Below are 43,673 nucleotides of genomic sequence, written 5' to 3' on the forward strand. Positions count from 1 at the left end.
GGACGAGTTCCTCGACGTTGAGCTTGCGCTGGCGGATACCGGTCCAGCCTGGAGAGTCGAGGTAATTGCGGTCCATCATCCGGCCCATCGGGCCGGCTCCGCGCGCCTCATTGCGATAGACGTAGTCGAGCGTGGAGCCCGAGTCGAAACCGGTGCCGTGGCCGAGCGCGATGCCCTCAGAGAGGGAGCCGCCGAGGCGCAGGCCGGCGCGCGTCGCGGACCAGTAGAGGCCGCGCGGGGAGAGGGCGGGGAGCGGCGAGGCGAGCGCGTCGGCTTCGTCGCGGGTAAAGCCCATCCGGTCCGCGTCGATCAGCGACGGGCGGTTCAGCGGCTCTGCGAAGCGTTCGAGCAGGAAGCGCCGCGCGGGGCCGAGGGCCAGGGCGCGGTCGCGTTCGCCCAGTGTGTCGTGGAAGAAGCCGGGCAGGACATGGCGCTCCTTCACCGGCGTGCCCAGGCGTTCGAAGAAGCGGTGCTGGGGGGCGTGGTGGACGACCCAATCGGCGCCGGAGATGAGCATCTGTGTGGGGATGGTGATGGCGCGCGCATCGGCCACGATGCGGTCCGAGGCGGCGTAGAGATCGAGCAGGATGTTGACCGCGATCGGGCGACTGATCAGCGGGTCGGCGCGGTAGGAGGCGATTCGTTCGGGGTCGTGCGTTAGGTACTGCGGCTTTACGTAGGAATTGACGAAGAACAGCCCGCGCAGCTTGTGCATCAGCTTCAGGCCATGCCGCGCGAAGGGCACGTAGAGCTTCACCTTGAAGGCCGGCGAGGCGAGGATCATCGCGCGTATCCGCGGTGCGTAGTCATGCGCCCAGGTCGCGATGAGCACCGCGCCCACGCTCTGCGCGACGACCGCTATGTCCTCGACCGCGACGCCGTGCGTGGCGCTGACATGGTCCACGAACGTCTGCACGTCGCGCACCGAATCCGCGAGGCTGGGGCTGAAGCCGCGCGGGCCGGGGGAGCGGCCATGGCCGCGCGCATCCCAGGCGAAGAAGGCGAAGTCGGGCAGGTCGAGCTCGGGCGGGATATGCGCCATGCGGCCGCCATGCTCGTGGCCGCGATGGAACAGCAGGATGGCGCCGCGCGGCGCGGCGGAGGCGGCCGGCCAGTGACGGTAGGTGAGGTCGACGCCGTCATGGGTGGTGAAGACGTGGTCCTCGATGGCGCGCATGGGGCTTCCTTCGGGGGGTGGCATCGCGTTGGCGGTGGCGAGCTCGCCCAGCCCCGACGCGACGCGGTTCACGGTGGTGGCGATCAGCAACAGGGCGAGCAGGGGCATTAGCCAGAATGCAAAGCCCGGCAGCGCGCCGGCGATGCCGACCCAGAGGCCGAGCGCGCCGAAGACGAGCGCGCGATCGCTCTTGCCGAGCGGGCCGTCGTAGCGCCGCGTGGGGCCTAGCACGCCGGCATATTCGGATACGATGGACAGCACCACCACCGCCCCGACCCAGCCGGGCGTGAAGGGCGCGACCAGCGCGAAGGGCGCATAGAGCGCGGCATCGGAGACGACGTCCGCCAGCTCGTTCAGATAGCCGCCCAGATCCGATTTCTGGCCATGCTCGCGCGCCAGCATGCCGTCCACGGCGTTCAGCGCCATGCGCAGGAACAGCCACACCGGCAGCAGCAGGAACAGCGCCGAGGGACCCCCGCGCGACGCCAGCCACCAGCCTAGCAGTAGCGAACCCACCATCGCGGCCAGCGTCACCTGGTTGGCCGTGATGCCGGCCGCCGCCATGCGCTGGACCATCGGGCGCAGCAGGGCCTGGAAGCGGGGTTTGAGGTCATACAGGCTCATGCGGCCTTGCCCCCCAGCGCGCGGACCTCGGCTTCGCAGCGCGCCGCGACCTCCACCCATCCGGCGCGATCCTGCGCAGTCTCCGCGAAGCTGAGCGGCGCGCCGATGCGCAGGCGCAGCTTGCCCGGACGCGGCCATGATCGCGTGGCCGGCCAGGCGGCGAAGGCGCCTTGGAGATGACAGGGCACCACCGGCACCGCGCTGCCGGCCACGAAGGCGCCGAGCCCCGGCTGGAAAGCGCCCATGCTTCCGTCGCGGCTGCGGGTGCCCTCGGGGAACAGGATGTAGACCAGCTCGTCCTCGATCAGCCGTGTGCGCAGCGTCTCCAGCTCCTTCGCGCGGGTGCGCTTGCGCCAAACCGGCAGGGCGTTCAACGCATAAGCCGCGAAGAGCGAGGTGGCACCCGAGGTGAAGAAGGTATCTCCCGCGGCCAGCGCGTGCGCATGGCGCGCCGCCGGCCCGTGCAGCGCGGCGCCGAGGCAGAGCGCGTCCAGATGGCTGCTGTGGTTCGCGACCATGACGAAGGGCGGTTCAGGCAGGTTCTCCTGACCCGTCACCTCGTAGCGGTGCAGCAGCGCGAGGTGCGCGCGCACCAGCGCCCGCCAGGCGCCATGCACGACCACGCTGCCCAGCCCCGCCTCGCGCCCGTGGCTGCGCAGCCGCTCCTGCGCCGGCAGCCCCAGGTCGCGCGCGGGCTTGAGCTGCCAGGTCATGGGCCGGTGATCACGCGCACCGGCTGGCCGTCGCCGATGCCGATGACGTAGTGCAGGAGGTGGAAGGTCGCGGGTGCGACCAGCAGCAGGGAATTGAACCGGTCCAGCACGCCGCCATGGCCGGGGATGATCGTGCCCATGTCCTTGATCGCGAGGTCGCGCTTGATCGAGGAGAGCATGAGGTCGCCAAACTGGCCGGCGATGCTCACCAGCGCGCCGAACAGGATCAGCAGGAACCAATTCTCCATCGGTGTGCCGACAAAGACGCGGTTGCCGACGAAGGCGACCAGCGCGGTCGTGCAGATGAGCGCTCCGAGCGCGCCGGCGATGGTCTTGTTCGGGCTGGTTGCGGGAAGCAACTTGCGCTTGCCGAACAGCTTGCCGGTGGTGAAGGCCGCGACGTCGTTCAGCCCCACCGCGAGCACGAGCAGCAGCAGCAGCGGCCTCGCGAGCGGGTCATTCGCCATGAAGCCCAGATGCGCGAGGCCGGCGCCGAACAGCATGTAGGCGGAGGTCGCAAGCGCAGTGCGTTGGATGTACCCCGCCGGCTTGTCCTGCGGGATCGTCGCTACCGAGATCACCCCCACGGTCAGCGGCCAGAGGGCGACGAACAAATGGTACCAGTGGTCGAGTGCCGCGAAATTCGCCGCCAGGATCCCGATCGCCACCACCGCCGTCAGCAGGTATTCGCGAAACAGCCCTGTCGCGCGGTCGTACTCGCGCAGGCAGGCGAGGCCGAGCAACGTCACCGCCGCGATGGTCCATTCCCGGCCCAGCAGGATGGGGATGATGATCATCGGCAGCAGCACCGCCCAGGAGCCGAGCCGGAGCCATAATTCGCGCCGGAAGGCGGGCGTGCCGCGGCCCGTCACGCTCAGCACGCCGATCACGGCGGCGGCCAGCAGCAGCACGCCCAGCGTCGCCGCCAGGATGCCCACGGTGACCGGATGCTCGAAGGCGCGCCACGGAACTGTCATGAAGCGATCATGCCGGTGGCGTCACAAGGACGATAGCGGCAATCGATCCCGCGGCTCGATGCCGGGCATCGGGCGCCAACTTGACGCGCCTGCCCGGCCGGCGCCTTGGTCTTTGTGCGAACGGACTCCGCTGCGCGACAATCTCGGCCTCGCGCGCCCGGCGAGCCGCTACGTCACGGCCTGAGGCCGATATATTCGCGGAAGACCCCGAGCGAGGCGGTGCTGCGCACGCCGGCGAAGCCCGAGACGCGAAGCTCGGCCTCGATCGTGGCGGCGGGCACGCATTCCTCAATCGTGTCCCAGTAGTAGCGCATCAGCAGCCGGCCTTTCTTGCGCGGCATCATGAGGCCGCACAGGGCGGGGATCATCCGGCCGAGCCACAGCGTCGCGGCCGCACGTGCAAACCGGTTTTCCGCCCGCGCGATCTCCAAGATCAGCAGGCTGCCGCCCGGCTTCAGCACGCGGCGGAACTCGGCGAAGACGGCCCCGAAGCTGGCCATGTGGCGCAGCGCGTAGCCCATGGTCACCATGTCGAAGCTGGCATCGGCGAAAGGCAGCGCCTCGGCCCGGCCCTGCACGAAGGGCAGCGCAAGGCTGGCGCGCGCCTGCTGCAGCATGCCCAGGCTGGGATCCAGCCCGACCACCAGGCCCTCGCCCTGCACGATCCCGGCCGCCTCGCGCGCCAGCAGCCCGGTGCCTACCGCGATGTCGAGCACCCTCTGCCCGGGTGCCAGGCCATGGTCGCGTAGCACGCGCCGGCGGTACCAGGCGCCCGAGCCGAGCGACATGATCCTGTTGATGCGGTCGTAATCCGCGGCGGAGGTGTCGAACAGCTGCCGCACGAAGGCCTCGCGCTCGGCGGCGTCGCCGTAATATCCGCTTAGGACTGGATGCGGCCGTGTCACATCGGCGTTCCTGCATTGGAGGGGGCGGATGTTCCGCCAGAGTGCCGGGCTGCGGATCCAGTGCCGATCATCGGTCAGTGGGACGCTATCAAACGACCTCCATCGAGGGAACCGGGCCAGAATGGTTGCCGATCAACAACGGCAGCACCGTGGCGACAAGGCTCCATCCGGAGAAGCAGATGGCGAGGCTGGCGAGCACGGATTGCAGGAGGATTTCATCCATCGCCTGCAGCCCGGCGCGCCCATCCCCTGATCCGAAGCTCAACCGTCCAGCCGAACGGAGGTCAGGCCGCGCGCCGCGAGCAGGAGCAGCAGCGCCTCGAGCACGGCGAGGCAGACCGGCTCGCCCTGCGCGTCGCGCTCGGCGCCTGCGTCGTGGAGCAGGATGATGTCGCCCTCGCGCAGGCCGCGGGCGATGCGGTCCAGCACCACGGCGGCGTCGCCGCAGCGCGTGTCAAAGCCGCGTCGGCTCCAGCCGACATGGCGCAGGCCGAGCTGGTGCAGAACCAGGTCTGAGAGCGGGCTGCGCAAGCCCAGCGGCGTGCGGGCGAGGTCGCTCTCCACGCCCAGCTGGTGCAGCACGTCGCCTGCCTCGCGCCACTCGCGCCGCTGGCCGCCCAGCCCGAGCAGGGTGAACCAGCTGCAATGGCGCATAGTGTGGTTGCCGATGGCGTGGCCGCGCGCGGCGATCTCGCGCACCAGCTCGGGGTGGCGCTGGGCCTTTGCGCCGATGCAGAAGAAGGTGGCCCGCGCCCCGTGGCGGTCGAGCGCGTCGAGGATGCGTGGCGTCACCTCCGGGTCCGGCCCGTCGTCGAATGTCAGCGCGATGTGGCCGCGCGCCCGCGCCGGGGGCAGGCGTCGCAGGCTGCGGCCGAGCAGCTGGCTGTCGGGCGACATGGTCAGGAAGGTCAGGTAGGCGTGGTTGGCGACGATGCCGGCGAGTGCCCAGGGCCAGGCCTGGGGCACCGACGCAGCCGCGACGAGCGCCGCGGCGTGCAAGCCCATGGAGGCGACAATGACCGGCCGCGGCCGCCAAGCGGTGGTCATGGCGCAGCCCATGGCGAGAATCCACGGCGCGGCGCCGGCGTCACGCATGACAGGCGCATCAGCGAACGGTCCTGAAGATCAGGGCGTCACGGTGTGCCGGCGGCCACCCCGGACAATGCGGTGCGTGCCCATGAAGGGCTGGCCGTCCGATAGCCGGTGTCAGATTCGCGCGGATAGTGACGGCCAGGCGCTGCAAAGGTGAGAAGCGGGATGGTTAGGGGTGGACAGCGCCTGGATCGGCCCGGCCTGCAGGCCGCAAAGACGGGTGCCGGTGGGCGCCGGGCGTGCAAATGCGCCTATGTCCGGTTGCTGCAATCTGGCCTCCTCCCCTTCCTCCCTGCGGCGAACGACGCGCAACGCTGTCGTCCGCAGCCCGTATATGGATGAAATCTTCGGCCGATGCATGACGGATTTTTGTTCGAAGCCGAGGTGGCGAACGCGCCCACCGTGACGTCGCCCCAGGCCAGCCGGCGGTCTGGCAACACCTTGTAGTTTGCCGCCAACAGTATGGTCAGGACGGCGATCGTCACCGCGCCGAGGTGCCGGACTGCGCCAGGGCCATATGCGGGATGGCGCGGCCGCGGGGGCATTGCCCAGGCTGCGGTGGGTGACAAGCAATCGCGGAATCCGTGTCATCGCAGAATCAGCGGCGCCAGAACGGGCGCCATTAACATCTCGAATTCGAGGTTGGTCGCACTGACGATGTTCTCCACGATGAGGCCATCGCGCAGCCGCGCAACATGCGTCTCGTCGAACAAGATGATGCGGCCGGTCGCCGCAACGCCGAAGAAGTCCGCGGCATGGCGCTGGCGCGAATGAAAGCGCGTGACGACGCGCGTGCCATCGGCGGATTCGAACTGGTCGATGATCTGCACGGGCGCCTCGGCCGGGAAGGCCTGGACGAAGGCGGTGATGATGCCCTTGTACTCGGCCAGCCCGTCGATCGGGCCCGCCGGCTTGAGGCCGGTGATGCCCTGGATCGCGGGATGCGCCGTCGCATTGGCCGCTGCCAAATCGGCACGGCCGAGGAAGTCCTCGATGAAGCGGCGGACGGTTTCGCTGTTGGAGGTCATCGGTCTATCCCCTGAAGATGAGCTCGGCGCGAAAGCCGCCGGGTGGATCGCTGTGCAGGTCCCAGAAGGCCTCCGCGATACGGTCCGGGTCGAAGGCCGTGCCGGCTGCAACGGTGCCCGCGATGGTGACCGTGCCGGCATGAATGTTCTGTGGCGCCAGTTCCGCGTGCAGCGTCTGCGCCAGGCTGCGCAGTCCCGCCTTACCGATGGCCAGCGACGCCGCCGGCAGCCAGCCGGTGGGGTCGAGCGCGAGGCCGCCGCCGGTGAACAGGATGGTGCCACGCACCGCCGCGCGCATGCCCGGCAACACGGCCCGCGCGGCTGCAAGCGCGCCCGCCACGTTCACCGCGAAGTCGGCGGTGATGGCTTCGGGCGACAAGGATGACGGGCCGCCCTGCGCCATCGTCGCCGCATAGGCGTTGTAGACCAGCACCTCCGTCCCGGCCGGCAGCGCCTGGGCCAGCGACGACGGATCGGCGGCATCCGCCATGGCCATCTTGATGCCCGGCCCGGCGAGCCCGGCATGGCGCGACGGGTCGCGCGCCAGGCCGAGCACGTCGAAGCCACCCGCGGCGAAGCGGCGCGCCACGGCGGCGCCCACCCCCGCGCCAAAGCCGACGATGGCGCAGACCGGCCGGCTCATGGCGCCACGCCTGCGTAGCGCAGCAGCGGCGCGCCGATCATCGGGCCGAGCCCCTGCGCGTAGCCTAGGTTGATCAGCAGCATGCCCACCGGCTCGGTCCAGCGCGCCATCGCCAGCGGCCCCGTCTCCACCGGCTGCGCGCCAACGTCCTCCACCAGCCCCAGCACGATGCCGCGCGCCGCGGTGTCATCGCCGCAGACGAAGACGGCGGGCGGGGGCATTCCGGCGGGCGTCATCGGCGCGGTCGCACCGGCGGCCTGCATCAGGTCGGCGAAGGGTGGCACGCCCTTGACCACGCGCGCCCCGGGCGCCCAGCGCGACACCTGCTCACCGCCGGAATCGGTGGTGCCGATGGCCAAGCCGCTGAGGTCCGGCAGCAGGGGGTTGGTGCAATCCCACACGACCTTGCCAGCCAGATCGCCCGCCGTCGCCAGGGCGGCCTGCGCGGCGCCCCAGGGCACCGCCAGCACGATGACCTCGGCATGCGCCGCCGCCGGGGCGAGGTCTGTGGCAACCCTTCCACCGATCTCGTCCGCGACAGCGGCGAGGCGTGCCGTGTCGCGTCCAAAGCCGATGGCAATGGCGTGGCCCTTGGTCGCCAGACGGCGGGCGATCGGCGCACCGATATTACCCGCCCCACCCAGGATCAGGATGTTCATCACGCGCCTCCCAGATTGGCCCAGAGGGTCTTGTATTGCGTGTAGCTCTCCAGAGCCTCGGCTCCCTGTTCGCGCCCGTAGCCACTCATCTTGAAGCCGCCGAACGGCGCGTTGGGATGGTATTTGTGCCAGGTGTTGATCCAGACGGTGCCGGCACGGATGCGGTCGGCCAGGCGCAGCGCGCGGCCGAGGTCGCCGGTCTGGATGCCCGAGGCCAGCCCATAGGGCGTATCGTTGGCGAGCCGCACCGCCTCATCCTCGGTGTCGAAGGGGATCACCGGGACCACGGGGCCGAAGATCTCCTCGCGTGCGATGACCATGTCGTTGGTAGCATCGGCGAAGACCGTCGCTTCGACAAACAGGCCTTTACCGTTGACTTGGCGCGTGCCGCCGCCGGCGGCTAGCCGCGCGCCGCCATCACGCCCGGCCTGCACGTAGCGCAGCACCTTGTCGTACTCCCCCCGGGACGCGATCGGGCCGATCTGGGTCGCCGGGTCGAGCGGATCGCCGATGACGGCGTTGCGCGCCATCTCCGCGAGGCGGGCGGTGAATTCCTCATAGATCGGGCGCTGCACCAGGATGCGTGAGCCTGCGACGCAGACTTCGCCCTTGTTCCAGAAGATGCCCCAGAAGGCGGCCTGCAGGGCTGCCTCCAGATTGGCATCGGCGAAGATGATGTTGGGCGACTTGCCGCCCAACTCCATCGTCAGGTGCTTCATTGTGTCCGCACCGGTTCGCGCGATCCCTTGACCGACGCCGGTGCTGCCGGTGAAGGCGATCTTGTCCACGAGCGGGTTCTTCACCAGCGCGTCGCCAAGCGACCCGCCCGGCCCGGTCAACAGGCTGTACACGCCCTCCGGCACGCCGGCATCGAGTGCCACCTGCGCCAGCGCCAGAGCCGTCAACGGCGTATCGGAGGCGGGCTTGTGGATGATGCAGTTCCCGGCGGCCAGCGCCGGGGCGATCTTCGAAGCCGAGAGCGCGAGGGGAAAGTTGAACGGCGTGATGGCGGCGACGACGCCCAGAGGCTCGCGCCGGGTGAGGATGCGGATGTCGGCCTCGTATGACCGGCGATAGTCGCCATCCATGTGCGCCATCGCCTGCCCGGCGAAGAAGCGAAACAGGCCGGAGCAATGCGGCATGATCGTCTCACGGAAGTCGCGATAGGGCATGCCCATGTCCATCGCCTCACGGATGGCGAAGTCATCGGCGCGCTCGTCCATCAGGTCCGCCATGCGGAGCAGGATCTTGGCGCGCGCCTCGTGATGCATCCGACTCCACGGGCCGTCCTCGAAGGCCGCTGCGGCGGCCTGCACGGCGCCGTCCACATCGACGGGCGATGCCTTCGCAACGGTGGTGATGGTAGCCTCGGTCGTCGGGTCGGTGGTGGTCATGGTCGCGCCATCGGCAGCGTCGCACCAGGCGCCTCCGATCAGCAGCTGGCCGGGCGGTACCGGCTTCCGGGTGGGCAGTGGGTCGGTCTGCATGTCGGTCTCCGAAGGCTGGTTGCTTTCGGTTCAACAGGTTTGAGCGCATGGACTATGAACAATGTCTGTGCCTGAAATATCGACATGAACACCATTCATAGTGCCGCCCTCGACCTGAACCTGCTTAAGATTTTCGACGCCGTCATGCAGACGCGCAGCGTCTCCCGCGCAGCCGCCCTGTTGGGTGTCGGCCAATCTGCCGTCAGCCACGGCCTTGCCAGGCTGCGCGAGGTCACGCGTGACCCGCTCTTCGTGCGAACCGGCGGTCGGATGGAGCCGACCGTACGTGCGCAGCGCATTGCGGAGCCGATGCGCGAAGCACTCATGCTGGCAACCCGCGTCCTCTCTCCAGACGTGGCGGAACCGTTCGACCCAGGCCTTGGCCGCACGGTGTTCACGATCGGCGCCGGAGATTATGCGGCAAGCGTGCTGCTGACCGCCCTGTTGGCCGAGATCGCATCTTCCGGATGGGATATTGGGCTGTCCGTTTGCCCACTGGATCGGCGAACAGCGTCCGATCTCCTCGACGCCGGTGAAATTGACATGGCCCTCGGCCTGCTACCGAAAGTGCAGCCATGGCAGGAACGCCAAGTGCTGTTCGAGGAGAGCCATGCCTGCCTGTTCGATGGTGCCCAGCTCGGGTTGGCGCCCCCAATCGAACGGGCCGACTTCGCCAGGCTTCCGCACATTGTCCCGTCGCTCCATGGTGAGTTCACGAGCTTCGTGGATGGTGCGTTAGAGACGGATGGTCTTGGCCGCCGCTGCATCATGGCGACGGCACATTTCCTGAGCATTCCGCTGATGTTGAAGACGGTGCCTGCGATTGCGACCCTGCCGATCCGGCTGTCGGTCGCCTGTGCCAACGCGGCAGCGCTGACGGTCAGTCCGCTGCCCTTCGCCGGTCCACGGTTTGATGTGTCGATGCTTTGGCATAAGCGAGACAGCGCTTCGGCTGCGCATCAGTGGCTCCGACACCGCATAGCGACGCACAATCCGCCCGAGCAGTCGCGTTCGAAACAATGAAGCGGTCCCGCCGGGCTCGCAGCGGGCACCGCCCGCCCCGCCTCGCGACCGAGGGGCATTTCTTTATCGCCAATCATGCGGCACGGCGGATGTGGACGGCATCGGCTCCCTCTTCGCTCTGCCGCAAAATGCAGCAGCTTGGTCGGCGCGGTCTTGGAAAGCGCGAGACCGCGCGCTCGCGGTGTGCATGCCTTCGCCCGTCTTCGCGCTTACGAGCCGCAGCAGTGATCCCGGCGTGACCAACATTCGCAACGTCGCCTCACCGAACTGGCGACGTCGGTCGGGGCTGGAAAGCCGATGCGTTGTTCCATTCAAGCGCCTCTCGAAGAATGAGGTGCTGGTGGATGGAAGTCGGCCGCTACGACCTCCAGCGCACGCAAGACGGAAACTGGCTCTGGCACGGCTCCTGCCCAACGTCAGATCGCCAGCACCGCCACCTCGCTAGAGAAATGCTTCAGCACTGCCGCAAGGCCAATTCTACGCTCGAACAGCTAGAGCCCGCGCGCCGGCCCGAGCACATCGCGCCCATTCGCATCAAACTGGTCGCGATGCTCGATGACGCGCACCTGCGCCGCAGATCAGCATGTGATCGACGTAGCCAAATCAAAGCAATTTGCTGACCTGTCTTCTCACTTTGCTCATGGCCGCATTCGAGCGAGTGGTCGGTCATCGGCAGGGAGATCTGTTCGAAACGGTCACGGCAACGAGGCGGGCCTCACCCGCGCTGCCCCGCTCGGGTGCGTCCCGACGGGGCTCCCGGCAGTAGGGGGCCGATGGTCGGCCGCCTGAGACCGGAGACGAAGACAATGAAGCGGGACTGGCCCGCGCACCGAAGACGTTGCCAACTGCGGGCGCAACGCGGTCTTCCGCGCGCTCCTGAAGAACAACCTGATCACCGAGACCAACGGCCAGCGCGAGCATGTCGGTCTGGCGTGGCGGCAGGATGAGGACGGGACCTGGATCGTGGCGCGGATCACCGATGACGGGCTGCGTGCCATCGGCACCAACCCGAACAAGGGCGACGTCGCGCCCGACACGACGCCGACCGCGGCGGTTACTCCGGCGCTGCAGGGTGAGGACGTCCCCGCCGCGGAAGCAGCCCGGGGCGCACCCGTTGGGGCCGAGGCGAAGGACGCGGAAGAGGACCCGGAGGCGGAGTACGACGACCGCCCCCGCCACGAGCGTCTCGGGATCTCCGACGACCTGATCTACGGCCCGCCCGACGAGGCCAACGGCGGATCGCGCTTTTCGCGGATGCAGACGGGCGACGCCACGCTGCTCGACCGAGCGCGCGCCAATCCCACGACGCCGCGGACGGGCCTGCGCGACGCCGCGCAGCGGGTCCTGGCGGCATGGGACGCCAGCCTGGCGCGGGACGCCACGGACAATCCGATCTCCCGCACGATCGAGGCGCTGCGCATCACCCTTGCCGGCAAGTCCGCCCGCTTGCAGCGCGAGCCCGGCGCTCCGCGGAAGCCTCGGGAGGGGACCAAGCAGGAGTTGGTGCTGGCCATGCTGCGCCGCGCCGAGGGCGCCACGGTCACGCAGATCGCCGAGGCGACAGGCTGGGCGCAGCACACGGTGCGCGGCTTCTTCGCCGGGCTGAAGACGCGCCAGGGGATTGAGGTCCAGGTGCTGGAGCGCATCCGCCAAGTTGGCCCCAACAAGCAGGGTGCCAAGGGCAGCTACAGCGTCTACGGGATCACCAGCACCTCGGCGGAGGCTGGCTAATGGCACCAACGCGACAGGTCGCGCCACGCTTCGCGGTCGGGCTCTATCGGGTCTCGACGGCGGAGCAGGGGCAGAGTGGGCTGGGTCTGGAAGCCCAGGAGGCGGCGGTGCGCAGCTTCGTCGCCAGCCAGGACAGGGTGCTGGTGGCCGAATTCTCCGACATCGCCAGCGGCAAGGACGACCGGCGCGCGGGCTTCCAGGCAGCGCTGCTGAATGCTGCCAACTCGGCGGGGTGCTCGTAGCAGCCCGGCTGGACCGCATCACCCGATGTGCGCACACCCTTTCCCAACTGCTGGAGGATGGCGTGTCCATTCGCGCCGCCGATATGCAGGGGGCGGACGACCTGATGATGCGGATCTTGGCGGCCGTGGCGCAATAGGAGTGGGACTTGGTTAGCGCCCTCTCCGAGGCGGCCATGGAGGCTGCCAAAGCGCGAGGCGTCGTCCTGGGCGGCCGTCGTGGTCACAAGCACCGAGCCGCGCCCAAGTGTGGGAGCGCTATGCTCCGCCAGTATTGACCACCCGCGACAAACGGTCAGCGCGCGCTGCGCTTCGCTGCGCTGCGCGCGCGCAAAATCAGCGCAATTCCTCGTTCAGTGTGTTGCGTTTGCGTTCCTAGCCGCCTTATGTCGTTCATGCGGTATGCGACGGTGAGGGCCCCGTAAAGGCCATCCGCATCATCATTGAGCGGATCGCCAAAATTTACGGAAGACAGCAATGAGCACAAGCGCCTCGATTGTTTCATCGCACAGCATTGAATTTCTCAAGGTGGTCACTTCCCTCGGGCCGGATGCGGTCATCGGTCTTTCCCTCAATGGTCGGGAAGGCATCTCAGAGCTTTACAATTTTGAGTTGGTTTTCATTTCTAATCACACCGACATCAAACCCGATCAACTCATCAGCGATAGCGTCTCAATCCGACTCATGCCGGAGGCGTCAACACCCCGTTTCTTCCATGGAAGGATTGCGCGCGTTTCGGCGGGACCGATGCGGAACGACGGCTTCCGGTTCTACCGTGCTGAAGTTGTGCCGTGGTTGGCGTTCCTCGCCAACAGTGTTGACTGTCGAATTTATCAGGATAAATCTACTATCGAGATCATCGAATCCGTATTCAAGAACTTTGGCTTCAGTGATTATCAAATCAATCTGTCTGCAGCTCAATATAAAAAGCGTACGTACTGCGTCCAATACAGAGAGACCGCGCTGGATTTCATCAGTCGCCTGTTGGAAGAGGAGGGCATATTCTACTTCTTCCGGCATGAGGAAAGTCGGCACGTCATGGTCCTGGGAGACCTGAACGCGGTTTTCAAAGACTTGCCATCCCCTCACAACAAGCCCCGCTTCGCGCCCGAAGGATCAACGTGGGAACATTTTCGCTCCGGCGAGGTGCAGAGCTGGGACCGCAACTGGCATTTCCGGCCCAGCCGTTGGGCGCAGCGCGACTTCAACTTCGAGCGCCCCTCCGACCGGATGCAGGCGGATGTCCAAACCCTGCTCAAGGTTCCCAGGGCCAGCGAGTTCGAGCGCTTCGATTATCCGGGGCGGTATTCGGAGAACCAACAGGGCCGCGAGATGACGCGGCGACTGATGGAGATCGAAGAAGCCTCTCACCACCTGGTCGAAGGCCGCGGAGGGTGCGCGGCCTTTTGCGCCGGGGGACGGTTCGCCCTGCAAGATTACCGCATACCCGGCGAGGCGGACGCGCCGCATATCCTGCGCCGCGTGTGGCATGATGTGCGCGAGCCGGCGGATCACGTCTCAGGCGAAAGCGCCGGATACGAGAACCGCTTCGAGTGCTTCCCCCAGGACGTCCGGTTCCGGCCGGCGATCACCACGCGTCGCCCGCAGATGAGCGGACCCCAGACCGCCACCGTCACCGGCCCGGCGGGCTCCGAAATCTTCACCGACAAGCACGGCCGCGTAAAACTTCGCTTCCATTGGGATCGAAACCCGGACGCGAATGAGGATAATGAGAGTTCCTGCTGGGTACGGGTGAGCCATGCCTGGGCAGGGACCGGCTACGGCTCCATTCAGATCCCGCGCATTGGCCAGGAGGTGATCGTCGATTTCCTCGATGGCGATCCAGACCGCCCGATCGTGACCGGGCGCGTCTACAACGCTGACCAGATGCCCCCGCACGGCCTGCCCGGGGCGGCGGTCAAATCAGGCATCAAATCCAATTCGACCAAGGGCGGCGGCGGTTCCAACGAGCTCACCTTCGACGACACCAAGGGCAAGGAGAAGGTCTATCTCCACGCCCAGTACGACATGGAGACGGTGGTCGAGCACGACGAGACCCAGCATGTTATCAACAACCGCAAGATCAACGTGGACGGCACCCATACAGAGACGATCAAGGGCATCACCAGCATCACCGTCGCGGAGGGCAACTACACGCATTCGGTGGCCGCCAATACGGCGTTGCGCTCGTCCAAGAACCAGCACAAGATCACGTCAACCGCTGCCGACGTGTTGGTCACGGCCAAGACGCAGATCAAACTCGAGGTCGGCGACAGCAGCATCACAATGCTGGCCGACGGAACCATCACAATCCAGGGCAAGAACATCTCGATCTTGGGCAGTGACTCGGTCACCGTCTCATCGACGAAGGTGCAGATCACCGGAAGTGGAGAGGCAAAGATCGGCGTCGGCAGCCAGGCCACGGTCTACGACAAGCAGAAGGTGGCGACCTCGGGGGCCGCGATCAACTCGGCCGCGGTGGGACAGCACGAGATCACCGGCGCAATCGTGAAGATCAACTGAGCGGCGCTGAGGAGGGTCAATCCTCTTCAGACAGGGTGTCGGTGACCCCGCCGGCAGCGTAGAGCCGCGCGACCTTGCCGCGCGTCCAATCAGGGATGCCGTCGAAAAGGCTGCGGTCGATGGGGGGCGTCGCGTCGTGCAGTCGCGCGAGTGCCAGGTCGATCACGTCGATTTCCTTGTCCGAACACTCCATCGCGTTGTGGTAGATCGTGGCCATCAGTATCCCAGGCCCGTCGAGCACCCCCACAATGAAGGCCGGCTTCGCCTTTCCGGGCTCGGCCAGGACGCGCATTCCTTTCGTCAGCACGCGGGCAATAGCAACGAGCGCGAAGTCACGCTTAAAGACAAGCTTCTCGCCGCCGGGATCCGGCTTTTCGAAAGTCGCCACCCGCTCGCGTACAGCTGCAACCCGAGCGGGCTCAGGGCTGCTTCCGCGCGCCGCTGCCCAGAGGAGTTCCACGCCCTCACGCAACAACGGCTCCTGCCCGAGTTGTTCGGTTGCGCGCTTATGCCGCTGCGCTTCAGCAAAGCAGCGCTCGGCACAGAAGGCGATATAGGCAAGGCGAGCCTCGTAGCCGACGGCCTCGAGTAGCGCCTCGCGATCCTCCATCTTGATCATCGCTGCATCTCAGCTACCAAAAATCGCCGTGCCGCCCGGGCTGTTGACCGTGGGCGGACACGTTGTCGTTGTCGCCGCCCCAACCGCCGCCCTTCTCGCCCTTCTGCTTCCAGGGAGTCTGAATGGCTTTACTGCAGCCTTCGCAGCATGGTCGCGTCGGCGCTATGAAAGCAACCCCCTTGGCGTCATCGTCGCAGTCCACCGCACGCAATCCGCGCTGCTCGGCGTGCTTGTGTGTGGTCGGATCCTCTTCGCCATTAGGCTTGGTACGTGGGAAACGCCAGTCATCGTCGTTTTGGCCAACAGGCTTCGGTCGGTCATCGCCGTGACCCACAATGCGCGCACCTTCCGGAATCTGTTCCCGCACCCGCTTTGGCATGTTGGCCGGATTGACGTTGCCCGTGACAACGACCTCGTAGGTGCCATCATTGCGCAGGACCACCATGGTCGCAAGCGTGACCCCAGCAGCGTTCAGCGGATGCATTTCCTCGTTATCGACAGCCTTCTGCATCGCCTTGCGCAGGTTGTCGGCGACCTCCTGCGCCTCCTTCTTTGCGGCCGTCAGGGCGGCATCTTTCCCGTCATCCTTGATCATCGCCTTTTTCGCGCAGGGTGCGAGCCCGTCAACATCGACCGTGTCGAGCGGCCGCGCCGGGTAGCCGTAGAGGTTGAACCCACCCTCGATGTCGCGCGGATCGACCTGGATATAGCGACCTAGCACTGGGCTGTAATAGCGGTGACGGTTATAGTGCAGTTCCGTCTCGGCATCGTAATAGTGCCCGGGCCAGCGCAGGTTCAGCGTTATGCGCGCACCGGGCGAGATACGCGTCTCGCCATACGGCGCAATCTCGGCTCGCCACAGTGGCCGCCCCCCGTGATCCTCGACCAGGACGGGACATGCGACCTGGTCGGTGAAGACGTGGCGCAGCACGCCGGCGGCGGGATCGGCACCCAGATGGGCGTAGTCGACGAACGCGAAGGGGCTCATCGCGTCGCCATCGGCGTAGACATAGACGCGCAGAGCCCCGCCCGGCGCTATCTCGGCGGCCAGACGCTCGCCGTCCCAAACGAACTCTGTGCGCCCCTCGGCCGAAGTCTTGGCTTGGCGGCGGCCGAGTGCGTCGTAGGCGAAGCTCACGCTGCCCTGCGGCGTCTCGCACGCGATGAGCCGGTCCTCGGCATCGTAGCGGTAGCGTGTTATCCCCCCATCGCTCCATTCCGAGGCGATGTGGTCGCGCTCGGTGTAGGTGAAGCGCTGCCCGTTCGCGCCGGTAATACGGTTGCGCAGGAACGACGCCTCACGCAGCGCGGGTGCCGCGGTGAGGTTGCCGGCGGCGTCATGGCTGAAGCGCTGACTGGCGCCTCGCGGCCCGTGCGCTGCGATCAGGCGATGGGCGGCGTCGTAGTGGAAGACCCGTGCGCCGGCTGTGGTGTCGGTCGCGGTTAGGAGGGCTCCGACCGGCGAGTAGCGGTAGCTGCGCGCCCAGACTGCGTAGGATTCCGTCCCGTGGTAGCGCGCCTTTGCCAGGCAGCGGCCATCCCAGTCGTATTGCACGAGCTCCTTCACGCCGTTCGCGCGCTCGAACAGGAACACGCCGGTCTCGAGCTGGCGCACCGCGTGGCGGCCGCCGGACGGGTCGGTGATGGTCCGCCGCATCCGGTCCGGGTCGGTGGCGTAGCGTGTGACGTAGCGCTCGAGCACGATGATCGCTGCGAGCTGCAACCCGGCATAGGCGCGCTCCGTGCCCCGCCCGTCCTGAAGGTCGCGCACCCTGTGGCCGACCGAGTCATAGGCGATGGCGAGCTTCGGGCCATCCTCGGCGGCGACATCGGTGAGCCGGCCGCGCGCGTCATAGGCGCATTGCCGCTCCGCCCCGCCGCGGGGGGCGACGATCAGCGGCCGCCCATGCGCGCCAGGGAGGAAGGTTACGCGCGGCGCTTCGTCCGGCCCGCCGAGCTCGGTGAGCCCCGTCGAGAGATCGTAGCGGAACCAGTCACGTGCGCCATTGTCGCGGGCGCGGCCGACTAAGCGGTCCTTGAGGTCGAAGGCATGCGCGGTGATCGTGCCGCCGGCATCCTCGGCGCGGACCAGTTGCTCGGTCGGGCCATAGGTGAACTGCGTCGCGTGGCCGAGAGGTGAGGTCTCCCGCACTAGGTGGTTCCAGGAGGCGAAGTCGTAGCGCCACTCCGACCCCGCATGGTCGACGTGGCGGATGACATTGCCGTTGGCGTCGTACTGCCAGCGGCAGCGCGCCCCGTCGGGGCGGATATGGCCGATGAGGAGGCCGAGCGGGTCGCGCTCCACCCGTCCAGCGGGCACCGCCTGCGCCATGCGCTTCTTCGGCATAGGCATGGCCGGCCGCGCCGGCAGCGCGACCTGATCGGCGAGAGGGGAGGCCGGGCGCGGGGCCATCCTCGAGGGTGTGGCAGGGATCGCGGCGCCGTCCTCTCCGGCGAACTTCAGCGTAGCGAGGGCGGCTTGGGGCAAGCTTGTTTGCCAGAAGCGGTGCGCGTCGCGCGGCGGCAGGGTAATGCTCGCAAGATGGCGGCCGGCCGCGTATCCGTCCCAGCCCATTGGCTGGCGTGGATAGGCGAGTGCGTTTGCGGCCGTGAACCAGGGGTCGCCGAGCGGCAGGCACACGCCGGCAGGAGGGCCGTAGGGTGAGCCGACAAAACCACTCTCATCGTCGAGCACGGTGCGTAGGGTCTCTCCCTCAGGCCCCGTCTCGGCGGTGAGCGAGCCGTCCGGGCCGTACTCGCGCTGGGTGATGCCGCCATAGGGGTCGACGATGCGGGTGATGCGATGGTCGGAATGGTGGAAGTTCCACAGTCCGCCATCGGCGCGCTGCACCTCAGTTCGCTTTTCACCGGCCTGGAAGCGCAGCCGCACGGCCTGCACCCCGCCCTCGCCTGATGACCAGACGCAGCGGCCTAGACGGTCATACTGCATCGCGAACCGGTAGCCGTTATGGTCGGTGCGCCGCGTCATGCGGTTGGCCCCGTCAAAGGCAAAGAGTTCGGCGTTCGCGCGCGCATCGGTGACGCGGACGAGGTTGCCTCGCGCATCGTACTCGCCCTGCCACAGCCTTCGCGACTCGCCGCCGATCGCCCATTCGAGGGCGAGGATGCGTCCAGCGCCGTCCTGGTGCACATGGAGCGGCGGCTCGTCGCCATATGTGAGCAGCGCCATGGCACCTGCATTGTCGTAGTGGAGCTGCTGGAAGGCGGTGCCGCGGAACAGTCGAATCAATCGCGCGGGGCGTTCGGGATGGCCAAACTCGAATTCGACCTCGGGCTCGCCAGCGGCCTTGGCGCGGAAGGTAGCCTGGCCGGTGCGCTCGAGTCGGGCAGCGGCGCTGGTGCTCACCCTCTGGCGCGCGGTCGGCAGGACGAAGCCGTGCCTAGTCCCGGAGGGGGTGGTGTAGCTTAGCCCGTCGAGGTCGAAGACGAGGCGGTGGTCGTAGGAATGGGTCTGGCCGCGCCCGAGCGGCAGCGCCTCGCCGGCGCGGCGCGAATCATAGTAGCGGCGCCAGTGGAAGGGCACGTCCCAGGCGAGATGCAGGTCGAGCGCCACATCGAAATATGCCCCCGTGACGAGGTTGATCGGCATGCCGCCTCAGCCCGGGCAGGACCCGGTGCCGGCGCCTTCATCATCCGGCGGCTTTGGCGCCGCCTTGTAGCGCTTCAGCCGGTTCAAGAGCGCGCTCACCGGGTCGGGGATGTTGATCATGGGGAAGCCGCCAATAAGGACTGTCGCGTGGCTTGGATCGATGATGGCGCCGATGCTGCCGGTCGGGGGCAGGGTGGGGTCCTTCCACATGGTGGCCTCCACGGCGGCCTTCGCCTGGTCCATCGCCATCTGCGCAACCTCCATAGCGGCTGCGAGCGCCTTGCCCGAGGCCATCGCCGCGTCGTCCTCGACGGCGGCTTCGGCGACATTGGCGGCGATCCCGAGCACGCCGCCGGCGATCCCCGCCACGTGCATGGCCTTGGAGGCGACGTCGGCCGCCTTCCCGATCGCCGCCATCACCTTGCCGGCCGGAATGGAGGGCGGATCGGGAATGTTTTTGCATGCGACACAGATGTCACCGAAGCGCGCTGCCCGCGCGCCGCCGAGGAAGACGTTGGAGGAGCCGGTCTTGATCTTGAACCAGGCCGGTGGGAGGCCCATGCAGGTCGGCGCGAGGCCGATGTCGTCGCACCGCGCGGCAGGCATCGAGTTGATGAGCACGCGCGGCGTCACGCCCAGCAGTACCGCACCCATGCTCGGGCAGGGTGTCGGCGGAACCGGGGGCGGGCCGCTCGGCGGATGGGTGGGGTGCGCATGGGGCGTGCCGAGGTACATCGATCCGAGCGTTGCCGCGGGCAGGCTCGGCATCATCGCCGCGAGCGGCGCGGTCAGATCCGCGAAGCCGACATCGAGCGCGGTCTTCAGGCTGCCAAGCGCGCCCATAGCCGCGCCGACGGTCGCCTGCGCGGCACGGATCACCCGGGCTGTCTTCTCGCCCGCAGTGGGGGGACGCTCGTTGGGCTCGCCTTTGTGGGCGGGCGCATTGATGTTGCTCCAGGCATCGGCAGCATCATGCGCCGCCTTTCCCTGTTGCCCGAAAACGGCGGCCACGTCGCTCCCGGTGTTGCCGGCACGGCCGACGCCTGTCTTCACCTCGCCGATGCGCTTGTCCACAGCGACGCGGAGCCCTTCCGGAATGGCCATGATCAGATCGGCCCCGCGTGTCCGAGATCAACGAGCTGATCGCGGCGCTCGCGCGCAGCCTCGACCTGACCGGTTTCCCGGTAGTGCCGCGCTAGCCGGAGCACCAACCCTCGGCAGGCCGGGACATCTTCAAGCTGCGCCGCAAGCACCGAGCCTCCGATCCAGCTTTGCTCAGCCAACTCGTAGCGGTGCTGTGCATGCTGGCAAACCCCGCGAAGTTCGAGTGCCTGGATCCGCATCGGAGCGTTCCGCGCGAGTATAGCGAGCTGCTGCGCCATTTCGAACCAGGCTTCCCCTTCCGCGCAGCGGTCTTCCTTCAGGCGAAGCCGGCCTATTCCCATGGTGAGGTTAAGGTACAGGGGCACGGGCAGGTGCGTTTCCTGCCCCGCGAGCGCGAGGGCACGCTCATATGCGTCGCCGGCGCCCGCCAAGTCGCCCATCGCCTCCGCGGCCTCGGCAACCCCGCCGAGGGCGACGGCCGCGACGCCGCTGCCAGTGGCGTCGTGAAAGCGGTGCAGCAGCGCGTATTTCTCGCGAGCGTCGGCGTGGCGGTGTAGCGCCTGGTCGACGCCGGCCATGACCATCAGCGTGCCCATGCGCTCATCGAGCGCAAGGGTGTCATCCTCCGCGGTGGCGGAGAGGTGCCTTTCGACCGCGTCCGGCCCAAAATCCGGCGTGAAGCTGCGTACGCGGGGTTGCGATTGGAGAAGCGCGGCCCCCGGGTCGTCTGGACCGACGCAAATGACGAAGCGCAGACGCTGGCACCACGGGCGCGGTAGCTCGTGTCGGATCAGTTCCGCCATCAGGGCACAGAACGCGGGGCCGTCGTGGAGTTCGAGTGGATTGAGAACCCAAACCGAGGCGCCGATCGCAGGGTCGGGCAGCATTTCGCGCGAGAAGGTACAGGCTTGGCGCAGGCGGTCGGCGGGAGTGCCCGGACGTTCTTCGCCGGAAGTGCGCGGATTTGGCGGCCAGGCGACAGCACCCTCCTCCTCGAGGGAGAGCCGCACGGCCTCCTGGCGTGTGAAGAAGGCATCCGTAATCGCCTCCGCGTAGGATTCTGAATCATGAAATGCATCGGGCATAATCCAGAACAGATCGGCGGCCGACTCAGCCTCCACGCTCTCGAGTACCGTCAGTATCGGCAGGGTATCGCTAGCGTTGCAACGCAGGAGCAACGCGACGTCCGTGCGTTGGGCAATGAAGCTGCGCAATTCTTCGGCAACCACATCAAGGATTTCTTGCATCGGATGCTTTTCTTACTCAATCCCTGGTCGTCAAACAAAATAGATTTGTATACGACGCAGGAGAAGGTTTAGTAGAGCATGAAATAAGGTCTCTGTCGTTGTAATTCCATATCGCTCGCGATTACCGTCACCGAGCACGCCTAGCGCTTCGCGCCCATCTGCCGATGGTAAACATCGGCGAAGAAGCGGACCTGAGCCTCCAGTCTCACGGTCCCTCACCAATAGTCGTTCATTAAGCTGCTGCGGCTGACGCGGCGCTGGGACTCCGGACGAGGCTTAGCGGCGGGCGGTAGGCCAGCCCAGGGCACGCCAACATTCGGCTCGTGCGGCGCCGTTGTGGGGTGCTGCGAGGCATCGACCGTGAAAGTGGCTTGTTCGCCGGCGAGAGGCGGGATTACGCTCGCTATCGCAAGTTCAGCGGCGAGCCTCTGCCAGCGGCCCTGTCCCCAGCCATCCATACCCAAAGCGGCGGCAGCAGCGCGGGCATAATGAAGTTGCCCCGCTTTTGTGGACGGTTTGCGGGTAGCGATCAGTCCTTCATGCGCATTTTCCTCGCTTCGTATTCGATAGGCGAGAGGTAGCCCAGGGCGGAGTGGCGCCTGGTCGGGTTTTAGAAGCCTTCGATGAAGTGGAACACTGCCATGCGTGCCTCGGCCTGGGAGCGGAAGCGGCGCCGGTCGAGCAGCTCGCACTCGAGCGTGGCGAAGAACGCCTCGGCCATGGCGTTGTCATAGGCATCGCCGACCGATCCGGTGGACGGGCGGACGCCTGCTTCTCGGCATCGCATCCCGAACGCCAGGGACGTGTATTGGCTTCCCTGGTCGGAGTGGTGCACGACATCGGAGGGTTTCCTCGTGGTCAGCGCCATGTCGAGCGCGTCGAGGACCAGGCGCGTTCGCAGGTCTGTGGCCATCGCCCAACCGACGATGCGTCGGGACCAGGAATCGAGCACAACAGCCACAAACAGGAAGCCCGCCGCGGTCGGCACGTAGGTGATGTCGGCCACCCACAGCCGGTTCGGACCAGGCGCGGTGAAGACCCGGCCGACAAGGTCGTTGGCCGGCGTGTGCGTCGGCTCGCGACGTGTCGTGGTCGGAAACCGCCGGCGGGAGACACCCCGCAGCCCGGCGTGGCGCATCAGCCGCGCGAAGCGCTTTCGGGCGATCGCCGTGCCCTCGGCCTGCAGCTCAGCATGCACCCGCGGCACGCCGTAGGTGTTGTGCGAGCCCGCATGGATGGTCCGGATCCGGCGCAGAAGGAGGGCATCGGCCTGGGCATGGGCCGAGGCCGGCCGGTGGCGCCAAGCGTAGTAGCCGGATGCCGAGACCCGAAGCACGCGGGCCATGACACGGATGGGGAATTCGGCCTGGTGCGCGCTCATGAATTCGAAGACCCGGACGGGGTCTTGTCCCTCGCGAACCAGGCCGCCGCCTTTGCCAAGATGTCGCGCTCCTGGCGCAGGCGATGGTTCTCACGGCCATGCAAGGAACTGGGCTCGCCGCACGAGTTATAGAGACCCGAGCGCTCTATGCGGTGGTGCTCGCCTGTTGCGGCGATCACCAAGCTGCAGAAAGCGAAGTGGCGCGGCTGCGACCGTTTGAAGAGGCGATGGCACCGGGGCATCGCGACGCGTTTCAGAACCAGAAGCGGCTTATCGAGACTTTGCGGCGGTTCGGGGGGCCGAGTCAGCGGGAAGTTAACATCCCCGCCTCCCTGCAGACGCTGATCGATAAGCGTCGTGGTACGCCGGGCGCCGTCGAGCCCCGTAGGAAGGTAGGGCGTAACGAGCTCTGTCCGTGTGGCGCGGGTAGGAAATACAAGCAATGTCATGGACGGTGAGTTTCGTCCCCCACGGCTAAACCTCATCGACATACGGCTCGGGGTTAGTGGCGAAAGCTGTTCCCAGATGCCTATTGGCAACCGGTCGGCTTGCTAAAACACTCGAAGGATTGCTTAGCCTAGAGGATACAATATCAACGCGTTACACCTTGAGGGTTAAATCGTACTACCCCCAAGCTTCGGAGACTTTCGCGCCTCTGGAGAGCGATTTCCGGGATCGTCGCGTTCTCCAACTCTCAAGCCACCACTTCAAAACCGCAGGAAACCTCCGGTTTAGGGCGCCATCGACGCGTGGGAAATGTGAGGTTGGGAAACCGACTGGAGCGGGCGAAGGGATTCGAACCCTCGACCCCGACCTTGGCAAGGTCGTGCTCTACCCCTGAGCTACGCCCGCGCTCCTGACGTTGCGACTCTCTACCATGATCGTCCGTGATTGCAAGTTGCCGTCTCCGTCCTGCCATATCCAACACGCCGTGGCCCCATTCGGCGCATGCAACGCTTGATTTGCGGCCGGCCAGCCCCGACACTCTCCTCTCCATGCTCCAGCGCCCCACCAAACGCCCGCAGTTTTTCTACACCACCGCGCCCTTGCCCTGCCCCTATCTGGCCGGCCGGACGGAGCGCAAGGTGGTGACCGAGCTCTCTGGCGGCGACGCCGAGGCGCTGCACGACCGCCTCTCCCGGGCGGGCTTCCGGCGGAGCCACAACATCGCCTATTCGCCGGTCTGCCCCGGCTGCCAGGCCTGCATCCCGATCCGCATCGTGACCGAAGCCTTCCTGCCCGACCGCACCCAACGCCGGGTACGCCGCGCGAACCTCGATCTCACGGGCCATGAATCGCCCGCCCGTGCGACGTCGGAGCAGTTCGCGCTGTTCCAGCGCTACCAGCGGGTGCGGCACGGCGATGGCGACATGGCCTCGATGGGCTTCTACGACTACCGCGCCATGGTCGAGGACACGCCGATCACCACCGGCATGGTCGAGTTCCGCGACACCTCGGACCGCCTGGTCGGCGCCTGCCTCACCGATTGGCTCAGCGACGGGCTCTCGGCGGTGTACTCATTCTACGACGTCGGCGCCGATGCGCGCTCGCTCGGCACCTACACCATCCTGTGGCTGGTGGCCCGTGCCCGTGCGCTCGGCCTGCCTTATGTCTACCTGGGCTATTGGGTGCCGCAGAGCCGCAAGATGGCCTACAAGGAACGCTTCCGGCCGAGCGAGATCCTGACCGGCGGCGCCTGGCGGCCGCTCGAGACCGCCACCGCGCCGCTCGCCCACGCGCTGCCCTGAGGCGTACGCCCTACTTGCCGGCCGGGCTGTAGCCCGCCGGCGGCGCATTCGCCGCGCGTGCGATCCGCACCCGATCCGTGTAGGACAGCGCCACGCGCTCGCCGACCTGTAGGCCCTGCTCGTTGGTCTGGATCACCGCCTGGTCGGGGCCGTCGTCGGAGCGGATGATGAACTCGACCGCTTGGCCGCTGGTGACGCCTTCTTCCACCACCGTCCCGGCGATGCCGCCGAGCAGCGCGCCTGCCACGCTGCCCACGGTGCGGGCGCGCCAGTCGCCGCCGATGGTGCTGCCGATCACGCCGCCACCGACAGCGCCCGCGGTGGTGCCGAGCCCGCTGCGGGTGCCCGCCACCTGCACTGGCCGCATGCCGACGATGGTGCCGTAGCGCACGTACCCCTGGCTGCCGACGGCATAGGTGCTGACCGTGCTGTTCTGGTTCGCCGGGCCGCAGGCAGCGACGCTGCCCACCAGCATCAGGGCAGCGGCAAGGCGAAGGGAAAGGCTGAGGCGCGTCATCTGATACTCCGGCTCGGCAGAATGATTTCGCTATCGCGTCGATATGTATACGCCTGAGGCTCCAAAATGGAAATTCCATGGCTTCGGAATCGCGCGATCGTGCCTGCACGAGGGCTCCGCGACCACACCGGCCTTGGCGGGACGATCACGCCTTCATGTCGCCACGTTACAGCAAGATGCTTGACCTCTCGATGAGCCTTCCTTTACGGCTTGGCGCAGTTGCCTCGCGTAAAGCATGAAGACTGCTCACCGAGATCGAGTTTGCGCGGCATCGGGGGATGTCCGCCAGGCCCGTCACTGCCGATTGTGTGCCGATCATGATGTGGGGGGCGCGCCTGACTTGGCGCCGCCGTTGCAGGGGAGACTAGGGGATGCTGCCTTCAGCGAAGGCCTGCGCCCGTTCGGGGCGTTTCTGGCCGATGGCGGCTGTCGCGATGCTGGCGCTGCTTGGCGCCTGCGCACAGCAGGCCGGCCCCACGACCACCCGTTCGGCCTCGCGCCCTGTGGGCTACGATCCGCCGGGTCCGCCGGGCGATCCCTGGGGCCCCTATATTCGCGAGGCCTCGCGCCGCTTCGATGTGCCGGAGCGCTGGGTGCGTGAAGTGATGCGCCAGGAAAGCGGTGGCCGCTCCACCGCCACCTCATCGGCCGGCGCGATGGGCCTGATGCAGGTGATGCCGGGCACCTATGCCGAGCTGCGCCGCCGCCACGGCCTCGGCGATGATCCCTACCATCCCTATGACAGCATTATGGCCGGCACCGCCTACATCCGCGAGATGTACGACCTGTACGGCTCCCCTGCGTTCCTTGCCGCCTACAATGCCGGCCCGCGCCGGCTCGAGGACTATCTCTGGGCCAGCCGCGGCCTGCCCAACGAGACGCGCAACTACGTGGCCCGCATCGGGCCCCGCATCGAAGGTGCCTCGCCCACGCGCCGCGCGCCGCCTGAGGTCTACGCGGCCGCCGAAATCCCGACCAACATTCCGCCCGGCCCGCGCCGGATGGATTCCGCGACCATGCTGGCGCTCCGCGAGCAGCGCCAGCAGCGTGACAGCGCGCCGTCGGTCATGGTGGCGCAGCAGCAGCTGCCGCCCGGCCCGGTCATCCGCATGGAGACGGTCGATACGCAGCCTGAGTCGAGCTACCAGGTGGCGAGCCTCGCGCCGCTGCCGCCGCCGGGCGCCGTGATCCGCATGGATCCGATCCCGGACGGCAGCACCTATGACGCGCCGCGCGCCTCCCCGGCCCTGGCGCCGAGCTACGCGGCACCGGCGCCCGCCCCGAGCTACGCGCCACCGCCGTCCGTCAGCTATGCCGAGCCGCTGCCCCTGCCGCCCGCCGCGATCACCCCGCGCGGGTCGCGTGGGTCCGCCTTCGCCGCCAACGCAGCGCCGCTTCCCGGCCCGGCGCCGCGCGGCAGCCGGAACCAGGCCTTCGCGGCGCTGGTGCCGCCACCGCCGCCGCCGCATGCCGCGCCGGCCACGGGTCGCAGCCTTGGCCTGATCGGTGCCGCCCAGGCGAGCAGCCTTCCGGCCGCCCCGCGCGGCGCAGGTGCGAGGCAGAACTGGGGCATCCAGGTCGGCGCCTTCGCCTCGGAGAATGTCGCACGCAGCGCGGCGTCCCAGGTGCGCGACCAGGTCGCGCAGCTCGGCAGCCGCACCGACGTCCAGCCGGTGAGCCAGGGCAGCACCCGGCTGTACCGCGCGCGCGTGACCGGTATCTCGCGCGAAGCGGCGGAACAGGCCTGCGCCCGTTCGCGCTCGCGCGATTGCACGGTGCTCTCGCCCTGAGCTGAAGCCCGGCCGCCGTTATTCGGCGGCCGGCTCCATCGCCGGGCGCATCATGTAGTCGCGCACGATCGGCACGGCATCCACCTGCGACGACAGCAGCAGCTGGAACACCATGTTCGACCCGTTCTGGAAGCCGACATCGACGGCCGCCAGGTACCATTCCCACATGCGGCAGAAGCGTTCGTCGTAAAGGGCCGCGGCCTGCGCCCGGTTGGCCGCGAAGCGCCGGCGCCAGTGCTGCAGGGTGTAGTGGTAGTGCAGCCGCAGCACCTCCATGTCGGCCACCCACAGCCCCATGCGCTCGGTCGCCGCGAACACCTCCGACAGGGAGGGCACATAGCCGCCGGGGAAGATGTATTTGCGGATGAACGGCCCGGTCGTCCCCGGCGGCCGCATCCGGCCGATGCAATGCACCATGGCGAAACCGTCATCGGTGAGCAGCGAGCGGATCTTGCCGAAATACGCGTCGAAATTGCCGATGCCGACATGCTCCATCATACCCACCGACACCACCCGGTCGAAGCGGCCTTCCAGCACGCGGTAGTCGAGCTCGCGAAACTCCACCAGTCCGGCGACACCCGCCTCCTCGGCGCGGTCGCGCGCGACGCGGATCTGCTCGGGCGAGACGTTGATTGCCACCACCCGCGCGCCCGTGGTCTTCGCGATGTGGATCGCCATCGAGCCCCAGCCCGAGCCGACCTCGGCCACCACCATCCCCGGCTTCGCCGCGAGCTTGGCGGTGATGCGCGCGAGCTTTGCCTCCTGCGCCTGCTCCAGCGTGTCGGTCTCGGGGTGTTCGAAGAAGGCACAGGAGTAGTTCAGCCCGGCATCGAGGAACAACCGGTACAGCTCGGTCTTGAGGTCGTAGTGGTGCCGCGCATTCTCGGCCGCTTTGCCCAGCGGGTTAGCCTGGTGCCAGCGCTTGAGCCCGCGCCAGGCGCTGCGCAGCAGCTGCTGCGACGGCGCCGAGGCCAGACCGGAGCGGTTGTAGGAGAACAGCGTCATGAAGTCGCCGACGTCGGACCCGTCCTCGAAGGTCAGCGTGCCGTCCATATAGGCTTCGCCGGCGTGCAGCTCTGGGTTCAGCGCGATCCTGTTGTAGAGCTTCGGGTCGGAGATCCGCAGCGTCACCACCGGCCCCGGGCCCTGGCCGCCGAATACGTGCGTCGTGCCCTCGGCGTCGATGAGGCGCATCTGGCCGTTGCGGATGAAGCGCGTGAGCAGGTTGGACAGCAGGCGCATGCGCGGCTCCGAGGATTGGTTCTCCGTCTCTAGCCTAGCCGTGTCGTCGCTCCAACCACACGCTGGCGGCGGCGGCGCAAGGCGCCCTAGCATCGCCGGCGGACATGAGGGAGGCGGCGATGCGTGGCATCACACTGGCGATCCTGGCAATGCTCGGCTGCCTCGGCACCGACGCCCGCGCCCAGCCCGAGGCACGGCCCGAACTCCTGTTGCGCGATACGATCAGGGGCATGCCGCGCGGCGAGCGCCAGGAGATCCAGGTGCTCACCGCCACCATCGCGCCCGGCCAGGCGACGGTCTTCCACACCCACGCCTTCCCGGTGATCGTCCACGTCCTCGAAGGCACGTTTACTCTGGAGCTGGAGGGCCTGCCCACGGCGGTGGTAAGCGCCGGGCAGGCGCTGGTCGAACCACCCAACGTGCGCATGACCGGCTACAACCGCGGCGCGGGCCCGCTGCGGGTGCTGATCGTCTACGTTGCCGATCCGGGAACGCCCTTCCTGCATCCGGTGCACTGAACCCACTGCCTTGGTTGACCGGCGCGGAGCCCTGCCGCAGGCTCGCGCCCAAGAAAATGCCCACAGGGAAACGCGCCCACCATGAATTTCTCGGCCCTCGACCCGATGCTCCGGCCGGCATCCGTCGCCGTCATCGGCGCGTCGGATGACGCGACGCGCATCGGCGGCCGCCCGATCGCTTACATGCTGCAGCAGGGATTCTCGGGTGCGATCTGGCCGGTGAACCCGAAGCGGGACACGGTGCAGGGGCTGAAGGCCTACGCATCCCCCGCGGCGCTGCCCGGCGCGCCCGACGTCGCGATCATCGCGGTGCCCGGTGATTCCGCGCGCGAGGCGATCGACGCGTTGGGCGAGAAGGGTTGCCGCGCCGCGATCGTCTTCACCGCCGGTTTTGCGGAAGTGGGCGAGGAAGGGGTCGCTGCCCAGGCCGTGCTGGTGCAGACCGCGGCTCGCCACGGCATGCGCCTGATCGGCCCCAACTGCCTCGGCCTGTTCAACCAGGCGGTCGGCTTCTACCCGATGTTCTCGACCAGTTTCGAGCAGGGGTGGCCGCACCCCGGCGTGATCGGCATCGCCAGCCAGTCCGGCGCCTACGGCACCCATATGTTCGCGCTGGCGAGGGCCCGCGGCCTAGGCACGCCCGTCTGCATCACCACCGGCAACGAGGCCGATGTCTCGCTCGGCGAGGTGATCGGCTGGATGGCCCAGGCGCCCGAGGTGCAGGTGATCTGCGCCTATGCCGAGGGGATCCGGGAAAGCACGCGCTTCATCGCGGCACTGACCCTCGCGCGGCAGAACCGCAAGCCGATCGTGCTGATGAAGGTCGGCCGATCCGCGCTGGGCACCGCGGCGGCGCAGAGCCACACCGCCTCCATCGCCGGCGACGACGCCGTGACACAGGCGGTGCTCGACGAATTCGGCGTCGTCCGCGCGCGCACCACGGAGGAGATGCTGGATATCGCCTACGCGGCGACGAAGCGCATCTACCCCGCCGGGAACACCCTCGGCGTGCTCACCGTCTCGGGCGGTGCCGGCGTGCTGATCTCCGACGCCGCCGAGCAGATCGGCTTCCCCATGCCGGAGATGCCGCCCGAGGCGCAGGTCCGGCTGAAATCCCTGGTCAGCTTCTGCGCCCCGCGCAACCCGGTCGATTGCACTGCGCAGGCGGTGAACGACATGCAGCTGGTTGGCAAGTTCGCGACCGAGACCGCGGTGGCGGGGGGCTATTCCTCGATCCTGAGTTTCTTCACCCAGGTTGGCGGCAGTACCACCATGGCCGACAAGCTGCGCGCCGAGCTGAACGCGGTGCGCGCGCGCCACCCCGACCGGCTCTGGGCGCTGTCCATCATCGCTTCGCCCGAGCGGGTCGCCGGATACGAGGAGGATGGATTCCTGGTCTTCGAGGACCCGACCCGCGCGGTCGTGGCTCTGCACGCCATGGGCCGCTACGGCGACAGTTTTGCCAGAGCCGCCGAGGCCGAGGGCGAGATCATCGTCCGCCACGTCACCCTGCCGGACACCACGCCCGACGAGGCCGAGGCCAAGCGCATCCTCGCCGATGCCGGCATCCGCGCGGTCCCCGAAGCCGCCTGCGCCAACGTCGAGGCCGCCCTCGCCGCCGCCACGCGCATTGGCTACCCGGTGGTGGCGAAAATCCTCTCGCCCGACATCGTGCACAAGAGTGAAATCGGCGGCGTGTTGCTCGACATCGCCGACGATGCCGCGCTGCGCGACGCCTTCGCCACCCTGATGCAGCGCGGCGCCGAACGCGCGCCCGGCGCGCGCCTCGACGGCGTGCTGATCGCGCGCCAGATCAAGGGTGCGACCGAGATCGCCTTCGGCATCCTGCAGGACCCGGTCTTCGGCCCCATCGCCATGGTCGGCTTGGGCGGCGTCTTCATCGAGGTGCTCAAGGACGTGGCGTTCCGCCGCTGCCCCTTCGATGCCGAGGAAGCCACGCGCATGATCCGCTCGCTCCGCGGCTTCCCGCTGCTGGATGGCGCCCGCGGCCGCCCCAAGGGCGATGTGAAGGCCCTCGCCTCGGCACTCGCCAACCTCTCGGTTTTCGCCGCCGGCGCGGGACCACGGCTGCGCGGCGTGGATGTGAACCCCGTGCTGGTGCTGCCGGACGGGCAGGGCGTCTACGCCGCCGATGCGGTGATCGAAGTGGAACGCGCCTGATGACCATTGACCATCAAACTCTGCTGAACTTCCCCATCCCCACCATCCGCCAGACGCTGCGCTGGCAAGATACGGCGCTGTACAATTTCTCCATCGGCCTGGGCCAGGACCCGATGGACAAGGCTCAGCTCGATTTTCTCTACGAACCGCGCCTGAAGGCGATGCCCTCGATGGCCGTCGTCCTTGGCTACCCCGGCTTCTGGATCCGCGATCCGGGGACGGGCGTCGATTGGGTGAAGGTGGTCCATGGCGAGCAATCGCTGATCCTCCACCAGCCGCTGCCAGTCGAGGGCGAGCTCACCGGCGTCTCCCGCGTCACCGGCGTGGTCGATCGAGGGCCCGGCAAGGGCGCGATGGTCTATTCCTCGCGCGAGGTGCGCGATGCCGCCGGCACTCTGCTGGCGACGTTGGAGATGACCACCTTCGCCCGCGGCGATGGCGGCTTCGGCGGCCCCTCTGGCCCCATCAAACCACCGCACCCCGAACCCGAGGGCGCCCCCGACCTCACCCTCGACCTGCCGACCCGCCCCGAAGCCGCGCTCGTCTACCGCCTCAACGGCGACCACAACCCGCTGCACATCGACCCCGACATCGCCCGCGCCGCCGGCTTCGAACGCCCCATCCTGCACGGCCTGTGCACCTTCGGCGTAGTCTGCCACGCGCTGATGCGCACGCTGTGCGACTACGAACCCGCTCGCTTCGGCCGCATGGACCTCCGCTTCTCCTCGCCCGTGTATCCCGGCGAGACCATCCGCACGGAGATTTGGAAGCAGCCCGGCGGCGCCGCCTTCCGCGCCCGCGTCGTCGAGCGCGACAAGATCGTCGTCAGCAACGGACGCTTCCTGCATGCCTGAGCCCAGCCCCTACGAAGTCTTCCGCGCGCTGCACGAAGCGCCAGGCATCTTCGTCATGCCCAATGCCTGGGACGGCGCCTCCGCGCTCATCCTCGCGCGCGCCGGCTTCCCCGCACTCGCCTCGACCTCGCTCGCCATCGCCTTCGCTGCCGGTGTGGAGGATTGCGCGGCCGCCCTGGGGCGCGACGAATCGATCGCCAACGCCGCCCTGATCGCCCGCCTCTCCCGCCTGCCGGTCAATGGCGACCTCGAGGACGGCTTCGGCCGCCGCGCCGAGGATTGCGTCGCCACCGTCGAAGCCGCCATCGCCGCGGGCCTCGCCGGCCTGGGCATCGAGGACACCACCGCCGACCCCACCGACCCCATCCACCCCTTCGACACCGCCGTCGCCCGCATCCGCGCCGCCGCCACCGCCGCCCGCGGCCGCATCCTGCTGACCGCGCGGGCCGATAATTTTCTCAAGGGCCGCCCCGACCTCGACGACACCATCCGCCGCCTGGTCGCCTTCGCCGAGGCGGGCGCCGATGTCCTCTACGCCCCCGGCCTGCCCGACATGGACGCCATCACCGCGGTGGTCCGCGCCGTCGCCCCGAAACCCGTCACCATCGTCGTCGGCCCCCGCTCCGGCGCCGTCCCCCTTGCCACGCTGGCCGCCGCCGGCGTCAAGCGCGTGAGCCTCGGCGGCATGCTCTACCGCCACGCCATGGGCGCGCTGGCGCAGGCCGCACACCACCTCAAGGCCGGCGACATCCCCGCCATCACCGGCGCATTGCCATCCGCTGAAATCGCCGGAATGATCAGCGCCGCGCGCGCAGGAAACACACAATGATCAACAAGATCGTGCAGACGATGGCCGCCGCCCTCGACGGCATCCAGGACGGCGCCACCATCCTCATCGGCGGCTTCGGCAGCGTCGGGCAGCCCGACGACCTCATCGAAGGCCTCATCGAAGCCGGCCCCATGAACCTGGTCTGCGTCGCCAACAACGCCGGCGTCGGCCACACCGGCCTCGCCCGCCTCATCGAACTCAACCGAGTCCGCAAAATCATCTGCTCCTTCCCCCGCTCCTCCGACCCCGTCGCCTTCGAAACCGCCTACCGCGAAGGCCGTATCGAACTCGAAATCGTGCCCCAAGGCACCATGGCCGAACGCATGCGCGCCGCCGGCGCCGGCGTGCCCGCCTTCTTCACCGCAACCTCCGTCGGCACCCCACTCGCCAACGGAAAAGAACACCGCGAAATCAACGGCCGCACCTACGTCCTCGAATACGCACTCCCCGCCGACATCGCGCTGGTCGAAAGCTGGGAAGCCGACCGCTGGGGCAACCTCACCTACCGAGCCTCGGGCGGAAACTTCAACCACGTCATGGCCACCGCCGCGAAACTCACCATCGCCCAGGCCAGCCACCTCCGAGACCTCGGCACCATTAAACCCGAACACGTCCACACGCCCGGCATCTACGTCCAACGCGTGATCCACGTGGACCGCGGACCCGCCTGGGCATGAGCGAGGGACGCCCGGGGGCGCTGCCCCCGTACCCCCGCCGGGGGATCGCGCCGATCCCCGGACCCCGGCATGCGTTGGTCCTGGGATTGGCGAGGGCGGGTTTGGCGGTTGGCCTGCATGAACCCGTTGCGGAGAGAGGGCGGCCGGAGGTCGTTCATCTCAAGCACGCGCGCCCCGGCCGCCCTCTCTCCGCGACGGGTCCGCGAAGCGAAACAACCCAAGACCCCCTCACCCAATTCAAGAACCAACGCATGGAGGTCCAGGATCGACACGATCCTGGCGGGGTCCAGGGGCAGCGCCCCTGGCCTTCACTCCCTCACAGCCAAGGAGAGTCCACGATGAACGCGTTCACGCGTCCGCAGATGGCGGCGAGGTTGGCGGCGGATATTCCCGAGGGTTGGTTTGTCAATCTCGGCATTGGCATTCCGACGATGGTGGCGGACCACGTGCCACTGGATCGGGAGGTGATTCTGCATTCCGAGAACGGTATTTTGGGCATGGGTCCGGCGCCGCCGAAGGGCGAGGCCGATCCGTGGTTGATCAATGCGGGCAAGCAGCCGGTGACGTTGCGGCCGGGCGGCAGTTATTTCCATCACGCGGATAGTTTTTCGATCATTCGCGGGGGGCATCTGGATCTGTGTGTGCTGGGCGCGTTCGAGGTTGCCGAGAATGGCGACATCGCGAATTGGGCAACGAGCGAGAATGACACCGCGCCGGCGGTGGGTGGGGCGATGGATCTCGCGGCCGGTGCGAAGCGGTTGTGGGTGGTGATGGACCACGCGACGAAGGATGGGCGACCGAAGCTGGTGGAGAAGTGCGGGTATCCGCTGACGGCGCCGGGCGCGGTGAGCCGGGTGTACACCAACCTGGGCGTTTTTGATGTGGTGAAGGGGCTGGGCTTCGTGGTGGTGGAGATGGCGCCTGGTGTGACCTTCGAGGGCTTGCAGGCGGTCACCGGCGCGAAGCTGCACACCGCGTCATGAGTGCGGTCTTGTCGGACGAGGATCGCGCGGAGAGCATCCGCATGATCCGCGATTCCGCCGCCGCGGTGGTGCCGCGCGGGGGTGATTCCAAGCGCGTGCGGGCGCTGCGGTTCGTGGGCGTCGGGTATGACCCTGCGGTGTTCTCGCAGATGGGGGAGATGGGCTGGATCGGCCTGCGGCTGCCAGAGGATCTCGGCGGCGCGGCGCTCGGCACGGGCGAGATGGTGGCGCTCGCGGAGGCGCTTGGCGCGGGGCTGGCGCCGGAACCTTTGATCGGCGCGGCATTGTCGGCGGCGCTCCTGCGCTACGCGGAGGGTGGGTTGCTCACCGACGTGCTCTCGGGCGCGACCTACGCGCCGGTGGCCTGGCAGGAGCGGGCGGATACGCTGGCTGCGCCGGGCACGCCGGACGCGCCGCGGGTCTTCGTGCCGATGGCGGCGGGTGCCGCGCAGTTCCTGCTGCCGGTGCGCGAGGGCGTGCGCATCGCGCTCCATGCGCAGCCGGCGGAGGGTGCGGACCTGACGCTGGATCGCATGCAGGATGGCGGCAACAGCGGCACGCTGCGCCCCGACTTGTCCTGCGCGGAACGGGTCGCGGATGATATCGGCGGCGTCATCGGCGTCGCGCTGGATGAGGCGGCGCTGACGACGGCGGGGTATCTGCTGGGTGTTATGGAATCGGCCTTCGCGCTGACGCTGTCCTACCTGCGCACGCGGCAGCAATTCGGCCGCGTCATCGGCACCTTCCAGGCGCTGCAGCACCGTTCGGCGGATCTGAAAATCCAGCTCAGCCTCACCCGCGCGAGCGTGGAGCAGGCGGCGGCCGCACTCGATGCTGGTGCCACCGGCGACGCGGCCCGCGCGCTGGTCTCGCGCGCGAAGGCACGTGCGGCGGATGCGGCGCTGAGGGTGACGCGCGAGTGCATCCAGCTGCATGGCGGCATCGGCTACACCGACGAATACGATGCCGGCCTGTATCTGCGGAAAGCGATGGTGATGGCCAACCAATACGGCTCCGCAGCGCTGCACCGGAAGCGCTTCATGGCCACCGCCGCGGAGGACGAGGCATGAGCGAGCCAGGCATTCGCGAACAGCGCGAAGGCGCCGTTCTGGTCCTCACGCTCGACTACCCGGCGCGCAAGAACGCGCTAGCGATGTCGCTGCGCATCGCGCTGGAGGATGCGCTCGAACGCGCGCATGGCGACCCGGAGATCCGCGCCATCGTGCTGACAGGCGCGGACGGCACCTTCTGCTCGGGCGGCGACATCTCCACCATGGATGTCGGCTCCGCGATGGATGGGCGCGACCGCATGCGCCGCTCCCACCGCTTCATCCGGCTGATGGCCAAGGGTGGGCTGCCCATCGTCGCCGCCGTCGAGGGCTGGTGCGCCGGCGCCGGCATGGCCGTGGCGTGTGCCTGCGACACCATCGTCGCCGCCGAGGATGCGCGCTTCGTTGCCGGCTTCGGCAAAATCGGGCTGATGAGCGATCTCGGCCTGCCGTTCTTCCTGCCGCGCCGCGTTGGCGTCGGCCGCGCGCGCCGCATCCTCTTCTACCACGAGCAGCTCACCGCGCCCGAGGCCGAGCGCATCGGCCTGGTGGATTTCATCGCACCCAAGGGGCACGCGCTGTCGCTCGCGATGGAAAAGGCGCAGTTCCTCGCGCGCGAAGCGCCCGCACCCATCCGGCTTACCAAGCAGATGCTCGCCGAAGGGCTGGATGAGGAACTGGAGCAGGAAAAGACCTACCAGGGCCTGCTCTTCACCACGACCGATTTTACTGAAGGCCGCGACGCTTTCCTGACCAAGCGGCCGCCGAACTTCACCGGCGGCTAGCGCGGCCGACGCGCCACCCAGACCAGGACGGCCGTCGAAAGCAGGATCGATGACACCAGAAGCCCGATACTCGCCAGACCCGAGGGCGTCGCCCGCGCCCAGGCGACGGTATCGACAGACCGACCAAGTTTCATTCCGACCAGCGCCTGCATGGCGCCTGGATCGGCGTCCTGCGCGACCGGCCCGATTGTCATGCTGCGATCAGCCAGCATTCAGTAGCGGTCCCGGTCCTCGCGGCGTCTCTCAGCACGCTCGCGTCGGCGCTGCTCTTCTTCCCAGCGGCGACGGTCCTCGCCGCGGTCGCGGCGCTCGTCACCCCGCTCACGGCGCTCGACGGCGCGCTCGCGGTCGCGCAATTCCTGGCGCTCGGCCTCAAGGCGCTGGCGGTCCCGCTCCTCGCGAGAACGCCGATCGTCGCGCGGATCGTCGCGACGATTGAGGCCGTCGAGCGCCTGGCCGATGATGCCGGGCAGGTCCTGCGCCGGTGCAGGCGTCGCGAGCAAGGCGAAGCCCATGGCAATCCCGGCCAGCGAGGCAATGTGGATGCGTCTCATGAGGCGTACTCCCGTTTCATGGAGAACGCGTCACCTCAGGCCCGGTTGCCGCATCGATCCAATCGCCGGTTTGAGCCTTGCATGCGGCGCGGCCAAGCAGGACCGTAGGCGGCAGACCAAGGGAGCGAACCAAGCGATGAACGCCATTACCATCCCCGCGCCGGCAGACCTCAACAGCCTCGACGACGAGAGCTTCCGCGCCGTCGTCCGCCGCTTCCTCGCCGAGAACTACCCCGAAGACCTGCGCAACCCGCCCAAGCGCCTGCACTTCGCCGAGAACAAGCCCTGGTACTTTAAGCTGTCCGAAAAAGGCTGGCTCGCGCCTGGCTGGCCGCAGGAATTCGGCGGCCTCGGCCTGTCGCCGCCCAAGCTCATCATCCTCACCGAGGAGTACGAGCGCTACGGCGTCGCGCGCACCAACGACCACGGCATCATCATGCTCGGGCCCCTGGTGATCCAGTACGGCACCGAGGCGCAGAAGCAGCACTTCCTGCCCAAAATCCTCTCTGGCGAACACATCTGGTGCCAGGGCTACTCCGAGCCCAATTCCGGCTCCGACCTCGCCTCACTCCGTACCGAGGCTGTGCGCGACGGCGACCACTACATCGTCAACGGCCAGAAAATCTGGACCACGCTCGCCGGCGACGCGAACTGGATCTTCCTGCTCGTGCGCACCGACAAGACCGCGAAGAAACAGGAAGGCATCTCCTTCCTCCTCGTCGACATGACGACGCCAGGCATCACAGTGAAGCCCATCATCAACCTCGAACTGCACGACGAATTCAGCGAGGTCTTCTTCGACAACGTCCGCGTGCCCGCGGAAAACCTGGTCGGCCAACTCAACAAGGGTTGGGACATGGCGAAAGCCCTGCTCAGTTTCGAGCGCATCTACCTCGGCTCGCCCCGCCAATCCGCCTACGCGCTCGCGCGCCTGCAACAACTCGCCGAAAAAATGGGCCTCGTCGAAGACCCCGCCTTCGCCGAGCGCTTCAGCCAACTTCGCCTCGATCTCGAAGACCTCAAGGCGCTCTACGGCACCTACGTCGACATCCTCAAACGCGGCGGCACCCTCGGCCCCGACGTCTCGATGCTCAAGATCTTCCAGTCGGAACTCTTCCAACGCATCACCGACACCATGCTCGAAATCGCCGGCGAAAACGCGGGACTGCTCGACCCCATCGACGGCAACCTCAACCTCAACGCCACCGGCCTCTACATCCAGGCCCGACCGGCCACGATCTACGGCGGCAGCAACGAAATCCAACGCAACATCATCGCGAAGAACGTGCTGGAATTGCCGGGGTGAGGAAGCAAGGCCAGGGGCTCTGCCCCTGGACCCCGCGAGGATCGTGTCGATCCTCGACCTCCATCTGTGGTTCGTGGTTTTGGGAGGGGTGGTTCTGGGGTCTTGGCCGGACTTCCTGTCATCGGGAGAGGGTGGCCGGAGGTGCGCTCTCCACCGGAACGGGCTCACCGGTCACCCTCTCCCGATGACAGGCCCTGCTAAAAGTCCGGAGCCACCTTCCAAAGCCAGGACCAACACATGCCGGGTCAAGGGATCGGCGCGATCCCTTGCGGGGTCGAGGGGGCGGAGCCCCGCGCCTTGCTTTCCTCCCCCGTCAGCTCAGCACGTACTGCGCGCCGCTGCGGTTGCAGATGGCGCGGATGTGGGCGTCAAGTGCTGGCGGGATGGGGATGCCGTGTTCGAGGCGCCTTTGGCGTTCCTGGTCTTCCGGTTCGCCGGCGACGAGGACGGGTTTGGTGGGGTCTGATGCGGGCGTGGCGTGGAGTTCGTCGATGACGGCGTCCAGATCGTCTTCGAATTCCCCGGGCGGCCGGAAGACGGTGGGGTTCAGCGCCATGAAGAAGTGGCCGATATCGTCGGGTTCGTTGCCGTTTTTCGTGCGGTTGCGGATGGGGGAGAAGGAGGAGCCAACGAGCGTTCCGCCCAGGATGTGGACCATCATGGCGAGGCCGTAGCCCTTGTGGCTGCCCATGATGGGGGTGCCGCCGAGGGGCGAGAGTCCGCCTTCCGGTTCGTCGTAGACAATCTCGTAGCCGCGTTGGCTGTCGGTGACGGGCTGGCCCTGGGCGTCGAGCACCCAGCCGGGGGGGAGGGGTTTTTCGTTGAGGTTGTAGACCTTGATCTTGTTGGCGGCGGTGGTGGTGGTTGCCATGTCGAGCACGAAGGGCAGGTGGCGCTTTGCGGGTGCGGCGAAGGCGATGGGGTTGGTGCCGAGCACGGGGGCGGTGCCCCGCGTCGGCACCATGGTGACGCCGCGGGTGGCGGAGGTGACCAGGCCGATCGCGCCCCGGCGCGCGGCGATGCGGGCATAGACGCCGGCGGCACCGAAATGGTTGGAGCGATGGACGCCGACGACGCCGACGCCCTCGGCCATCGCCATGTCGACGGCGAGATTCATCGCGAAGCAGGAGACGGGGTGGCCGAGGCCGGCGCCGCCATCGACCAGGGCCGTGCAGGCGGTGCGGCGTTCGATGCGCGGGGCGAGGGTGAGGTTCAGCACGCCTTCATGCAGGCGCTTCTCATAGGTCATCAGCATGGAGATGCCGTGGCTGTCCACGCCGAGCAGGTCGGTTTCCGCCATGGCTTCGGTGGTGGTGGCGGCCAAGTCGGGCGCCATGCCCCAGGCAAGCAGGATGTTCGAGATCTGGGCGCGGATGCGGTCGTGCGGGACGTTCATGGCGGGCATGGATCCTGGTGTTTGCTGGGCGGTGACGGTTGCACCGGCCAAAGGCACCGGCAAGCCTGCCTTGACAGAGACGGGACGGCGTGTTGAGTTATACTATAACATAACAGTTGAGTGCCGCATGCACCGCCGCGCCCTCCTCGCCACACCATTCCTCGCCACCATCCGCCCGGCGCGCGCGCAGGCGCCCCTGGCGGTTGCCGCCTCCTTCTCCATCCTGGCCGACATGGCGCGCCAGATCGGCGGCGCGCGGGTAACGGTGACGGCGATCGTGGGGTCCGATGTCGACAGCCACGGCTTCCAGGCGCGACCCTCGGATGCGGCAAGCGTGCGCAACGCCGCGCTGGTGCTGCGCAACGGGCTGAACTTCGAACCCTGGCTGGACCGGCTGCTGGGCGCGTCCACGCCGCGCGGCCGGGTGGTCACGGCCACCGAACGGATGGCCTTGCGCGGCATGGGCGCGCCCGTGCCGGCCGATCGCACCGGCCCGCGCCGCCCGCCGGACCCGCATGGCTGGCAGGATCTCGGCCGCGCCGCGCTCTATGTCTCGAACATCGAAGCCGGGCTGATCGCCGCAGACCCCGCCGGCGCCGAGACCTATCGTGACAACGCACGCGCCTATCGCGCCCGTCTCGCCGTGCTCGATGCCTGGGTCCGCGCCGAGATCGCCTCCGTGCCGGAAGCGCGCCGCAAGATCATCACCGGCCACGACGCCTTCGGCTATTTCGCCGAGGCCTATGGCGTGACCTTCCTCGCCCCTCAGGGCATGGCGCCGCAAGGCGAGCCGACGGCCGCCGCGATCGGCGCGCTGGTGCGCCAAGCGCGCGCCGAGCGGATCAGCGCCATCTTCCTCGAGAACGCCACCAGCCCCGCGATCCTCGAACGCCTGGCGCAGGAGGCCGGCATGCAGGTGCGTGGCCGCCTCTATGCCGATGCATTATCCGTCGCCACCGGGCCGGCGCCGACCTATGAGGCGATGATGCGGCACAATGTCACGCTCATGGTCCCGGCCATGCGCGGCAACGCCGCCTGACCGCTACTCTTTCGAGGCTCCCCGCATGACCTGCCTTCGCCTGGCCTTGGCCGCGCTGCTGCTCCACGCTGGCGTGGCCCTCGCGCAGACGCCCGAATTCCCGCGCTTCGAAGGCGAGATCGACCTCGGCGCCTACATGCTGAACACCCGCCCCGCGCGCGGATCGGGCCAGCGCGGCACCAACGCCTTCCTGTTCGGCGAGATCGGCGGGGCGCTGCACCTGGACCCGCGCCTGTCGTTCCACGCCACCCTCCACATCGAGCCCCTGGGCCGGGCCGAGCCGCAGGGCGGCACCATCGGCCTCCGCCGTGAGGGCGCCTACCTGGAGGCGCTGAACGCCGAATTCCGCCCCGTCGAGGGGCTGACCCTCGTGCTCGGCAAATACGTGGTGCCCTTCGGCCGTGGCCATGGCGACTTCCCCGGCGTCGTCGCCCTGTTCCGCGCCCATGAGACCTACCTGTTCAACGAGGCCCTCGGCGTCATGGCGCGGGCCACCCTCCCGCTCGACGCCGAACACGGCGAGCACGTCATCACCGCCGCCGCGTTCACCCGCGACCGCTCCGCTTTCTCCACCCTTCTGGTCGGCAATCGCCGCCGCTGCTGCTCGTCCAACTACGACCGCTACGCGCGCAACACCGCCGCCGATGGCGGCCCCGGCAACACCGGGCGACTGGACAACTACGCCCTGGCGCTGGATGGCGAGCGCATCGCGCTTCTGCCCGGCTTCACCTACCACGCGGCCCTGCTCTCCCGCGGGCAAGGGCAGGACGGCACCGCCCGCGAATGAGGCCAAGTGCTGGGCCTGCGCCAGTCCATCCCGTGGGCCGAGGGGCTGGAGACCATGCTCTTCGCCGAGGCCGTGCAGTTCCAGAGCGCCGGCGGCGTGCCCGTCGAGGTGATCGATGCCATCCCCGGCGCGCCGGCCCGCGCCATCGCCGAACGCCGCCGCTTCACCACCCTCGCGGCGCAAACCACCTATGGAGACTGGCGCGCGACCATCGCCTGGCAACAGGATGAGCGGAAACGCTCGGGCAACACGCTGGCGACCGAACGCTTCCTGGAGGTCACGGGCGGACGCGTGCTCGGGGCGGGATTCACGCTCGATGCGGGGTGGCAGTTCGCGACGCTGGCGCGGGACAATGGAACGGGGACGCGAGGGCAGGGGCCGATTGCACTGCTGCGGTATCGGGCGGAGTTTTAGAAAGGAAGGCCGGGGAAAGGAATTTCCCCGGACCCCATTCTTTCATTTTTGGCTACTGGGATGCGGGTGGGAACGCGCGGCGACATACCAACAGATTGGCTTCAGCCCGCAGATCTTGCTGCTGCCAAGCGCGCGCAGAGCGAGATGGCCGAGCGTGTCGAGACGGCCGATCGGCTGCTAGACATCACAACCCTCGGCGGCGCCGACGTCAGCGCCAGCCGCTTCGACCCCACCCGCCGCGTCTGGGCGGCGCTGGTGACGCTGGACGCGGCGACCCTGACACCTATCGAAACCACCACCGAATCCTGCCTGGCGCGCTTCCCCTACATCCCCGGCTATCTCGGCTTTCGAGAGGCCCCGGCCCTCCTCGCCGCCTGGCATCGCCTCGCCCAAAAACCCGACCTGCTCTTCGTCGATGGCCAGGGCATTGCCCATCCCCGCCGCATGGGCATCGCGAGCCATCTCGGCGTGCTGCTCGACATCCCCACCATCGGCGTCGCGAAGTCCCGCCTGGTGGGCGAGGTACAAGGCGAGCGCGTGATGCTGCATGGCGAAGCGGTGGCGGCCCTGATTACGCTGCGCCCGCGCGCGAACCCGCTGCACATCTCGCCCGGCCATCGCATCAGTCTCGACACCGCCATCGCCTGGGTCCGGCGCACCGCCACCGGCCACCGCCTCCCGGCCCCGACGCGCGCGGCGCACATCGCCGCCGGCGCGCTGCGGCGTGGCGAACTCGATCGGGCCGCGCCAGAGGCCCCATGACGCGAGCAGGCTGCCGCCGCGCCAGACGGCAGGCGTTCAGCCGCGTGGCGCGAGCACCGGCGAGCCGCCCGCCTGACGTCTCACCCCAGGTGCTGGGCGAAGAACCGCAGCGTCCGCTCCTGCGCCCGCTCCGCATCGGCCTGCACGTAGCTGCCGCGCTCCTCGCACCCAAAACCATGGCCGGCGCCCGGATAGACGAACACCCCCACATCCGGCTGCGCCTCTCTGATCGCGGTCACGTCCGTCATCGGGATCGAGGCATCGACCTCGCCGAAATGCAGCTGCACGGGGCAGCGCGCAACCTCGTCCTTGGCCGCCACGATGCCGCCGCCATACCATCCGCACGCTGCCGAGAAGGCCGAGCTCCGCGTCGCGCCGTGCCAGGCGACCGTGCCGCCCCAGCAATACCCGACGATGCCGCGCTTAACCCCGGCCGGCAGCGCCCCGGCCGCGGCCAGCACGTCGAGCAGCGTGAGGTCCGCATCGATGGGGCCGCGCAGCTCGCGGCCGCGCTTCACATCGGCCGGCTCGTAGCCCAGCTCCACCCCACGCTCCACGCGGTCGAACAGGGCCGGCGCGATCACGGCATAGCCCTCGGCGGCGAAGGCGTCGCAGACCCGGCGCATGTGCCGGTTCACACCGAAAATCTCCTGGATCACGACCAGCGCCTTGGTGGCGTCGGTGGGCCCGGTCCGATAGGCGCCGAGCGTGTGCCCATCCGCGGCGGTGAGTTCAATCATCATGTCCCTGGTTCCCTCGCGCTGGTTGTGGCCGCTATCCTCCGCCCATGGCCGAAATCGTCAACCTGAAGCGCGTGAAGAAAGCGAGAGCCCGCGCCGACGCCCAGGCCGAGGCCGTGGCGAACCGCGCCAAGCACGGCCGCACCAGGCCTGAGAAAATCCGTGACGCGGAGGCGGACGCGAAGCGCAACGCGCTGCTCGACGGCGCGCGGAAGGACACCTGATGGCCATCACGCGCCACACCATCGCGGGCTTCCCGCCCACCATCTCGCCCGCCTCCCACGCGGTCGAGGCCGATGGTTGGGTCCACCTCACCGGCATCCTCGGCCGCGACCTGCAAGACCCTGAGGCGCCGCTCCCCGAGGGCATCGCCGCGCAGACCGCACTGGCGCTCGCTAATCTACGCACCACGCTCGAAGCGCTCGGCCTGGGCATGGACCGTATGGTCAGCGTTCGCGCCTATCTCACGGCCTTCGAGCGCGACTACGCCGCCATGAACGCGATCTATGCCGAAGCCTTCCCGCCGGGCACCCGGCCCACACGCACCTGCGTGGGCGTCACCGCGCTGGCGCGCGGCGCGCTGATCGAGATCGATGGGATCGCGCGCCGCCAGCCCACCGAGACGCGTGTCTGAGCCGGCCCACCGCGCCGCCGAGCGGGCCGCGCGCGCAAGCTACGGCCGCCTGCTCGCCTTCCTCGCCGCGCGCGGCCGCGACCTCG

General features: G+C 68.1%; 42 protein-coding genes, 1 tRNA gene and 1 pseudogene (1 of these 44 running past the window's edge). 22 read left to right on the forward strand and 22 right to left on the reverse strand.

Going from position 1 to position 43,673, the window contains the following annotated elements; genetic code table 11:
* The 10 genes from GXW79_RS10550 to GXW79_RS10590 form a co-directional block, all read right to left on the reverse strand.
* Positions 1-1,801, reverse strand: the 5' portion of a protein-coding gene (locus GXW79_RS10550) for an alpha/beta fold hydrolase (RefSeq protein WP_211874348.1). It extends 569 nt beyond the left edge of the window; only the first 1,801 of its 2,370 coding nucleotides appear in the window; the start codon lies at positions 1,799-1,801; its stop codon lies beyond the left edge, outside the window.
* Positions 1,798-2,514 (reverse strand): lysophospholipid acyltransferase family protein, encoded by a 717-nt coding sequence (locus GXW79_RS10555; RefSeq protein WP_211874349.1) that lies wholly within the window; start codon positions 2,512-2,514, stop codon positions 1,798-1,800. Before GXW79_RS10555 ends, GXW79_RS10550 begins: the two co-directional genes overlap by 4 nt.
* Complete coding sequence (locus tag GXW79_RS10560; protein ID WP_211874350.1) at positions 2,511-3,491, reverse strand: phosphatidate cytidylyltransferase; 981 nt, start codon at positions 3,489-3,491, stop codon at positions 2,511-2,513. Before GXW79_RS10560 ends, GXW79_RS10555 begins: the two co-directional genes overlap by 4 nt.
* Before the next feature lie 173 nt (positions 3,492-3,664).
* The gene (locus tag GXW79_RS10565) at positions 3,665-4,396 is read right to left on the reverse strand and encodes a class I SAM-dependent methyltransferase (RefSeq protein ID WP_211874351.1); all 732 of its coding nucleotides are present in this window, start codon (positions 4,394-4,396) and stop codon (positions 3,665-3,667) included.
* A gap of 88 nt (positions 4,397-4,484) precedes the next feature.
* Complete coding sequence (locus GXW79_RS21640; RefSeq protein WP_281414710.1) at positions 4,485-4,619, reverse strand: hypothetical protein; 135 nt, start codon at positions 4,617-4,619, stop codon at positions 4,485-4,487.
* A 38-nt stretch (positions 4,620-4,657) separates the two neighbouring features.
* A complete protein-coding gene (locus tag GXW79_RS10570) occupies positions 4,658-5,491 on the reverse strand; it encodes a polysaccharide deacetylase family protein (protein ID WP_211874352.1) in 834 nt (277 codons plus the stop codon).
* 584 nt (positions 5,492-6,075) lie between these two features.
* Complete coding sequence (locus GXW79_RS10575; protein WP_211874353.1) at positions 6,076-6,516, reverse strand: ester cyclase; 441 nt, start codon at positions 6,514-6,516, stop codon at positions 6,076-6,078.
* 4 nt (positions 6,517-6,520) lie between these two features.
* Positions 6,521-7,159, reverse strand: a complete 639-nt coding sequence (locus GXW79_RS10580; RefSeq protein WP_211874354.1) for an SDR family NAD(P)-dependent oxidoreductase — start codon at positions 7,157-7,159, stop codon at positions 6,521-6,523.
* Positions 7,156-7,818 (reverse strand): NADPH-dependent F420 reductase, encoded by a 663-nt coding sequence (locus GXW79_RS10585; protein WP_211874355.1) that lies wholly within the window; start codon positions 7,816-7,818, stop codon positions 7,156-7,158. The genes GXW79_RS10580 and GXW79_RS10585 overlap by 4 nt, the downstream gene beginning before the upstream one ends.
* A complete protein-coding gene (locus GXW79_RS10590) occupies positions 7,818-9,305 on the reverse strand; it encodes an aldehyde dehydrogenase family protein (protein WP_211874356.1) in 1,488 nt (495 codons plus the stop codon). The genes GXW79_RS10585 and GXW79_RS10590 overlap by 1 nt, the downstream gene beginning before the upstream one ends.
* A gap of 84 nt (positions 9,306-9,389) precedes the next feature.
* On the opposite strand from GXW79_RS10590, the gene GXW79_RS10595 reads away from it, so the two are divergent.
* The 4 genes from GXW79_RS10595 to GXW79_RS10610 all read left to right on the forward strand — a co-directional run bounded on the left by GXW79_RS10595 (position 9,390) and on the right by GXW79_RS10610 (position 14,821).
* Positions 9,390-10,328: a LysR family transcriptional regulator gene (locus GXW79_RS10595; RefSeq protein WP_211874357.1), complete on the forward strand. Its 939-nt coding sequence runs from the start codon at positions 9,390-9,392 to the stop codon at positions 10,326-10,328.
* Between the two features lie 963 nt (positions 10,329-11,291).
* Positions 11,292-12,059, forward strand: a complete 768-nt coding sequence (locus tag GXW79_RS21795; RefSeq protein ID WP_211874358.1) for a DUF3489 domain-containing protein — start codon at positions 11,292-11,294, stop codon at positions 12,057-12,059.
* The gene (locus tag GXW79_RS10605) at positions 12,059-12,301 is read left to right on the forward strand and encodes a recombinase family protein (protein ID WP_211874359.1); all 243 of its coding nucleotides are present in this window, start codon (positions 12,059-12,061) and stop codon (positions 12,299-12,301) included. The genes GXW79_RS21795 and GXW79_RS10605 overlap by 1 nt, the downstream gene beginning before the upstream one ends.
* 474 nt (positions 12,302-12,775) lie before the next feature.
* A complete protein-coding gene (locus GXW79_RS10610; protein ID WP_211874360.1) occupies positions 12,776-14,821 on the forward strand; it encodes a type VI secretion system Vgr family protein in 2,046 nt (681 codons plus the stop codon).
* 16 nt (positions 14,822-14,837) lie between these two features.
* Here the strand turns inward: GXW79_RS10610 and GXW79_RS10615 are convergent, their stop codons facing one another.
* From GXW79_RS10615 to GXW79_RS10635, 5 genes and pseudogenes are all read right to left on the reverse strand, one after another.
* A complete protein-coding gene (locus tag GXW79_RS10615; protein ID WP_211874361.1) occupies positions 14,838-15,440 on the reverse strand; it encodes a hypothetical protein in 603 nt (200 codons plus the stop codon).
* Positions 15,441-15,453: 13 nt separating this feature from the next.
* Positions 15,454-19,050: an RHS repeat-associated core domain-containing protein gene (locus tag GXW79_RS10620; protein WP_211874362.1), complete on the reverse strand. Its 3,597-nt coding sequence runs from the start codon at positions 19,048-19,050 to the stop codon at positions 15,454-15,456.
* Positions 19,051-19,056: 6 nt separating this feature from the next.
* Entirely contained in the window at positions 19,057-20,154 is a 1,098-nt protein-coding gene (locus GXW79_RS10625) for a PAAR domain-containing protein (protein WP_211874363.1), read from the reverse strand.
* 2 nt (positions 20,155-20,156) lie between these two features.
* A complete protein-coding gene (locus GXW79_RS10630) occupies positions 20,157-21,401 on the reverse strand; it encodes a tetratricopeptide repeat protein (RefSeq protein ID WP_211874364.1) in 1,245 nt (414 codons plus the stop codon).
* 529 nt (positions 21,402-21,930) lie between these two features.
* A pseudogene (locus GXW79_RS10635) lies at positions 21,931-23,090 on the reverse strand (IS3 family transposase).
* On the opposite strand from GXW79_RS10635, the gene GXW79_RS21440 reads away from it, so the two are divergent.
* Positions 23,010-23,240, forward strand: coding sequence for an SEC-C metal-binding domain-containing protein (locus tag GXW79_RS21440; protein ID WP_246503913.1), 231 nt, complete (start codon positions 23,010-23,012; stop codon positions 23,238-23,240). The pseudogene GXW79_RS10635 and the gene GXW79_RS21440 sit on opposite strands and share 81 nt — an antisense overlap.
* A 319-nt stretch (positions 23,241-23,559) precedes the next feature.
* On the opposite strand, the gene GXW79_RS10645 is transcribed toward GXW79_RS21440, so the two are convergent.
* Positions 23,560-23,634: transfer RNA gene (locus tag GXW79_RS10645), tRNA-Gly, on the reverse strand.
* A gap of 143 nt (positions 23,635-23,777) precedes the next feature.
* Here GXW79_RS10645 and GXW79_RS10650 point away from each other — a divergent pair.
* Positions 23,778-24,530: an arginyltransferase gene (locus GXW79_RS10650; RefSeq protein WP_211874366.1), complete on the forward strand. Its 753-nt coding sequence runs from the start codon at positions 23,778-23,780 to the stop codon at positions 24,528-24,530.
* Positions 24,531-24,540: 10 nt separating this feature from the next.
* Here GXW79_RS10650 and GXW79_RS10655 read toward each other — a convergent pair whose 3' ends face one another.
* The gene (locus tag GXW79_RS10655) at positions 24,541-25,047 is read right to left on the reverse strand and encodes an outer membrane lipoprotein (RefSeq protein WP_246503899.1); all 507 of its coding nucleotides are present in this window, start codon (positions 25,045-25,047) and stop codon (positions 24,541-24,543) included.
* Positions 25,048-25,418: 371 nt separating this feature from the next.
* Between GXW79_RS10655 and GXW79_RS10660 the strand changes: the two genes are divergently transcribed.
* The gene (locus tag GXW79_RS10660; RefSeq protein WP_211874367.1) at positions 25,419-26,837 is read left to right on the forward strand and encodes a lytic transglycosylase domain-containing protein; all 1,419 of its coding nucleotides are present in this window, start codon (positions 25,419-25,421) and stop codon (positions 26,835-26,837) included.
* An 18-nt stretch (positions 26,838-26,855) separates the two neighbouring features.
* On the opposite strand, the gene GXW79_RS10665 is transcribed toward GXW79_RS10660, so the two are convergent.
* Positions 26,856-28,079 carry an SAM-dependent methyltransferase gene (locus GXW79_RS10665; protein WP_211874368.1) on the reverse strand — a complete coding sequence of 408 codons (1,224 nt, stop codon included), beginning with the start codon at positions 28,077-28,079 and terminating at the stop codon, positions 26,856-26,858.
* A gap of 119 nt (positions 28,080-28,198) precedes the next feature.
* On the opposite strand from GXW79_RS10665, the gene GXW79_RS10670 reads away from it, so the two are divergent.
* From GXW79_RS10670 to GXW79_RS10705, 8 genes are all read left to right on the forward strand, one after another.
* The gene (locus tag GXW79_RS10670) at positions 28,199-28,597 is read left to right on the forward strand and encodes a cupin domain-containing protein (RefSeq protein WP_211874369.1); all 399 of its coding nucleotides are present in this window, start codon (positions 28,199-28,201) and stop codon (positions 28,595-28,597) included.
* Positions 28,598-28,678: 81 nt separating this feature from the next.
* Positions 28,679-30,778 (forward strand): acetate--CoA ligase family protein, encoded by a 2,100-nt coding sequence (locus tag GXW79_RS10675; protein WP_211874370.1) that lies wholly within the window; start codon positions 28,679-28,681, stop codon positions 30,776-30,778.
* On the forward strand, positions 30,778-31,632 hold the full coding sequence (locus tag GXW79_RS10680) for a MaoC family dehydratase (RefSeq protein ID WP_211874371.1): 855 nt from the start codon (positions 30,778-30,780) through the stop codon (positions 31,630-31,632). Before GXW79_RS10675 ends, GXW79_RS10680 begins: the two co-directional genes overlap by 1 nt.
* Complete coding sequence (locus GXW79_RS10685) at positions 31,625-32,461, forward strand: isocitrate lyase/PEP mutase family protein (RefSeq protein ID WP_211874372.1); 837 nt, start codon at positions 31,625-31,627, stop codon at positions 32,459-32,461. Before GXW79_RS10680 ends, GXW79_RS10685 begins: the two co-directional genes overlap by 8 nt.
* On the forward strand, positions 32,458-33,138 hold the full coding sequence (locus GXW79_RS10690) for a 3-oxoacid CoA-transferase subunit A (RefSeq protein WP_211874373.1): 681 nt from the start codon (positions 32,458-32,460) through the stop codon (positions 33,136-33,138). The genes GXW79_RS10685 and GXW79_RS10690 overlap by 4 nt, the downstream gene beginning before the upstream one ends.
* 338 nt (positions 33,139-33,476) lie before the next feature.
* Entirely contained in the window at positions 33,477-34,121 is a 645-nt protein-coding gene (locus GXW79_RS10695; protein WP_211874374.1) for a 3-oxoacid CoA-transferase subunit B, read from the forward strand.
* Positions 34,118-35,191, forward strand: coding sequence for an acyl-CoA dehydrogenase family protein (locus tag GXW79_RS10700; RefSeq protein ID WP_211874375.1), 1,074 nt, complete (start codon positions 34,118-34,120; stop codon positions 35,189-35,191). The genes GXW79_RS10695 and GXW79_RS10700 overlap by 4 nt, the downstream gene beginning before the upstream one ends.
* Positions 35,188-35,955, forward strand: coding sequence for an enoyl-CoA hydratase/isomerase family protein (locus tag GXW79_RS10705; protein WP_211874376.1), 768 nt, complete (start codon positions 35,188-35,190; stop codon positions 35,953-35,955). The genes GXW79_RS10700 and GXW79_RS10705 overlap by 4 nt, the downstream gene beginning before the upstream one ends.
* Here the strand turns inward: GXW79_RS10705 and GXW79_RS10710 are convergent.
* Together GXW79_RS10710 and GXW79_RS10715 are read right to left on the reverse strand one after the other, a co-directional pair.
* Positions 35,952-36,149: a hypothetical protein gene (locus tag GXW79_RS10710; protein WP_211874377.1), complete on the reverse strand. Its 198-nt coding sequence runs from the start codon at positions 36,147-36,149 to the stop codon at positions 35,952-35,954. The genes GXW79_RS10705 and GXW79_RS10710 overlap by 4 nt on opposite strands.
* Positions 36,150-36,167: 18 nt before the next feature.
* A complete protein-coding gene (locus tag GXW79_RS10715) occupies positions 36,168-36,509 on the reverse strand; it encodes a hypothetical protein (RefSeq protein WP_211874378.1) in 342 nt (113 codons plus the stop codon).
* Between the two features lie 136 nt (positions 36,510-36,645).
* On the opposite strand from GXW79_RS10715, the gene GXW79_RS10720 reads away from it, so the two are divergent.
* Positions 36,646-37,815, forward strand: a complete 1,170-nt coding sequence (locus GXW79_RS10720) for an acyl-CoA dehydrogenase family protein (RefSeq protein WP_211874379.1) — start codon at positions 36,646-36,648, stop codon at positions 37,813-37,815.
* A gap of 313 nt (positions 37,816-38,128) precedes the next feature.
* On the opposite strand, the gene GXW79_RS10725 is transcribed toward GXW79_RS10720, so the two are convergent.
* Positions 38,129-39,211, reverse strand: a complete 1,083-nt coding sequence (locus tag GXW79_RS10725; protein WP_211874380.1) for an Ldh family oxidoreductase — start codon at positions 39,209-39,211, stop codon at positions 38,129-38,131.
* 127 nt (positions 39,212-39,338) lie between these two features.
* Between GXW79_RS10725 and GXW79_RS10730 the strand changes: the two genes are divergently transcribed.
* The 4 genes from GXW79_RS10730 (at position 39,339) to GXW79_RS10745 (ending at position 42,213) form a co-directional block, all read left to right on the forward strand.
* Complete coding sequence (locus tag GXW79_RS10730; RefSeq protein ID WP_211874381.1) at positions 39,339-40,250, forward strand: metal ABC transporter solute-binding protein, Zn/Mn family; 912 nt, start codon at positions 39,339-39,341, stop codon at positions 40,248-40,250.
* A gap of 25 nt (positions 40,251-40,275) precedes the next feature.
* On the forward strand, positions 40,276-41,037 hold the full coding sequence (locus GXW79_RS10735; protein ID WP_211874382.1) for a hypothetical protein: 762 nt from the start codon (positions 40,276-40,278) through the stop codon (positions 41,035-41,037).
* Positions 41,038-41,043: 6 nt separating this feature from the next.
* Positions 41,044-41,451: a hypothetical protein gene (locus GXW79_RS10740; RefSeq protein WP_211874383.1), complete on the forward strand. Its 408-nt coding sequence runs from the start codon at positions 41,044-41,046 to the stop codon at positions 41,449-41,451.
* A 144-nt stretch (positions 41,452-41,595) separates the two neighbouring features.
* The gene (locus GXW79_RS10745; RefSeq protein ID WP_211874384.1) at positions 41,596-42,213 is read left to right on the forward strand and encodes an endonuclease V; all 618 of its coding nucleotides are present in this window, start codon (positions 41,596-41,598) and stop codon (positions 42,211-42,213) included.
* Between the two features lie 80 nt (positions 42,214-42,293).
* Here the strand turns inward: GXW79_RS10745 and GXW79_RS10750 are convergent, their stop codons facing one another.
* Entirely contained in the window at positions 42,294-42,956 is a 663-nt protein-coding gene (locus tag GXW79_RS10750) for a dienelactone hydrolase family protein (protein WP_211874385.1), read from the reverse strand.
* Positions 42,957-43,000: 44 nt separating this feature from the next.
* Between GXW79_RS10750 and GXW79_RS10755 the strand changes: the two genes are divergently transcribed.
* Together GXW79_RS10755 and GXW79_RS10760 are read left to right on the forward strand one after the other, a co-directional pair.
* Complete coding sequence (locus GXW79_RS10755) at positions 43,001-43,177, forward strand: DUF4169 family protein (RefSeq protein WP_211874386.1); 177 nt, start codon at positions 43,001-43,003, stop codon at positions 43,175-43,177.
* Entirely contained in the window at positions 43,177-43,587 is a 411-nt protein-coding gene (locus tag GXW79_RS10760; RefSeq protein ID WP_211874387.1) for a RidA family protein, read from the forward strand. The genes GXW79_RS10755 and GXW79_RS10760 overlap by 1 nt, the downstream gene beginning before the upstream one ends.
* Positions 43,588-43,673: the final 86 nt, after the last annotated feature.

Origin of the sequence: Plastoroseomonas arctica (assembly GCF_018128965.1) — a bacterium.
GTDB classification, from domain to species: domain Bacteria; phylum Pseudomonadota; class Alphaproteobacteria; order Acetobacterales; family Acetobacteraceae; genus Plastoroseomonas; species Plastoroseomonas arctica.

What these genes read in the sequence shown, in the direction of transcription:
- GXW79_RS10555 (WP_211874349.1), bottom strand. Translation starts at nt 2,514, where the DNA reads ATGACCTGGCAGCTCAAGCCCGCGCGCGACCTGGGGCTGCCGGCGCAG.
- GXW79_RS10560 (WP_211874350.1), bottom strand. Translation starts at nt 3,491, where the DNA reads ATGACAGTTCCGTGGCGCGCCTTCGAGCATCCGGTCACCGTGGGCATC.
- GXW79_RS21640 (WP_281414710.1), bottom strand. Translation starts at nt 4,619, where the DNA reads ATGGATGAAATCCTCCTGCAATCCGTGCTCGCCAGCCTCGCCATCTGC.
- GXW79_RS10570 (WP_211874352.1), bottom strand. Translation starts at nt 5,491, where the DNA reads ATGCGTGACGCCGGCGCCGCGCCGTGGATTCTCGCCATGGGCTGCGCC.
- GXW79_RS10575 (WP_211874353.1), bottom strand. Translation starts at nt 6,516, where the DNA reads ATGACCTCCAACAGCGAAACCGTCCGCCGCTTCATCGAGGACTTCCTC.
- GXW79_RS10580 (WP_211874354.1), bottom strand. Translation starts at nt 7,159, where the DNA reads ATGAGCCGGCCGGTCTGCGCCATCGTCGGCTTTGGCGCGGGGGTGGGC.
- GXW79_RS10585 (WP_211874355.1), bottom strand. Translation starts at nt 7,818, where the DNA reads ATGAACATCCTGATCCTGGGTGGGGCGGGTAATATCGGTGCGCCGATC.
- GXW79_RS10590 (WP_211874356.1), bottom strand. Translation starts at nt 9,305, where the DNA reads ATGCAGACCGACCCACTGCCCACCCGGAAGCCGGTACCGCCCGGCCAG.
- GXW79_RS10595 (WP_211874357.1), top strand. Translation starts at nt 9,390, where the DNA reads ATGAACACCATTCATAGTGCCGCCCTCGACCTGAACCTGCTTAAGATT.
- GXW79_RS10605 (WP_211874359.1), top strand. Translation starts at nt 12,059, where the DNA reads ATGGCACCAACGCGACAGGTCGCGCCACGCTTCGCGGTCGGGCTCTAT.
- GXW79_RS10610 (WP_211874360.1), top strand. Translation starts at nt 12,776, where the DNA reads ATGAGCACAAGCGCCTCGATTGTTTCATCGCACAGCATTGAATTTCTC.
- GXW79_RS10615 (WP_211874361.1), bottom strand. Translation starts at nt 15,440, where the DNA reads ATGATCAAGATGGAGGATCGCGAGGCGCTACTCGAGGCCGTCGGCTAC.
- GXW79_RS10620 (WP_211874362.1), bottom strand. Translation starts at nt 19,050, where the DNA reads ATGCCGATCAACCTCGTCACGGGGGCATATTTCGATGTGGCGCTCGAC.
- GXW79_RS10625 (WP_211874363.1), bottom strand. Translation starts at nt 20,154, where the DNA reads ATGGCCATTCCGGAAGGGCTCCGCGTCGCTGTGGACAAGCGCATCGGC.
- GXW79_RS10630 (WP_211874364.1), bottom strand. Translation starts at nt 21,401, where the DNA reads ATGCAAGAAATCCTTGATGTGGTTGCCGAAGAATTGCGCAGCTTCATT.
- GXW79_RS21440 (WP_246503913.1), top strand. Translation starts at nt 23,010, where the DNA reads ATGGCACCGGGGCATCGCGACGCGTTTCAGAACCAGAAGCGGCTTATC.
- GXW79_RS10650 (WP_211874366.1), top strand. Translation starts at nt 23,778, where the DNA reads ATGCTCCAGCGCCCCACCAAACGCCCGCAGTTTTTCTACACCACCGCG.
- GXW79_RS10655 (WP_246503899.1), bottom strand. Translation starts at nt 25,047, where the DNA reads ATGACGCGCCTCAGCCTTTCCCTTCGCCTTGCCGCTGCCCTGATGCTG.
- GXW79_RS10660 (WP_211874367.1), top strand. Translation starts at nt 25,419, where the DNA reads ATGCTGCCTTCAGCGAAGGCCTGCGCCCGTTCGGGGCGTTTCTGGCCG.
- GXW79_RS10665 (WP_211874368.1), bottom strand. Translation starts at nt 28,079, where the DNA reads ATGCGCCTGCTGTCCAACCTGCTCACGCGCTTCATCCGCAACGGCCAG.
- GXW79_RS10670 (WP_211874369.1), top strand. Translation starts at nt 28,199, where the DNA reads ATGCGTGGCATCACACTGGCGATCCTGGCAATGCTCGGCTGCCTCGGC.
- GXW79_RS10675 (WP_211874370.1), top strand. Translation starts at nt 28,679, where the DNA reads ATGAATTTCTCGGCCCTCGACCCGATGCTCCGGCCGGCATCCGTCGCC.
- GXW79_RS10680 (WP_211874371.1), top strand. Translation starts at nt 30,778, where the DNA reads ATGACCATTGACCATCAAACTCTGCTGAACTTCCCCATCCCCACCATC.
- GXW79_RS10685 (WP_211874372.1), top strand. Translation starts at nt 31,625, where the DNA reads ATGCCTGAGCCCAGCCCCTACGAAGTCTTCCGCGCGCTGCACGAAGCG.
- GXW79_RS10690 (WP_211874373.1), top strand. Translation starts at nt 32,458, where the DNA reads ATGATCAACAAGATCGTGCAGACGATGGCCGCCGCCCTCGACGGCATC.
- GXW79_RS10695 (WP_211874374.1), top strand. Translation starts at nt 33,477, where the DNA reads ATGAACGCGTTCACGCGTCCGCAGATGGCGGCGAGGTTGGCGGCGGAT.
- GXW79_RS10700 (WP_211874375.1), top strand. Translation starts at nt 34,118, where the DNA reads ATGAGTGCGGTCTTGTCGGACGAGGATCGCGCGGAGAGCATCCGCATG.
- GXW79_RS10705 (WP_211874376.1), top strand. Translation starts at nt 35,188, where the DNA reads ATGAGCGAGCCAGGCATTCGCGAACAGCGCGAAGGCGCCGTTCTGGTC.
- GXW79_RS10710 (WP_211874377.1), bottom strand. Translation starts at nt 36,149, where the DNA reads ATGACAATCGGGCCGGTCGCGCAGGACGCCGATCCAGGCGCCATGCAG.
- GXW79_RS10715 (WP_211874378.1), bottom strand. Translation starts at nt 36,509, where the DNA reads ATGAGACGCATCCACATTGCCTCGCTGGCCGGGATTGCCATGGGCTTC.
- GXW79_RS10720 (WP_211874379.1), top strand. Translation starts at nt 36,646, where the DNA reads ATGAACGCCATTACCATCCCCGCGCCGGCAGACCTCAACAGCCTCGAC.
- GXW79_RS10725 (WP_211874380.1), bottom strand. Translation starts at nt 39,211, where the DNA reads ATGAACGTCCCGCACGACCGCATCCGCGCCCAGATCTCGAACATCCTG.
- GXW79_RS10730 (WP_211874381.1), top strand. Translation starts at nt 39,339, where the DNA reads ATGCACCGCCGCGCCCTCCTCGCCACACCATTCCTCGCCACCATCCGC.
- GXW79_RS10735 (WP_211874382.1), top strand. Translation starts at nt 40,276, where the DNA reads ATGACCTGCCTTCGCCTGGCCTTGGCCGCGCTGCTGCTCCACGCTGGC.
- GXW79_RS10745 (WP_211874384.1), top strand. Translation starts at nt 41,596, where the DNA reads ATGGCCGAGCGTGTCGAGACGGCCGATCGGCTGCTAGACATCACAACC.
- GXW79_RS10750 (WP_211874385.1), bottom strand. Translation starts at nt 42,956, where the DNA reads ATGATGATTGAACTCACCGCCGCGGATGGGCACACGCTCGGCGCCTAT.
- GXW79_RS10755 (WP_211874386.1), top strand. Translation starts at nt 43,001, where the DNA reads ATGGCCGAAATCGTCAACCTGAAGCGCGTGAAGAAAGCGAGAGCCCGC.
- GXW79_RS10760 (WP_211874387.1), top strand. Translation starts at nt 43,177, where the DNA reads ATGGCCATCACGCGCCACACCATCGCGGGCTTCCCGCCCACCATCTCG.